Origin of the sequence: Roseburia sp. 1XD42-34 (assembly GCF_009917385.1) — a bacterium.
GTDB lineage: Bacteria > Bacillota > Bacilli > Bacillales > Amphibacillaceae > Virgibacillus.
The window spans coordinates 57,672-115,342 of record NZ_QWLJ01000012.1 but is presented as its reverse complement, the minus strand read 5'-3'; the positions used below and the strand labels follow the sequence as shown (position 1 = coordinate 115,342).

The window sequence follows — 57,671 nt, the reverse complement described above, 5'->3', positions numbered from 1 at the left end:
ACAGCAATAGTGATGGTGGGGTCTAGTTCCTTTTGTCCATAATATGGGACATAAAAATGTTCAACGCCTGCTTCTAATAAAGTTCGAATTGCTTCTTCAGCAGAGTCCTTCATATTATTAACAACATAAACTCGGGAACCCTTTGGAAGAGACAGCAATGGTTTAATTCTAGCAAAATTAATGAGTCTTTTTGCAATAATACAAGATACATCCTTGTGAAGATAAGATTTGACCATATCAAAAACAGCCTCACTAGTGACTAGTGCAAGCTCAGGCCCATACTTAGGTTGTGATTCCATATCTTTTACAAGTGCGCCTGTTATTTTACAGTGTTTCGTAAATCCAACGTCATTTAATTGACCAACAATTGTTTGAAGTGTTGTAATACGGTGGGCAACCACAAGTAACTCTGGTAAATTCGCCATACGAGTCGCTCCCCTTAATATATAGTGAATCTATTATAACACTAAAGTAGATAATCATTCTGCTAATGCTTTTAAATTTCCCAGAAAAGTCAAGCTAGAACCAACTCCTTCATTCTGATGTCTTATTATTATAACGATTTAAGGTTTTACATATTTGTATTACAAAGAAAAAGTAGCGGACTTGACGTGTTAGGTGGCTTTAAACTATTTATTTTAGAAAAGAGAAGAGTTAGGCATATAGATATACCATGGCAGAAAAATCTTCCTTTATTTTAGAAGTCCCGAAGAGAGCTAATAAAATGAATCTTCGGTTAGCTGAGGTTCATTGATTCCTACTAATTAGTAATAACGTAAATGGTATGACCTAAAGGCTGTCTACGAGATGGACATGGAGGGGAGCTATATCTCCCACTTAGTCTTGCAGGACAGGTTATCCAGCTCTGGAAGGGAAAGTGTTGCTGCATCTTATATACGGGATAAATTGATAAAACTATTTAGTATTGTAAACATCATCGATATTAATTAGAATAGTTATAAACCAAACTCACTATTATTAAAACTAAAATGAGTATTATCATACATCCCGGCTTTTCGATAAAGCTTCTATCAAAAGTATCATAGCTATTATTATTTCTATTGCCTCTCAAAATTAACCGCTCCTTTTAGTTAATACCGTTTTTAAGTCGGCCTTCCTCTTAGCGACGAACCGTTGATGAATTATTATCATAGGGTGCATTTATAAAGCCGCCTACTTGCTGGGCTCATGCGCCGGACGTGACTAGTCGGTTATTTCGTTATCCACAATCACCTTTTTTATCTTACAAAAAAACCTCCCGATTCGCTATCACACGAACAGGGAGGTCGCTATCTATTTCTTACTTATTTAAGTTGTAAAATGCTGTTTTTCCAGCATATACACCCATGCCAGCTAATTCATCTTCAATACGTAGTAATTGATTATATTTAGCTACACGGTCGGTACGAGATGGGGCACCTGTTTTAATTTGACCAGCATTTGTTGCTACAGCAATGTCAGCAATTGTAGCATCTTCTGTTTCACCAGAGCGGTGAGAAATAACAGCTGTGTAACCAGCGCGTTTTGCCATTTCGATTGCTTCAAAGGTTTCAGTTAAAGTACCAATTTGGTTGACTTTAATAAGGATAGAATTACCAATACCTTGCTCAATACCTTTGGATAATTTTTCAGTGTTGGTTACGAACAAGTCATCGCCAACTAATTGAACTTTTTTGCCTAGACGATCAGTTAGAAGCTTGAAGCCATCCCAATCATTTTCGTCAAGTCCATCTTCAATAGAAACGATTGGATATTTACTGATCATATCTTCGTACCAATCCACCATTTCTTCAGATGTACGAACGACACCTTCACCCTTCAGGTTGTACTTGCCATCTTCATAAATTTCAGAAGCAGCTACGTCCATTGCTAGTTTGACTTCTTCACCAGGCTTGTAGCCAGCTGCTTCGATCGCTTCAACAATTGTTTGCAATGCTTCTTCGTTAGATGCAAGGTTTGGAGCAAAGCCACCTTCGTCACCTACAGAAGTGTTATATCCTTTTGATTTCAATACGTTTTTCAAGGCATGGAAAATTTCAGCACCTGTACGAAGTGCTTCTTGGAACGTTTCAGCTCCAACTGGCATAATCATAAATTCTTGAATGTCAACGTTGTTGTCTGCGTGCTCGCCACCATTTAAAATGTTCATCATTGGTGTTGGTAACGTTTTTGCGTTGAAACCGCCAAGGTAGTTATAAAGCGGTACTTCTAAATAACTTGCAGCAGCGTGAGCAACAGCCATCGATACACCTAGGATAGCATTAGCGCCTAATTTTCCTTTATTGTCTGTTCCGTCTAGTTCAATCATTAACGCATCGATGATGTTTTGACGTGTTACATCAATTCCTAATAGTTCAGGTGCAATCACTTCGTTCACATTTTGAACTGCTTTCAAAACACCTTTACCTAGGTAGCGGCTTTTGTCGCCGTCACGCAATTCTACTGCTTCATATTCTCCAGTGGAAGCACCACTTGGAACTAATGCAGAACCAAAAGCACCTGATTCTGTAAATACTTCTACTTCAACGGTTGGGTTACCGCGAGAGTCTAATACTTCACGAGCGTAAACATCTGTAATATATGGCATTCAAATCGTCTCCTTTTTTCAAAAACGTTGAGTTATTTTTTTATTAATGACTGGCCCGTCATTTCTTTCGGTTGTTCAATATTTAAGAGGTCAAGCAACGTTGGGGCTAAATCTGCTAAAATGCCGCCATTACGTAAACTAATATCATCTTTTGTTACAATAACAGGAACTGGATTCGTTGTATGAGCTGTCATTGGGTTTCCTTCTAAAGTAATGACCTCATCTGAATTACCATGGTCTGCAGTAATGATCGCATGACCACCAAGTTCGATAATTTTATCGACGATTTTTCCTAAGCATTCATCCACTGCTTCGATTGCCTTTATCGTTGGCTCCAATTTACCAGAATGTCCAACCATATCTGGATTGGCGAAATTGAGGATAATCGCGTTACGATCCCCAGATTCAAGTTCCTTTAGCAACGCGTCCGTCACTTCATAAGCACTCATCTCTGGTTTTAAATCGTACGTCGCTACCTTTGGTGAATCAATTAAGATTCGTTTTTCACCTGGAAATTCCGCTTCACGCCCACCACTCATAAAGTACGTTACGTGAGGATATTTCTCTGTTTCAGCAATTCGTAACTGTTTCATATCATGCTGTGCCAAAACTTCTCCAACTGTATTATCTAAATTAACCGGCTCATAAGCAACATAGCCGTTTACCGTTTCGCTAAAGTTAGTTAGCATAACAAAGTCTAAGTTTTTTGGAACTTTCTCCCCACGGTCAAAGTCATGAAAATCTTCATTGGCAAATGTGCGTGAGATTTGAATGGCGCGATCTGGACGGAAGTTGTAAAAGATAATTGAATCTCCGTCTTCCACAGTTCCAACTGGGTCCCCAGCTTCATTCGTAATAACCGATGGGATGACGAACTCATCATAGATTTCACTAGCATAGGATTCATCTATAACGGCAAACGGATCGGCATATTTTGGTCCTTCTCCGTATACCATAGCATCATATGCCTTTTTTACACGATCCCAACGCTTGTCCCGATCCATGGAATAATAACGTCCGGAAATTGTTGCAATTTGACCAACTCCGTACTCCGCTATCTTATCCTGTGTTTGTTGGATATAGGTTTTAGCTGTTTGTGGACCAACATCTCGCCCGTCTAGAAACGCATGAATGTACACTTTTTCTAAGCCTTGTTCTTTCGCAAGCTTCAATAGCGCAAATAAGTGATTGATGTGACTGTGTACACCACCATCTGAAAGTAAGCCAAAAATGTGTAGAGCTTTATCATTATTTTTTGCATGTTGCATCGATTTTATAAACGCTTCTTTTTCAAAGAATTCGCCTTTTTCAATCGATAAGTTAACGCGTGTTAGGCTTTGATACACAATTCTACCAGCGCCAATATTCAAGTGGCCGACTTCAGAATTACCCATCTGTCCTTCTGGCAAGCCAACAGCTTCACCACAGGCTGTTAGCTGGCTATGAGCATACTGATTCCAATAGCGGTCAAAATTCGGTTTGTTGGCCTGTTTCACTGCATTACCTTTGACTTCATCACGAATCGCAAAGCCGTCTAAGATGATTAATGCCGCTAATTTATTTTGTTTCATTTTGTACCTGCCTCCACTAATTGCAAGAATGAACCCGGTTCAAGGCTAGCCCCACCAACTAAAGCACCATCAATATCGGATTGTGCCAATAGTTCTTCTACGTTTGCAGGCTTGACACTACCACCGTACTGAATAATAACCTTGTCTGCAGTTTCTTTAGATGTAAGCTTTGCAATAACTTCACGGATATGCGTACAAACTTCATTTGCTTGTTCGCTAGTCGCTGTTTTTCCAGTACCAATTGCCCAAATAGGCTCATAGGCAACAATAGTATTGGCAACTTGCTCTTCGCTTAACCCTTCTAGAGCTTTCGTAACTTGCATTTCCACATGACCCATCGTTTCATTTGCTTCACGCTGTTCTAACGTTTCGCCAACACAGACAATAGGTGTTAGTTGGTGCTTAAATGCAGCATGCACTTTCTTATTCACTGTTTCATCTGTTTCATTATAATATTCCCTACGCTCAGAATGTCCTAATACCACGTAGGTAACACCTAAATCTGCAAGCATTTCCGGGCTTACTTCGCCTGTATATGCACCACTTTCTTCATAATGCATGGTTTGGGCAGCGACTTCCAATTTCGTATCTTTTGTCTTTTCCACAAGCTGAGCTAAGAAAGGGAATGGGGCACAAACGATCGCCTCTACCTTTTCTGACTGAGGTAGCTTTGTTTTCACCTCGTCAACAAACTGATTCGCATCGTTTGCAAGCTTGTTCATTTTCCAGTTTCCAGCAATTACTTTTTTGCGCATCGTCTCACCTCATACCATTTTATTTATCTGTTAATGCAGCAACACCTGGAAGAACTTTACCTTCCATAAATTCTAAAGATGCTCCTCCACCAGTAGATACATGATCCATTTTAACACTTAGACCAAATTTTTCCACAGCGGCAGCAGAATCTCCACCACCGATTACGGTATATCCTGCTGTTTTTGCTAACGCATCGGCAACTGCCTTTGTTCCATTAGCAAAAGCATCCATTTCAAAAACACCCATTGGACCATTCCAAATAATCAATTTAGAGTTTGCGACAATCTCTGCATATTTCTTAGCTGTTTTTGGACCAATATCTAACGCTTGCCAATCAGCTGGAATTTGGTCAATGTCGACTTCTTTTTTATTTGCATCTTCAGCAAATTTGTCTGCTACAACGGCATCAATTGGAAGCACAAAGTCGACACCCTTATCTTTTGCTTTTTGCATAAATTGTTTAGCAAGCTCCAGTTTATCTTCTTCTAATAATGAGTTACCAATTTCATATCCTTGCGCTTTAACAAATGTGTAAGCTAAACCGCCACCGATGATAAGATGATCAACTTTTTCAAGGAGATTATCAATAACGTCAATTTTATCTTTTACTTTTGCTCCACCAATAATAGCAGTAAATGGACGCTTTGGATTTTCTAATGCTTGACCTAAAACAGATAGTTCCTTTTCCATTAAAAATCCAGCAGCAGAAGGAAGCTTCTCTGCCACACCAGTTGTTGAAGCATGAGCTCGGTGAGCTGCACCGAATGCATCATTTACATAAACATCCGCCAGATCAGCAAATGCTTGTGACAATGCTTCATCATTCTTTTCTTCACCAGCTTCAAAGCGGACGTTTTCAATTAAAACGATATCACCTTCGCCTACTTTGGCAATTGCTTCACGAACTTCTTCACCATAAACTGCATCTGTTTTTACGACTTCTTTACCAATTAAATCGCTTAATCGTTTTGCTACAGGATCTAGGCGTAATTCTTCTACAACCTTTCCTTTAGGACGACCAAGATGACTTGCTAAAATGATAATCGCACCTTGATTAGATAAATATTCAATGGTAGGTAAGGCAGCTCTGATTCTTGTATCATCTGTTACCTCGCCATCTTTCATTGGTACGTTAAAATCGACGCGGCAAAAAACTTTTTTTCCTTTAACATCAAGGTCTTTTACTGACATTTTATTCATGTTCTTCTGCCTCCTATATTCAGGATATGTAATTATCCCAACATAACGAATGATAGCTACCAAGAAATGAAACATTCTAAAGAGGTAGTTCTTGCTTGTTGCTTCACTCTTAGATTAGCAAAAAAATTTCTTTCATGCCAAGTCATAAGCTGAAGGGACATTGCTTGTTCTTTTGCCGATAAGGCAGAACTAGTTAGAAAATCTCTAGATAAGTTCTAACTCGCCTAGCCCTAACATACATTATACTAGATCCCCTTTCTTCGATCAGCAGCTTATGAAATGCATTAAACTCCTTAATAACAAGGAAAAAGGAGGAGGATTATTCATGCTCCTCCCCCACTATTTTTTCTTATAGTCCTTTGTTGTTCATTAGTACGGCTAAATCAACACAGCGTGCAGAATAACCCATTTCATTATCGTACCAAGAAATAACTTTTACCAGGTTATCTTCTAAAACAATTGTAGATAAGCCATCTACAATAGAAGAGTGCTGGTTACCTAAAATATCTGAAGACACAAGTGGTGCTTCACTGTATTCAAGGATACCTTTTAATTCACCTTCCGCAGCTTCTTTTAATGCAGCATTGATTTCTTCTGCAGTTACATTTTTCTCTAATTCAGCAACAAGGTCTACTAAAGAACCGTCTGGAGTAGGAACACGTACTGCGCCACCATTTAACTTGCCATTTAATTCTGGTAAAACTTTTCCTACTGCTTTAGCAGCACCAGTTGTTGTCGGGATAATGTTTTGTGCTGCTGCACGAGCACGACGATAATCTTTATGTGGCAAATCAAGGATTTGCTGATCATTTGTATAAGAGTGAATTGTAGTCATTAGACCGCGTTTAATACCAAAGTTATCATGTAAAACCTTAGCATATGGTGCTAAACAGTTTGTCGTACAAGAAGCATTAGATACAACATGATGTTTTGCTGGATCATATTCTTTATCGTTAACACCCATTACTACTGTTAAGTCTTCATTTTTACCAGGTGCAGAAATAATTACCTTTTTCGCACCAGCGTCAATATGCTTTTGGGCATCTTCTCTATTTGTAAAGCGTCCTGTAGATTCCATTACAATCTCTACACCAAGTTTGTCCCAGCCTAATTGAGCAGGATCTCTTTCAGACATTACTTTGATTTCTTTTCCACCAACAACAATATTTGAACCATTTACAGAAACCTCTTCTTCCAAAATACCATGGATAGAGTCATACTTTAATAAATGAGCTAGCATATTAGCATCGGTTAAGTCATTGATTGCAACTACCTCTACATCATCATTTTGTAGAGCAAGGCGAAATACAAGACGTCCTATTCTACCAAAACCATTAATTCCTACTTTTACTGCCATTATAATTCCTCCTAAAAATGAATTAATAATTTATATTTAAAGGGAGGATGTTCCCCTTAAAATCTCTTCTGCGGCTGCTTCATCGGTGATTAGCAGCTCTGTTTTTGCTCGCTTAAAATACGAAGCAATTGCTTGCGCTTTAGAGCGCCCACCTGCAATGGTAATAACATAAGGGATTTGCTTTAAATCTTCCAGCTGTATGCCAACTGTACGCACCTTATGTACAACATTACCCTTTTTGTCGAAATAATAACCAAAAGCTTCGCTTACCGCCTGATGCTCGCGCAATTTTTCCACAATATCCTCTGGTGTTTTTCTCCGATACGCCATTGTGAGCGCATCGCCAATTCCATGCATCACAACCGTTGCCGTTTTTATCTGCAATAATGTTTCATTCACGCTTGGCTCCTGGATGATCATTTGATAAGCTGATTCGCTTAATGGATCAGGAACATATAACAAGCGATAATCGCCATGTGCTTTGCGGGCCATTTCAGCTGCAATCGTATTAGCCTGGTTTTCTACCTTTTCACCAATACCGCCTCGAGCCGGCACAAAAAGCGCATTATTGCTCTGTTCAAATGGCGTCATCATAGCTGCTATAGCAGCCATTGTGGTTCCACCAGTTACAGCAATCGTTGGTTGTTCACCTATCATGGTTTTTAAGCTTGCCACACACGCCTTTCCCATTTCCTGTTTAACCCATTCATGCTCATCGCTATTTCCAGGGACAACGATAACGTTACGGATGGATAACGCATCCTTTAGTTTGTTTTCTAACGCACGTAAGTCCATTATTTCACTCATAAATGCACCTAACTGTTCCAGAATTAATTTACCCTCTTTTGTAATAAACATACCTTTCGCAGTTATTTGAATTAAATCTTGTGCCTGCAAAAGTTCGATTTCTCCTCGTACAGTTCGTTCGGTCACATTTGTGTTTTCAGCTAGTCCCCTTCTACCTATTGGCTCTAACAGATCAATGGTGCGCAGCATCGCATAGCGCCGTTGCATTACTCCCAGCATATCAGGTAGTAATCTTTTTTGTAGTTGAATTAAATTTCTCATTCTAAGGACTCCTTCACCTGGACCTTTGAAGTCCCGGGTGGATATATTACGTCCCGGAAGCTGCAAAAAAAATTTTTCCTTGCTTTATGTTATCTTGCTTACATGTATATTATACCAAATTTATTTAATTACACAACCAATATAATGTTAAAATTATGTGAAGCGGATTGGAAGCACATTAGACATACGTAAACATACGTAAATAATCATGCTGCCAATAGCATTTTTATGCCAACGATTATGGATTCATAAGATAATCATAAGTTTATGCTTTTTGTTAGTATTCTCTTTATTAATGTTTACAGCATTGCGTTGTTTGGCAGGTCTATATTCTCATAGTTTTTGAATGTCTCCATTATGTTATCTAGTGAAAATCAGCTCAGATTTTCTAACATTTTCAAAAAAACAACTAACCTTATTACTTTTTTGAAAAACAATGAAGTTAGATAGCCACATTTATCAAATTATTTCTTTATAACTGTTTGTTATTACAAGGGCGAAAACGTTTTAAGTGACATTTTCAGTTCCTGAAAAGTTGCTTGTTTTTTTATGAGCTAATTACGTATTCTTAAAAATTGCTATAAGACAGCGCTCCACACTTACAACATTCTAGTTTTGCTACTTCACAACCTTATCTTCCAACTTCACGTCTTAAATGCAGACTAGCCCCCCTTGCTTTTACTTACGCGCATATTGCTCCAGAAATTTTTTCAATGTTTCCCAATTTAGCTGGGAGGCGTCTAGCATTTCGTCATTCACTTGAATGCAGGGGATTATTAATTGATATTGTTCCAACCATTGGTCATCGGTGTATATATCACGTTCTTCCACTTGTAGCCCGTATTCATTTTGAAACATTTCCAGCATCCATTTTGCCTCATCACATAGGGGACAGGCAGTTTTTGTATAAAAATATACCGTTGTCAAACTATCCCTCCTTTCTTTTCGTTGATGATGGTATTTGCATTTGTTCTCTGTATTTCATGACCGTACGTCTTGCAATTTTAATATCATAATGATCCGCTAATAATCTCCGTATTTTTTCATCAGAAAAAGGCTTGCACTTATCTTCACTATCTATAAGATCGACGATAAATTTTTTAATAGCAGATGCAGCAGCCTTTGTACCATTGGTTTGTTTGATTCCAGTTTGTAAAAAGAAATTCAATGGTAAAATTCCAGTTGGCGTTTGTACGTACTTTTGGGCGATGGCGCGGCTTATCGTTGACACATGGAGTTCCAATTCGTCTGCAATATCCTTTAATGTTAACGATTGCAGCATTTGGACGCCATGTTCAAAAAACAAGGATTGCTTTTCAATGATACATTGTATAACACGTTCTAACGTGTTACTCCGATATGCAATTGCTTTTTTCACCATTTCTATCTGTGTCTGTTTTTCCTTAATGTATTTTTCCGTTTCCTTGCCAACCCCCTCCATATGATAATAATCATCATTAATAGTTAGCTTAGGCGCACTCCAAGAATAAAATGATAAATGCCATTTTCCGTTCTCTTTATAAATAGAAGCTTCGGGAATAATATAATGGTCTATTTTCGTATCTAGCAAATGTCCCGGTTTTGGGTGACATGTTTTAATTTGGTCAAACAATTCTTTCACATATACAGGACTTTTTTCATAATGGGCCTCTACCGCCTCCACATCTTCTTCAGCTACCCATTCTAAATGATGGTTCAATAAATCGTTTACAAATGGAACTTCTTCAGACGAAATATTTAATTGTAAAACGATACATTCGCTTAAGGTCCTTGCTCCTATACCAGCTGGTTCCAAAGATTGGATGAGCTTTAACGCTTGCTCCACCTTGCTCACAGTAGTCTGACACTGTTCAGCCCATAGTTCCAGATCGATATCCAGGTAACCGCTTTCATTGATGGAATCAATACCAAATAAAACAATCGGTCTCATATCCTCTGGTATGTGTAGCGTATATAACTGATTCTTTAAATGATCATACATACTTAATTCGTTTGCATTTATTTCTCCTGGAGCTATTGTATGATCTGTAGAAGATCGATATGGAATATTCGCATCATCATAGTTTATCTCTTCAATGAGCGGGTTTTCTTTTTCTAGTTCTTTTAAATAATCGACTAGCTCTGTACTGGAAAATTGCAATATTTGAATAGACTGCATCAAGGATTGATTCATTTTCCATTGTAACACTTGCTCATTAACAAGCTGTAACTTCATGACTATCTCCTACTTCCTTCCCTTTCTTATATTTTGCCATAAAAACGAATTTCCTTCTAGAGAATGTTACGAACAAAGGCGCAGAGCACCCGTTTAGCAACGTAGCAACTGGAGCGAAGCAACTGATATAAAGGAATCACGGTGAGGTAACGAACCGATAATGACTTATCGTAGGGCGACTCGTAAAGTCGCCTAGTTGCTGGGCTCATGCGCCGGACGTGGCTATTCCATTAAGTCTGTATCCCAAAAGCAACAATTTTGTCGAGTAGGAGGGCACCTTTCCTTTAGGATTGCGTTCCTCCCCCCTCACAGAACCGAGCGAGTGGTAATACCGCACTCGGCTCTACTCCGTTACCTTTAAAAAAACGATAACGGAGTGGCTAACCTTTCCTCCACCAGCATTACCCGGCTTCTTTGGAACTACGTTGCCATCCGACTTCCTATCGTGCTTTTGGCTTCCTTGCTTTCTTATCATTGTCCGCGATACTCTCTGGTTCCCTAGAAAGACACCATAGAATCTCCCGAGTTTCCATATTCTAACGTTGTCTAGCTTGCCAAGGTCTCAGACCCCGAGGAAATCTATTTCATCTCGCCTTTTTTCGATTCATAGATATTGCTTTCTGAGAGCATAACATTATCAGCTTTCCTATTTACAGTTTTAGGGACTCCATCCCTTCAGCGTTTTCGTTTTCGGTCCACTAGCTTGCTGTCTACGCTTAAAGATAGCAATTGCCTTCTCCCCCCCTAGGTGCTGTTAACTTAGACTTGTCGCAGTACCAAATATCCTACTCCCGAAGCCGGACTTACAGCATCTGATATACGGGATAAAAAGCAAATAATGTAAGTCAGCAAATTCTTTTATATCTTGCATTCTTCACCTTCCATATCATTAGCGTGTTATTCCATATCCGTATATGCTATAATCAGCATACATATTAAGGAGGTACAAGCATGATAGAGGTATACACAGATGGGGCATCTAATGGAGACCCCGGACCTAGCGGAGCCGGTGTTTATATCAAGCAAGGACATAACCAGTACCATTATACCTTCTTTTTAGGTAATCTTTCTAACCACGAAGCTGAATTTCATGCTATAATACAAGCTTTAATTATCTGTAAAGAAAAATTCCCAAATGAAATCTTATCGTTTCGTGCCGATTCCAAAATCGTTGTTGAAACAATTGAGAAGAATTATACAAAAAACAAAGCGTTTATCCCGTTGTTACAAACAATCCTTGAGCATTCTTCTCAGTTTCCTCACTTTTTTATTAAATGGATTCCTGAAAAGCAAAATATGCATGCAGATAGATTGGCTCGACAAGCGATTCGAAACCACCATTCAAAAATTAGATAAAGCACCATATTGAAGCACACTTTTCTATACTTATAAGAACAAGAATAAAGACTGGCATCTATGACATATTGCTGATGAGCTCTCTCCTGTTGGAAAAAGCGTGCTTTTTAATTGGATATATCCGTATATTATTCACGGGTAGTGCTAAGGAGTGTTTACTTTGGACCCAGATGAAATATCCGCTTTAGTTCATAGTATAAAAATAAAAACAGAAAAGCATAAAATTATCATTGAATCTATGTCTCCTGCCTTGAAACTTATAGGCAGCGGTAGAAGTGCAGTAGTATGTAAAATGGAAGAAACAAATGAAGTGCTTAAAGTGTTTCCTACAGGTTATGAACATATCGCACGGGAAGAAGCTTCTGTTTACCAACAGCTAAAGGGATGTTCTTTGTTTCCAAAAATGTATGCATTTGGTACTAATTATCTTGTACTTGATTACATTCCTGGTGTCACTTTATATGATTGCTTAATGAACGGGATACCATTCACGAAGGAACATATTCAAGAAGCTGATCAAGCATTTGCATACGCAAAGCAACAAGGACTAAATCCCGCTGATGTTCACTTAAGAAATATTATTCTTACACCAACAGGAACGGTCAAAGTTATCGATGTTGCCAGATTTAGGCAAACGAAGCACGACCAGCAGTGGGAGGATATTAAACGTATTCTTGATTCTGTATATTTTAAAAAATATACTCCTAAAAAAATACCGCGTTTTATTTTGGAGGGCATTGCAGCATTATATAAGAGCAGGCTCACACAACGATGGCTCGATCGTTGGCACCATCGAACAAATCAAGCAGATGGCTAGAAAATGAGGAAAATTATTGAATACATTGACCTGCTTCCTATATTTTATTTCTGTAAATAGCGATGCATCATTTGAAGTATATTTTTTAATTCCGTAGCCGATAGTTGTCCTGGAGCCGAAGCCTGCATCCCCGAACCAAAAGAAGCTGCTGACCCTACCAGTTCACAACCAATCCTGCTTAAGATTCCTAAAGGTCCCATAGCTATAGTAATAAATGGTTTTTGTGCATAGGCGGCCTTCATTTTTGCTGCTACTTGTAACAGACGCAGGACATCTTCTGCATCGCGAGGCATTACTGCCAGTTTCGCAATATCTGCTCCTGCATCTTGCATCGACTTGAGGCGTGATAACATATCATCGTTTGCTGGGGTAGTTTGAAAATCATGATTCGATAATATAACTATAACATGACGTTCGCTTGCTTTTCGTACTAATTTCTCTCGAATCTTTTTTTCTGTAAAAAATTCAATATCGATTAAATCGATAAGTCCTGATTCTATCGCTTGGTTCAACAGCTGATCGTAATATTCCCGAGTTACTTCTTTCTGTCCCCCTTCTTTATACGTTCGAAAAGTAAAAAGTAAAGGAATATTTTCTATCAAGGGTTTTATTTCAGCTAACACAAGGAGAATTTCTTCCCGATTATCTCCAGCTGATAAAGCATCTGCACGCCATTCCAGCATATCAGGTTTCTCCTGTTTGGCTTTTATTATTTCTTGTTTAATTTCTTGTAATGTTGCTCCCATGATGGGAAGAATAATTTTCGGCATGCCTTTTCCTATATGTACATCTTTCACTGTGATCGTCTCCACGTTTTTTCTCTCCTTCATGTTATTTTTAATCAACATATGCTTTCCACAATGCTTATTACAAACTTTCTAGCCTAAAGCCCTCATTTCGTGTACATTGTCTATTTATTTTAAAATATCATTACGATCCTTTGCTTTTATTGATTCCTTATTATAATGGCAATAGGCAGAATTGCCAACTAGAATTTATTTTCAAGTGCAAGTCTCTATTTTTTCGCTTATAATGAATAAAACAAGATGAACAGTAGCTTTCTTTTGTCAAAATTATACAGAAGGAATTAAACCAACATGCTGATAGAGCTTTTTGCGTGTGATAGATTGCTATTCAATAGTTTAGTCGAGCTTGAACATGAAGATCTAGCCGCTAGCAAGGTTTCACTTAGCTCTGAAAAATAGCCCTTCTCCTACATACAATGCTAGCTCCATTCTCCCTTCGTCTTTAAAGCGAGAGCCCGTGGTACCCTTTACCTGTACCAAAATGTATATAATTAGAAAGAGGTTAACTAATGTGTACTGAAATTCCTTTACGTCAAAAAAGTATTGTGTTAATTGGATTTATGGGGGTTGGTAAAACATCCATCGGAAAGGCAGTAGCCGCAAAGCTGTATCGGGATTTTATCGATGCAGACCAAGTTATTGAAGAAGCTTTTGGAATGGCTACAACAGAAATTTTTCAAACATATGGTGAACAAGTATTCAGAAAAAAGGAGAAGGAAATCATTCATGAACTTTGTAAGCAAAAATTAAAAATCATCTCTTTAGGCGGAGGAGCTTTTCTCCAAGAGGAAATTAGAAGTATCTGCCTGCAAAAGTGTATTGTGTTTTATCTTGATTTGTCATGGGATTCTTGGAAGGACCGGATTAGTTTACTTATTGACAGCAGACCAGTGTTACAGGGAAAAAACTTAACTGAAATCAAACAGTTATTTCTTGAGCGCAAAGCTATTTACCAAACTCATCATTCGACTGTACAAACAGATGCACTAATGATTGAAGAAGTTGCAGAATATATTGTAGAAGCTTTAAAAACCGCCTGGGACATTTATGAGCCACAAGCTAAATAATAGGAGTTTTTTACCCTTATACGAGTAAATGGGCAGAAATAAAAATCTCAAATAATCACGGGTTATCGCGATATACGCTGATAATTCTTCCTTGTAAATACAAAGAAGGACTGTATACGATACGTCACTCACACACTCTTTCTTATCTTTGAACAAAGGCGCAGGGCGCACGTTTAGCAACGTAGCGACTGGAACGAATCAATCGAGATAAAGGAATCACGGTGAGGCACGAACCAATGATGACTTATCGTCGGGCGCTTTCGTGAAGTCGCCTAGTTGCTGGGCGCTTAAGCCAGACGTGACTATTCATACCACTAAAACTGGGGTGTGCCGACGTCTGAGCGGCAAGCCCATTTTTAGTCGGCCTTCCTCTTAACGACGAGCCGCTGTGGTCTTATCGTAAGGCGCATTTCTAATGTCGCATCGTTACTGGGCAATGGAGCTAGGCGTGGCTATTCGGTTATTTCGATATCCACAAGCGCCTCATTTTTTACTTTCTTATCTTTTGAAAAAACTAATTTATCCATATATCCAGCACCTGCTCCCGCTTAATTACTTTATCAGATTGCAAGCAAAGATGATCACGATTAACGTATTTTAAATTCCCTTTACTGGTTAAATAATCACGCCCATTATAATACTTAATTTCCACAGTGAGGTTCTGGTGAATAGCAGTTTGCAATCGAAGATCCAACTCTGCAAGCTTTTGTTCATCTAAAACAGGCATTTCTTTATCTTCTAGTCTTTTCCACATATCTTGGAGTAAATCCACATGCTCTGGCAGCATCATAGATGTCCATTTTATGGAGCCTCGATCATATACACGCATTGTTATGCACTCCCCTTTCTTTGGTTTCGACCACAGGAAAGGACGTGGCTATACTTAAACCTACGAACCTGTTTGCGATAGAAACAAAATGCTATAAATGAATCTTCCTCTATATCTATTACCCGTACGAATCGTTGTGTTACTTGATTGTTATGATCCATATAAAACAAGATCAGCTTTTGCTTATTCTCCTTCGACCACTGTAAGATGTGCTTCATAATACAGCCTCCTATAGGAACATTTGTTCCTATTATACCACAAAAACAGAACGTGTATACGTATTTTTTTAGGTAATTTTTTCATCTCACTCTTGCGCATCCGTTTCTTGCATACCTTTGGTTAACGTTGCCCAAGAAAGCGCTTCTCGCACAATGGAGTTGATTTTTTCATGAATGACTTCTTCCCCATATGTTTGTTTAGCTGCTTCAATTTGCTCCACCACATCATCAGTAAATTGGATTAGCGGCACATCAGATTCCAAATTATTGTATAGTTCAATGAAGGTATCCAGCGCTTTATCAAATTGTTTATTTTCTACCTCTGTAGCTTTCATATACATCACCCATCTTAGCTTGCCCTAAAACCAAACGAACAAACACCACTCAGCCGATATCAATTTGATACTTGCTTATCTATAAAATGAGCAAGCTACTTCTCAGTAACTTGCTTTTATTTCAATCTGAATTGCAATTTGCTGTAAAATATGTTCATTTTGCAAAAATATTGTTTCTGCTTCCTCCAAATCAACTTTTTGAAAACGAACAGAAGTATTCGGTTGCAACTGTGCAAGGGTGGATAAATCTGCTGTAATTACTTGAGCAATTTTAGGATAGCCCCCCGTTGTTTGTCTGTCTGCCATTAAAATAATTGGCAGACCATTTGTAGGAACCTGGACCGTTCCATATGTTACTGCTTCAGAAAACAACTCTATTTTTTCGGCTAACGCAAGAGAAGGACCGGTTAAACGATAGCCCATTCGGTCTGCTTGTGGAGTAATCGTATACGGTGCACTAAAAAATGCTTGCTTACTTGCTTCATCAAAACGGTCATATTCACTTCCTTTTAAAACACGAATAGAGGGGTTTTGATGAAAACGAATAAGCGGGTAAGGATTGACTGACCATGAATAGCGTTGTGAAGATGAGGCTAATTTCTGTGCCAACGCCTCTGCTATGTAGCTCCAATTACCAGAGGTAAAACCATCTCCTCGTTGCAAAATTCTCCCATAAAGCCCTCCTATTCCTGCACGAACGTAAGTGCTTTTACTTCTCATTACTTTCGGTACCTGTATACCTCCAGCGAATGCAATATACGCCCGACAACCTTTTACAGCAAATTTAAATTGTAAAACGGATCCTTTACTTATCAGAATAGGACGCCACATAGGAGCTGGTTTTTCATCAATATGGGGCATGAAATCACCTCCCGTAATAGCAATTAAATCGGTCTTCTGAAATTGTAACGTCGCTCCAGATAAAGTCATTTCGATTCCAGCTTCTTCTTCCTTATTTCCCACGAGTAAATTAGCAATGCGTAAAGCGTAAGAATCCATTGCTCCACTCACGATCACACCATATTTCTGATACCCAAATCGCCCGATATCTTGAATACTTGTATATAAACCTGGCTCAAGAACGGATACACTATTCATTCTTCCTTCCTCCTTGCTCATATTGCTGATACTCTTTGTGAGATATGGATAGAAATTGAATGGTATCACCGGCTTTTAATAAGGATGGGGGCACTTGTTCAGACAAAAACAGCTTAATTGGAGTACGACCAATAATTTGCCAACCGCCTGGTGTTTCTAAAGGGTACACACCTGTTTGCTCACCAGCAATCCCAACAGAACCTGGTGCAATGGCTAAACGAGGTGTACTTTTTCGAGGAGTGGCAATTTGTTTGCTCATCCCACCAATAAAAGGGAAACCAGGTGCAAAACCGATCATATAAACCAAATATTCTTTTTCTGTGTGAATACGGACGACATCCTCTATAGATAGTTTGTTATATTGTGCCACATAGTCTAAGTCTGGGCCGTATTCATTTCCATAGAGCACAGGAATGACAATTTTGCTTCCCGTAAACCGTTTCTGATCAGCTAATTGATGTAATAAATATTTGATATAATTACATACGATTTCAAACGGAGATACAATCGTATGAAATGATTGAGATTGGTATACCAAATAGGGATTATAATAAACCGTTACATTAAGATAGGCTGGCACACATTCTATAAATCCATGAAAGGGATTTTCTTCTAATAACGTGGAAAAATACATAACTCCCTCGTGCACCATTGGACTCGGCTCCTTTCCCAACTGTACAACAAGAGCGGAATCATTAATCGGTCTGAGCTCTGCTCCAGTTAATAAATGATTCATTTCATCACCTGCTTTGTTCCATTTTTCAAAATAATGATACAAAATATGAACTTCTACAAATTATACGATTTAAGAAATTGATACGTCAAGATACAGATGCTAACTTTAAGCACCTTAGACTTTTTCTCTACTAAATTGTGAATATTTTATCAAGTTATTCATCTTATATGAACATGCTTAGAACATGAAATGAAGTACAATTTAGGTGTTTTTTCCTCCTTGGGGTACCGCCAACATTACGCTGAAAACATACGCTAAGGAAAATTAGACATAAAGAAAGCCGATTTTCCCTACGCTAAGGAAATTTTCAGCTTTATTATAATTGATGGGATTTTTATTCTATTAGGGTATTCGTCTTGAAAATGTCCTTAACGTTTTACCACGTTTTCCTAACGATACCCCAATATGAATATTCAAGTTACAGAACGGCAGTATTTCAGTATCAAAACGGTTGATAGTGAGGACATGGAATCTTGCTTTTATGCCTGTATAACGGAAAGAATCTGATGTTCTAAATTAGAAATTGTATTAACGCTATTGCTGAGTTATTTTTCCTGTTACAAAATTACTGTTATCATGATCGAATTTTTGGATTTCAATCATTATCTTTTTACTCGGAAAATAAGAGAAAATACTTTTGGTGAAGAATATTTTTCAGAGTTATTCAAATTATCCTTTTCTGAAAAATAATACATCTCTGCCAGTAATATATTTGATGGTGGATAACAAATTTTCATCCCTTGTATCAAAACGTCGACATCTGTCGTTAATCTATATTCAATATAAGGCATAGCATCATTTTTATTGTGCTTGATCATTTCATTTAATTTTTTGTTGTGTCAGCGCAAAGCGAAAATTCTTTGAATCTACTTTCTAAAGTTGGATGTAATATTTCTTTATTTAAAACCTTATTAGTTGTCTTTCTTGCGTATTGCTCAGCGTAGTCCATATATTTATTCATTTTTTCGTAATCCTTAATCATCATTGGTATCATTGCATAGGTACGATAAAACCAGCTTTTTAAATAAATCGGCTTCTTGCAGATCATTTTTGCATAATATTTTCGGCTAAGTCTACAATCGTACTCAAAGAACAATACCTTTTCTTTTTTTGACATAATCTATGATTAAGCTGATGGTATTCACCATATTAAATTCAATATCATTGCTTTTTTTACCTTCATCTAGTATTGGATTGTTTTTCCTTAAAGCATCCACATTCATTTTTTGTTGTGATATTTATATATATTCATCTGAATAGCCAAACCTTTTTGATAAATGAAGCAGAGAATGGAACGCGCCTAATTTTCGCCAAAAATTGACTCATATTTTTTCGCTGATTATCGTCCTTGTTATTCCAATCCATTTGTACCCACAATTAAGTTATTATCAAATTCCTCTTGACGCACATTCTTTTTCAGGATGTCTTCATTTAATAGATGGACAATATCCCGATCCTTTTTCCTAATACAGTTAATCAATAAATTGATCCAATAAACATATTTCGGCAAAGGCTATTTGTCCAGATTTAGTATTATTTTTTCATAATCGTCAGTTATTTGATGCTTTTTTGATTACATCCATAATTAAATTGGATTTTTCTTTTTACTGTTTCTTTCATACTATTTATAATTATTTTATAAATTGTTACGTTTATTATAAATAAACCATTTTTTATGTCAATGTTTTTTGTGAATTCATTGAAAACAGTTAAATTTACCCATACTTTTTAAATAATATGGGATTCATCATTGTAACCCGCCTTGACCATTTCCTTAACACCTATCTAAGGGAAAAGATTTCCGTCTTTTCCGATTTGTAAAATAACAACCTTCCCAATCGGAAAATTTTATGCTAACATGACCATATATTTATACCAAATTTCCCTATCCAGTAACGAATACGCTTATTTAGGAAATGGTGTAAGAATATTGAAATGGAGTAGGAGGAAAAGAATGTTTGAGGTAGACTTAAATTGTGATATGGGAGAAAGCTTCGGACGGTATAAGCTAAGTGAACAAAAAGACATCCTCACCTATATATCTTCCGCCAACATCGCTTGCGGCTTTCATGCTGGAGACCCTACGGTAATGAGAGAAACAGTCCAACTGGCTTTAGAAAACGGGGTGAAGATCGGAGCACACCCTGGCTTGCCAGATTTAAATGGATTTGGAAGACGAGAAATGGCGATTACAGCTCAACAGGCTTATGATATGGTTGTATATCAAATTGGCGCATTACATGCTTTCTTAACTACATACAATGCACAAATGCAACACGTGAAGCCCCATGGAGCCTTATATAATATGGCTGCCAAAGACAAGGAGTTGGCAGATGCCATCGCACAAGCTGTATATGATTTTTCCACGAATCTAGTCTTATATGCATTATCTGGCAGTGAACTTGCGAACGCCGGAGAAAAAATCGGCTTAAAAACTGCCCATGAAGTATTTGCCGATCGTACTTACCAAGCAGACGGCTCCTTAACTTCCCGAAAGGAAAATAATGCATTAATCACCAACCAAGAACAAGCAGTATCCCAGGTCATTCATATGGTAACAAAGGGTAAAGTTATTTCCACACAAAAGATTGCTGTTCCACTAAAAGCTGATACGATTTGTATCCATGGAGATGGGAAGTATGCCCTTGAATTTGCTGCTTATATTACTGATACCTTGCAGAAACACAACATCCGAATTTCCCCAGTCTAAATGAGAAAGGAAAAACTACATGACTGCAAAGAAAATAGGTTCACAACTTGAGACAACAAAAATGAAAAAGAAATCTAACAGAAGCATTCTTCTTGGAGCAGCTTTTTTAATGGCGACTTCGTCAGTAGGACCAGGATTTTTAACACAAACGACTGTGTTTACACAGCAGTTAGCAGCAAGTTTTGCCTTTGTCATACTCGTCTCTTTACTATTAGACGTGGTTGCACAGTTAAATATTTGGAGGATTATTGCAGTAACCGAGCTACGAGGACAAGAAATTGCTAATAAAGTTCTCCCTGGACTTGGCATTATTTTAGCAATTCTTATTGTATTAGGGGGTCTCGCCTTTAATATAGGAAACGTTGCTGGAGCAGGCCTTGGTTTACATGCTATGCTCGGTTTAAACCCTATTTATGGAGCAATAATAAGCGCCATTTTTGCTATCCTGATTTTCACCATAAAAGAAGCGAGTAAAGCAATGGATAAAGTGGTACAAGTAGCCGGATTTATGATGATATTATTAATGCTCTATGTGGCTTTTGCAACCTCTCCGCCTGTTGGAGAAGCGCTGATAAACACAGTGCAACCGGAAAAAATAAGCTTTTATGCGATCATTACTTTAGTTGGTGGGACTGTCGGCGGCTACATCACCTTTGCAGGTGGGCATCGTTTGTTGGATGCGGGAATAAAAGGAGAAAAAAATCTATCCTACGTCTCAAAAAGTTCGATAGCTGGCATCGTTGTTACAGGTGTCATGCGCGTCGCCTTATTCTTAGCAGTTCTCGGCGTTATTTCACAAGGACGAACCATCGATCCAACCAATCCTCCAGCTTCTGTTTTTCAGCTAGCAGTCGGGGACATGGGCTATCGACTGTTTGGCGTTATTATGTGGGCAGCTGCTATTACCTCTGTGGTAGGAGCCGCCTACACATCCGTTTCGTTTATTCGTTCTTTTAGTCCATTCTTTGAAAAATATCATAATTGGATTACCATTCTATTTATCATCATTTCTACAACAACCTTTGCTTTCATTGGGGAGCCGGTGCAAATGCTTATATTAGTCGGAGCTTTGAATGCCCTTATCTTGCCCCTTGCTTTAGGCACCCTATTGATTGCTGCAAACAAGAAAAAAATCGTTGGTTCATATAAGCACCCACTATGGTTAACTGTAACAGGCAGCATCGTTGTGATTATGATGAGTTTCTTAGGCGCTATAACGATGATTGATCAAATACCATTCATTTTCCAATAACGAGGTCTTTCATCAGTTGGGGTTTTTTCATCATTATTAGTGCTGTAATGATACGCCTCTAATTGTTGCATTCAGGCCTCCTATCCCCACATGAACGTGTTGTAGAATGGAAACTCCAGTTCTTAAGATGAGGAGTCGTCGACACTCCCTATTCACCTATACAAAAAATCCACTTTAACACGGAAGCAACCTCCTCGGTGGCTTTTCCTTGGTTAAAGCGGATTTTTATCAATTTAGCACGCCCGGAGGGATTCGAACCCCCGACTCACGGTACCGGAAACCGTTGCTCTATCCCCTGAGCTACGGGCGCATATCATTTTCAAAAGAAGGCACATAGAGTATTATAACGTTTATTGCTTGATTAGACAAGTCCTTTTTTCTTTTATACGTTTATTTTCACAAGAAAGGGGAATAAATGGAAATGTATTTGTCAAAATCTCAATGTTTTTTGTTTGACCTTTTTTGACCTATTAGTTATGATAAATATATCGATATCTTGGATATACGAATAGATAGAGGAGGATGATTGTTATGAATTTAATACCAACAGTAATTGAACAAACTAACCGCGGTGAACGTGCCTATGACATCTACTCACGCTTACTTAAAGATCGAATCATTATGTTAGGAAGTGCGATTGACGATAACGTTGCAAACTCTATTGTAGCACAATTGTTGTTTTTAGAAGCAGAGGATCCAGAAAAAGATATTTCTTTATATATCAATTCACCAGGTGGATCCATCACTGCAGGCATGGCAATCTATGATACCATGCAATTTATTAAGCCAGATGTATCGACTATCTGTACAGGTATGGCAGCTTCTATGGGAGCATTTCTGTTAACTGCAGGAGCAAAAGGTAAACGTTACGCATTGCCAAATAGTGAAGTAATGATTCACCAGCCATTAGGCGGAACACAGGGGCAAGCTGCAGACATTGAAATCCATGCTCGCAGAATTATTCAGATGCGTGAAAAAATCAACCAGATTCTTGCGGAGCGCACAGGACAACCAATTGAAGTAATTGAACGTGATACAGACCGCGACAATTTTATGACAGCTGAGAAGTCCGTAGATTATGGTTTAATAGATAAAGTCTTAGAACGTAAACCCGAATAATTTCCCATAGAAAACCGCCCTTTTTTAGAAGAGGGCGGTTTTCTATGTTTCTGACACAAATTTCGTTAATCTTTCAATCGCTGTTTCCTCATCTGTTCCATCCGCAATAAGTGTAATCTCCTCCCCCTTCGTTACGGCTATACTCATTAATCCCATAATACTTTTCGCATTTACTTTTTTTCCATTTTTTTCGATAAAAACATGAGACGTAAAACGATTTGCTTCTTGAACAAATTCAGCTGCCGGTCTCGCCTGTAAACCCGCAGGCAGCTTTACCTTAATCAGTCGCTCAACCAACTATCTCATCCTCCCCGAACGCGAAAGCGCTGTCACTAATTATTTTATTTCTAATCCAATGTTCATAATGAGGTCTGGAACAAAGTGTTTAATCCGAACTATTTACACATAGTGGATGGTGTAGTAAATAACCATTTCGATTTCAGAGAACGGCTTGCGAGTCTCATCGTGCTAACATACGGAGTGAGATCTCGCCGTTACTCTTTCTGCTTTAGCCTATGCATATTTTCGAAGCTAAGAATGGGTTATTCGCATTTATCGTTAACCATTTAGGTACTCCAGCCCCTTCTGCCTAGCAAAACAACATATTTATCTAATCGAAAACAATATAACATCATTTTACATTTATTATATCATGGTATATTTTACAAGCAAAGCTTATGGTACAAACTCTCCATTTTTAATTTTTTCTGCAAAGGCATCGATTTTCTTTAGTCGGTGATTAACACCAGATTTCGATATTTTACCGCTCTCCACTAATTCTCCCAATTCTTTTAAAGATACTTCTTGATGTTTTACCCGAAGAATCGCAATTTCCCTTAATTTTTCAGGAAGTTGATCTAGACCAACTGTCCGCTCTATAAACTGGATATTCTCAATTTGTCGGAATGCCGCTCCAATTGTTTTGTTTAGATTTGCCGTTTCACAGTTAACGATTCGGTTAACTGAATTACGCATGTCTCGAACAATGCGAACATCTTCAAATTTAAACAAAGCGTTATGAGCACCAATAACACCTAAGAATTCCGTAATTTTTTCTGCTTCTTTTATATAAACAATATAACCATTTTTGCGTGCTAATTTACGGGCGCGCAATTCAAATTGGTTAAGCAGATCACACAAAGAATCGTTATGTTCTTCATAAAAATTAAAAATTTCCAGATGATAAGACGAGGTTTCTGGATTGTTAATTGATCCACCTGCAAGAAAAGCTCCTCGTAAGTAAGCTTTCTTACAGCAAGGCTTATGCACAAATGTCTCCGAAATGGTTCTCGTAAATGTCATTGGCTCCTGCAAAATATGCAGGTCTACCAATATGGTTTTTACCCCTTCATTTAAGCGAACAATATACACATTATTTTTTTTCAGCTTCATTTTTCTTCTTACTAATAATTCTACTCTTATATCGTAAATGGCTTTAATTAACATATAAATTCTTCTCGCAATAGCAGCATTTTCCGTCTGTACATCTAACGTATATTTTTGCCTGGACAAAGAGATAGCTCCATTCATCCGAACTAATGCAGCTAATTCAGCATATTTACAGCAATCCGATATTTCCATTGCTGTTAATTCTTTTTTTATTTCGGAAGCAAAGGACATACTTATCCCCTCCCTTCTACATATAAGTGGCTGTTCAAACAGCAGCTATAAAGTGAAAACCCCCATCTCAAGAACTTAGGTGCGCTATCCTCAACTCATATTTTCTATTTACTTAGGACCCCCCTCGAAGCAAAGGCTTTACGACATCTTATATGCGGAATAAACGGTAAAGAGTCTAAAGAAACATAGTATTATACCAGACAATGTACTATCGATTGCTAAATCAATGTATCTTCTTGCAATGGTTTCTTTCATCCACCATAATGTTTGTATCCTATATAGTCATTTTTTAACAATGAATAGAGCAATGAAGCAACTTTATTATTATCATGTCTTAACGTAGGCTGTGTGGGATCAATGATATCTCCTTCGATAATCTGTAGACCCATATCCATTAATCGTTGTGTATCATATACAACCGGGGTAGCATTTTCTTCTGCATAAACCTCCCGTATCGCTTTCTCTATGGGTTCATTATGTACAACAATTGCGTCGATGCTTGCATCACCAATATGATCGCAAATAGCTTGTACGTGATCTGCTGCTGTATAACCCGTCGTTTCGCCTTCCTGGGTCATCACATTACACACGTACACAACCCGCCCTTTTGCATGTTTGATTGCCTCTGCAATTTGTGGCATGATAATTGTCGGCATGATACTTGTATATAAACTCCCTGGCGCGATAACGATTAAATCCGCACGATTTAAAGCACGGACTGCATTTGGCAATGGTTTCACTGGCTGCGGACTTAAAAATACACGCTTTATCCTTTTATTCGCTAACGGGATGTTCGACTCTCCAGATACAATTGTCCCATCCTCCATTTCTGCATGAAGAGACATATTTTCATTAGAAATTGGATAAATTTTCCCTTTGACATTTAAGACACGGGATATTTCTCTAATTCCCATATTAAAATTCCCAGTAATCGAAGTCATTGCCGCTAATAATAAATTACCCAACGAATGACCAGATAATCCATTACAAACATCAAATCGATGCTGAAATAATTCAATCAGCATCGGTTCTGCGTCAGACAAAGCAGCAATTACATTACGAATATCTCCTGGCGCTGGAATTGCCATCTCATTACGTATTCTTCCCGTACTTCCTCCGTCATCAGCAACTGTAACCAATGCCGTCAAATCAATTGGCAAATCCTTTAGACCACGAAGGAGAACAGGCATTCCAGTCCCACCTCCAACAACTACTACGTTCGGGAGTTTCTGCTGATTCATCATTATTTAATGTCCCTTTCTTTTGTCAATATCACGATGAGTGACGTGCGTGATATAACCTTTTTGCAGTTCTTTAGCAAAATATTCAGCCAGTGCTACAGAACGGTGTTGCCCACCAGTACAACCAATGGCTACTACCAATTGTGACTTACCTTCTTTTTTGTATTGCGGAAGCATAAATTGCAACAAATCAAGAACTTTTGCCATAAACTTTTGTGTATCCGTCCATCGAAACACATAAGAAGATACATCTTTGTTTAAGCCTGTCAACGGCTGTAAATTAGTTACATAATGAGGATTTGGGAGAAAACGAACATCGAATACAAGATCAGCATCAATCGGTAAACCATATTTAAAACCAAATGAAACCATATGCACAGAAAATACTTCTTGATCTTCTTCTGAATATGTTTGAACTATCTTTTCACGAAGCTCTTTCGGTTTTAAATTGGTTGTATCAATAATCCTTTGTGCTCTTCCTCTTAGTTCATCCAATATTTCTCTTTCTTGGCGTATTCCATTAAGAGGCAATCCTCCCACAGCAAGCGGATGAGAACGTCTTGTTTCTTTATATCTACTGACGAGCTTTTCATCTTTTGCATCTAAAAACAGAACATGTTCGTCCAGCCATTCTTCATCCGCTAAAACATCTAATGCTTCAAATAAAGAATCAAAAAATTCTCTGGCACGTAAATCCATAACGAGCGCGACTCGCTGAATATTGTTTGTCGAATCCTTCATGAGATCAATAAATTTTGGTAATAATGTTGGAGGAAGATTATCAACGCAATAGTACCCTAAATCTTCAAAACTTTGCACAGCAACTGTTTTACCGGCACCTGACATTCCAGTGATAATAACTAATTTTGTTTCCTGATTTTCACTCATATGATTTGTCTCCCTCTCTCATTCGCTTCCTGTTAAAATGATTATAAAAAGATTCCTGTTACTTAATCCATTAGGAATTTAGAACGTCAGTTATTAACTTATGATACAACGTATAAAGTGGAACTCATTCGTATGGCTTTTCATTTTATTTTATCCATAATAAGCAAAATGAAGACTGTCATTACCGCTCCAAAGCTTCATCTGTAAAATTAAATCATGTTACGAGTCCATTCGATACTCAATCAATTTATCTGTCGGCGTATAAGCAAAAGCTCCAGATACAACATGTTCATTTTCATTCTCAAAGATTTGCTTATAAATCAGCCGATCTCCTTCAGCCATTGGTAAGTGCTGCACTTGATTGATGGGAACCCATTCCAGTTCTCCCTCTCTACAGAATGCAGCAAGTTCGCCACAATAGCTTTTACAAGTAAATGTATACATCATCCATTCTTCCACCCGTCGCTTGCCCTGTATAATAGTAAACGTAAATACTCCTGCTAGCTTTGGATTCTGAATGGTTAAATTTGTTTCTTCTTTATATTCCCTGACGACCGCTTCTTTTATGGTTTCGCCAAACTCCATTTTCCCACCAGGTATTGCATACCAGCCATGCTTCGGTTTTTTTAAAACTAAAATTTGCTCTTGATCTATTACGATGCAATTAGCTACTTGTTTCATTTCCATCACCTCTAAATGAACCGAAACTAAATAAAAACTTTTACTACCATCCCAATTATACTAGTTTTATGATGAAAATGAAACTTCCTTATTTATGACTCGGTTTGTCATAATAGAAACAGCTCGGTTGCAATCTCTCTTTAATATTTTTAAAAAAGTAGCTTCTCTTTGTGCAAATATTCTCTTTTAAATCGAAAATGATCCAACATTCGAAATAATTTCTCCAATTGAAAGGCATAATGTTTTCGCACGACTCATATAGCTTATATTCATAGTTACACCTTCATTTATCAAAAATTTTTTAAAATCCGTAAGGTTAACATGCTGTTGGAATGATAAACAAATGAATTATGGCTTCTGACAAATTGGTCGTCGCATCAAGAATTAGTAGAAGTAAAAAGTAAATTTCCCCAACAGATGTGATACCTCTATGGTATAGCGAGATAAGCCGACGTCCACCATAACTGCTGTCATGCGACGCAATGCCGCAATGCACATCATCGTAAGCATGAGCAGAAATGGCTTGTTCAAAACAAAAAAGAACACAGATGCTCTCATCTGTGCTAAATAACTAATCTATCTATTAAAAGGGGGTCAATTAGTTAGTTTTCATTATACCCCACGAATGTTGCGCTAATATTACAGCGTGATTAAAAAGCAATGACTCAACGTAAATTTTTCTTAAAGTACGTGTTTAAAAAGGACCGGGGTCTGCTAAGGTCTCAGGCGTCCTTGCAAAAGAAAAACACTTTTTCTGTATGCATGTATTGCTGTTGTAGCCTTTTCCTAACCTGTTCAAGTGCTGACACTAGCACATGAGCACCTGAGTTCAAAGCGGCGAAATCCAGCGCGCTTGTACAAAGATGTCCTGATTTCTTCGCCCGTCAGGACATGGGCGGTTTTAACAGAAAATCCGATGTGCAATACATATATAGGAGCAATCGTATAGGCTCCCTCTAAACCCATTCCCCGTAGGAAAAGGATAACGCTTTGCTAAAACAAAGAAGTTATCCCTGTCATTTTTAGCGCACTTTTTGAACAGCCTCGTAGTTTCCTATGATTGTGCCGTTTTTAACTCTTCCATTAAATCTTCAACATATTTAATTGCTTGCTCTGCTGCAATACTGCCGTCTCCAGTAGCTGTTACAATTTGACGTAATGTTTTTTCTCGAATATCGCCGGCAGCAAATATACCAGGTATCTTTGTTTCCATATTTTCATTTGTTGGAATATAGCCATCCTCATTGGTAATCCCCAACGCCTGAAACGGTTCGCTTAATGGCACCATACCGATATAGACGAACACACCATCAATTTCATGGTCATATGTTTCGCCTGTGTTATTGTTTTTCAATGTGACACTGCCAACTTTTCCAGCACTTTCATTGATTTTTTCTACTACGGTATCCCAGATAAAATCAATTTTATCATTTTCAAATGCTCGGTCTTGAAGAATGCGTTGTGCTCGCAATTGATCGCGACGATGAACAATTGTTACTTTGTTAGCAAAACGAGTCAAATAAATACCTTCCTCTACAGCAGAATCTCCGCCGCCAATCACGACCAGATTTTTATCTTTGAAAAATGCGCCATCACAAACAGCACAATAGGAGACACCGCGACCGCTAAGCTCTTCTTCTCCAGGAATGCCAAGTTTTTTATATTGCGCGCCAGTAGTTATGATTAACGCTCTAGTATGATATTCTTTTTGTCCCGCAACAACCGTTTTATATTCACCATGGTCGACAACTTCTTTTATATCGCCATAAGCGTATTCAGCACCGAACTTTTTGGCATGTTCAAACATTTTATTGGATAGATCTGGACCAAGAATATGATCATATCCCGGATAGTTTTCCACGTCTTCCGTATTTGCCATCTGACCACCAGGTATACCACGTTCAATCATTAATGTTTCTAAGTTAGCTCGAGAGGCATAAACAGCCGCAGTCATTCCGGCTGGGCCTGCTCCTGCAATAATTACATCGTACATTTTTATATCAGACATTCTATTCGCCTCTTTTCTCGTAAATAATTCAGCCATATTAAGCTTAATAAACGAAGCATCATTCGTCTATTATTATGCTCAGGCCCTACAATCCTAGTTCCAAGGCGTTGTTTCACTGATTAATTCAGGATGTCTTTTACATCCTTCCTTCCAAATGGAAATTGCTTTTTCATGCTCACCATTATGGTATACAGTTAATGCATAAAAGCGAAAATATGACAAATGGCCGCTCACCTTATCTTTAGCTAACATCTTAAACCGTCTTACCGCTTCGACAAACTTTCCCGTACGAGCCATTGTTATAGCAATACGCAGCTTTTGTTGTTCATGAATCGGATATACCTTTAGTAATGGCTCTATATAGAAATTATATTCTTTTTCCTTACCTAAATAGTAATAAAATAAAGCCAAATTACTGCGTCCATACAGTGAATCCGGATTCGTCTGTATTGCTTCCAGTTCTATATTAAGTGCTTGTTGCTCATCACCTAGAAAAAAGAGCGCTTGCGTATAATCATGTTTCGTATTTGGATGCTCTGGAAATAACACGAGCATCTCCTTTAAAATATGAAGGGCCTTTTCCCACTCATAATGCTCCATATGATAAAAAACCGTTTCCTGATAAATAAGCAGCTCATCTTCTTCCTCTAACGCTTCATCTGTATCTTCTTCTTCAATATCGATTAATTCTAATAGATGGAGAACTTCTTCTTTAAATTCGCCATCTGGATCTTTTTGTATATAAAGATTGGCATATTTTTTTGCATCATTTAATAAACCAAGATGTGCAAAATTATTCGCTAATAAATAGTAACAATCCACATTCTCCGAAATCTTTAATACATGCATTAAAAGGTCATTGGCAGCATGATATGCACCAATTTCTGTATATATAATCGATAGCTGGCATTGATATAAAGCCTCATCGGGTTTGTGATCAATTGCTTTTTTTAGCCACTTTACCGCAATATCAAATTTCCTTTTTTGAAAAGCTTCTACACCCTTTGTGAAATAAAAATCACCTTCAGGAATAAAAGGGAGAACGTTGGTTTGTCTTTCATTGGATTTACTTGTAACTTGTTGCATGAATATCCCCCTAGTCTGTAAACATACGATCAAAGTATATCATATTTATTAACGGTTTGATATAGTAGCGCAACAGGGAATAAGAGGATATACGTTCAATAATGTAAAAATCTACCGAAACATTTCAAATTGTATCATAAATCGGGAGTGCTTATATCTCCATTAATTGGTAGTACACAAGTTGTGACCAAAAGACCTCTGAGCAGATTCGGATATTTGACTACCGCTAAACCTTCACTTAGCCCTTGCCTTGGATTTCATCTTCCAAGATTGAAGGGCTATGCAGAATTATGTAAGCCGTTACCTTTCTTAGACAGATAGCAAAGGACATCCAGCATACACCAGATGTCCTCAAACGGTTAATTATTTGGTTGTGGATGGACGGCCTCGTCGATCGCCAAGTTTAACTCATTCGTATATTCTTCTGTTTGCTCCTCTGTCCACTTTAATTCTTTAGCCATATATGCAATCACTTTCTCTTGATGGGCTCTCACCCAGTCAATTTCAAAAAACAACGCACTTGTCCGTCTAATGAAGAAATCTACTGGCTTGTATGCGGACTCGAACTCCATGGCATATATAAGTTCGGCCAATAGACAGCGATCCATCCCTTTATCACTTGCTTCCTGTTGTTTGTTTCGATAAAGTTCCAAGATTTGATCAAAGTTAGCTCCGTATCGATGAATCAATCGTTTTGCAGTTGCTTCATCCATTCCTTCAGCTATTGCTTCATCTGTTTTTCGAACTATAAATTTTGCAAATCCCTTGGAACCGCCAACTTCTCCTCCTGAGATTGGCAGGTGCACGGTATCTGATTTAGAGTATAAAATGCCCTCCTCCTCTTTTAACCGTTTGGCAACTGTATCTACTGCTTCTTCCGCCATTTTGCGATAACCTGTCAGTTTTCCACCCGCCATCGATATCAGCCCCGAGTCAGAGATAAAAATTTCATCCTTCCGTGATATTTCACTCGGATTGTCTGTGCCTTCTTCCGCAATTAGTGGACGTAAACCAGCCCAGCTTGATTCAACATGATCTGCTGTGATATTTAGTGATGGAAACATATAGTGAATCGCATCCAAAATATAATCACGATCAGCGACCGTCATCGTTGGATTTGCGATATCTCCTTTATAGCTCGTATCGGTTGTTCCGACATATGTGACATTTTCCCGTGGTATAGCAAAAATCATCCGTCCGTCCGGGCTATCAAAATAAATTGCCTGTTGTAATGGAAAGACTTTTTTCGAAAACACAAGATGTACACCTTTCGTGAGATGTAGTGCTTTTCCTTGTTTTGATCCGTCTATTTCTCTTAACTCATCTACCCAAGGACCTCCCGCATTAATTATTTTTTTCGCATACACTCTATAATGCTTTCCATGAATTTGGTCTTCTATTACAGCACCCGCTATCTGCTGGTTTTCGTTGTATATAAAATCAACAACCTTCGCATAATTTACTGCATGAACCCCTTTTTGTACTGCCTTTTTTAGTACTTCAATGGTAAGACGGGCATCGTCTGTTTTATATTCTACGTAATAACCTGCACCTTTTAAGCCATCTTGTTTAATTAACGGCTCTTTTGCCCGTGCCTCTTCCTTATTTAACATTTTTCGCCGTTCTGATTTTTTGACTCCGGCTAATAAATCATATACACGCAAGCCAATATTAGTGGTAAACGGGCCAAATGTCCCACCTTTATGGAATGGAAGCATCATCCACTCCGGAGTTGTTACATGGGGACCATTTTCGTATACAACCGCTCGCTCCCGACCTACTTCTGCCACCATTTTTACTTCCATTTGCTTTAAGTAGCGAAGACCACCGTGAACAAGTTTGGTGGAGCGACTGGAGGTACCTGCTGCAAAGTCCTGCATCTCAACCAAGCCTATATTCATCCCTCTCATAACAGCGTCCAAAGCAATACCTGATCCAGTAATACCCCCACCGATTACTAATAAATCCAGCTGCTTTTTTTCCATATTTGTTAATTTATCCTGACGTTGAAAACTTGAAAAAATATTCATGAACATTCACTCCCCATCGTCGACTATTGTTTATACATATCCATACCCTTTTTAGAGGATACTCATGTATAAACTGTATCGAAAATATAATCTACAGATGGCAAAGAGACATGTTTATCAAACACTTGTGTAAAAAAGAAAGCCACAAAACAGACTAATATACTATATTAGCTGCTTTGCGGCTTCTCCATATCTCCGTCCATCTATTAACTTACATTTAGTATAACATACATGCAAGATCAACGACAATGTTTTGTTTATCCAGACTCACCAAAGCTCCGTATTAGATGTCGAAATTGCCACAGCTCCTGCCTCTAAAGCTTCCCTTACTTGATCAATCGTTTTTATAAGACCTCCAGCAATAACCGGTAGATTTGTTTGCTCATTAATATATTGAATCATTGCCGGCATTAACCCTGGTAATACTTCAATGCAATCTGGCTGCGCATTTTCAATCAATTTCAAGTTTTGTTCTAATGCTAAACTATCCAATAAAAACATACGTTGGATAGCGAGCAAGCCATGCTTTTTAGCCATACGAATTACATTTGCTCTTGTGGATAGAATCCCATCCGGTTTAATTTCCCGAAGCACGTATTCCATCCCGTAATCATCTGACTTCAAACCTTGGATTAGATCAAAATGAATTAAAATATTCTTGTTTGATTTTTTTGTGTATGAAACGAGACTCTTGATCTGCGATAAGCGTGTTTCTAAAATGACAATCGTCGGATATCCTGTTTCTAAAGCTTTATCAAAGTCCTTCATCTTGCGTATGGCTGGTAATATACCAGTTGGCACTTGCAAATCGCTCACCTGCTTTCGTCCTGTTTCGTTTGGTCATTCCTCTCTTCCTTTGTATGGATGATTCGCATCGGATTCCCACCAACAAATGCTCCTTCAGGCACATCTTTATGGATCAACGTACCAGCTGATATAATGGCTCCATTTCCAATATGAACCCCAGGTAGAATGGTTGTATTTGCTCCAACCATCACTTCATCACCAATAGTAACCTCACCGATCCGATATTCTGTAATTAAGTATTCATGAGCTAGAATCGTCGTATTAAAACCGATGACACAATTTTCCCCTACTGTTATTTTCTCAGGAAACATAATGTCTGGCATAACCATAAGAGCAAATGCCGTGTGTTTACCAATTTTCATCGCTAGGCAGTGACGATAAAGCCAATTTTTAACGGGTAAAAATGGGGTATACCTAGCCATTTGGATAACAATAAAATTACGAACAACTTTCCAAAACGAAACGGTTTTATAAATTTGCCATAAAGAATTGGTATGTTGCACAGGATAACGCTTGGTTCTTCGCATGGGTTACACTCCTGTAATGGTTAAAAGATCACGCATATCCTCCAGCATGTACGTAGGCTTATATTGCAGCAATCGCTCTTTCCCTTTAAAAGACCATGCTACGCCAGCAGTTTGCACGCCGGCGTTTTTCCCTGCCTCCAGGTCATGGGAATTGTCACCTACCATTAATGTCGTAGCCGCATCAGCCGCTAAATTACCCATTGCTTTCATTACTGGTTCTGCGTGTGGCTTTGGATGTTTCACATCATCCAACGTAATAACAGTATCAAAATATGACTCTAACTTAGTTGTTGCCAGTCCCTTTTTCACGCCTTGACGCATTTTAGTTGTAACGACCCCAAGTTTCAGACCGTTTTGCTTTAACTGTTCCAATGTTTCTTCTACAAAAGGAAAAACCTTTACATAGTTATCATGTTCCTTCATATTATGGGTCCGATACGTTTTCACCATATTTTCTGCTTTTTTTGCATCAATTGCCTTAAACGTATCCAACAAAGGCGGTCCATTAAATTCAATTATTTCTTCTCGAGTAAACTGATATTCAAATTGTCCAAATGTATGAAAAAACGAAGCAATAATTAACTCGTTTGTATCAATCAATGTTCCATCCAAATCAAAAAGTATTGTACGAATGCTCATTTGTTGCTGGTTCCTTTCTTTTTTCCTTCTCTAGTTTATTCCAAATAAATGCTATGATCATCGTTAATACGATAGCTGTAACTAAGCGAATAATTAATAATGGCCAAACTGGGATCCCAAGTGGAATAAATACCAATGTATCTTCTACCACCGCATGACAAGAGACAAGAAAGATAAGTGCGAGCATCATGTCCTTCTTCTCCACCCCATCTTCTTTTACAGCTTGGATCATAACACCAGCTCCATAAGCTAAACCAATGGTTAACCCGGCAACCATCGTCATGGAAGTATTTTCCTTCATACCTAGAGCTCGTGTAAATGGAGCAAATCCTTTGGAAAGCTTTGTCAGCCAGCCCATTTCCCGTAAAAATTGCATGATAACCATCAGAGGTATGACAATAAATGCCAATTGAAGTATAGCAATGGCAGCTGTTTGCAATCCATGCGCAGCGATTTCTATCCACCCATTTAAAGCGGGATCAGAATTGGAAATAAATCCATATACCGCTTGTTCCGCTCCGCCATTCCAAACTAGATTAATCACCGTTCCTGCAATTAGCGCTAGAGCGACTCGAATTCCAGAAATAAACCACCAGCTTACGCCAACTCTGGAAGCAACTGCTGATTCAATAAACAAATTATGTGAAAATGATAGCATAATCGCCATGATAAAGACTTCTTTTACCGTAAATTCAAAAGAAACAATTGCCGCTATACCTGCATATAAATTTAAAGCATTTCCTAACACCAACGGAACGGCTGCTTCTCCGGACAAGCCGAACAATCCCATTAATGGGGTTAATTTTCCCATGGCCCAAGGAAGTATTGGTGTGAATTGTAAGATAGTTACCATTAACGTAATCGGAAAGATAACCTTCCCCAATGTCCAAGTCGTTAAAAGCCCTTGCTTGAGCCCTCGTTGTACGGTTCCTTTCATTATACCTTCTCTCCTCTAGCATTTATTCGAATGTACCCCGATAATACACACTCCCCGTATATCTTATTGCTACATATATTTCACAAAAATTCTATCTGTAACGACCTTTTTCTAGAAGTATGAACGCGTGGCTCAACTTATGAAATTTTCTCCAACCCCATGGAAAAAAGTGACTAACATTTTAAGCGCCCTTAAAAATGAGAAAACACTTTTTCTATTGTCGCTCCTTCCCGCTTTCGATATCTTGCAGAAATTAATCATACCTTCAAGTGCTTTATATCACCTTTCCGTTTTGAAGAGGGAATATTCAGGCAGATTACATGAGGAACAACAGTTACGTCAATCTTATTTCTTTTTCTTCTTCTTGTTTTTAGCCCCCGCAGATTTTGCTTTCTTTGTGTGCGATTGTTCTTTCATAATATCCAAATAATGGACTTGGGACGCTCTACGACGATAAATAATTAAAATAAGCGCAACTAGTATAATCACAATCGAAATAACTTGTGCCTGACGCAGGTCACCGAAAACATACAGACTGTCTGTACGCATACCTTCAATGAAGAAACGTCCGATGGAATACATGATCGCATAGCTTAAGAAAATTTCACCACGAAGAGGGTTCAATCTCCTTAACAGCAGTAGTAATGCAAAGACGAGGATATTCCAAACCGACTCATATAGAAAGGTTGGATGATACATAACTCCATTAATACACATTTGATTCATAATAAAATCAGGTAAATATTGATGGAAACTTTCGTATGTAGCTGAAGAAATAGGTTCTCCATGTGCCTCTTGATTCATAAAGTTACCCCAGCGCCCTATTGCTTGTGCTAAAATAAGGCTCGGAGCAGCAATATCTGCTAATTGCCAAAACGATTCATTTTTCACACGAGCATAGACAATAGCTGTTAAAACAGATCCAATTAGGGCGCCATGAATTGCGATTCCGCCTTCCCAAATGGCAACTATATCTGTCCAGCTTCTACCTGCATACTGTTCCCATTCAAAAATGACATAATAAATTCTCGCTGAAATAATGGCAATTGGAATTGCAAAAACCACTAAATCAACCATAATATCTTTCTTCATCCCAAGTCGATTTACTTCACGGTTTGCTAATAGAAGACCTAAAAAAGATCCAGTAGCAATAATAACGCCATACCAATAAATAGGGAAGGATCCTATTTGTAAAAATACTCTGTCTAGAGGTTCTGCTGAACAGCTCATATTTTTCCTCCTTACAAGTGATGATCCGTCTCTTGATCAATCATACTTGTTAATCGCTCCGAAAACTCTTCTGCCGCATTGACTCCCATCCGTTTCAGACGAAAATTCATTGCTGCAACTTCAATAATGACAGCTAGATTTCGTCCTGGTCGAACAGGAATCGTCGCTTTCGGTAATTCCACATCCATAATTTTCATTTTGTCTTCATCCAAGCCAAGACGATCATACTGCTTATGTTGATCCCAATTCTCCAAATTGATAATGAGGGAAATCTTTTTATAGTTTCGTACAGATCCTGCTCCAAACAATGTCATTACATTAATAATTCCTAGCCCCCGTATTTCCAGCAGATGCTCAATCAATGGAGGCGAATTCCCAATTAAGCTATCATAATCTTCTTGGCGAATTTCTACACTATCATCAGCAACGAGCCGATGCCCCCGCTTTACGAGTTCTAAGGCTGTTTCACTTTTCCCTACTCCACTTTGCCCCATGATAAGCACACCGACTCCATAAACGTCAACGAGAACTCCATGTATAGCAGTAAATGGAGCAAATTTAGCTTCTAAAAAATTGGTCAATCTACTAATGACTCGCGTTGTTTTTTGTTTAGAATGCAAAATAGGAACACCTGATTCATTAGCGGCATCGATCATAACTTGAGGAATTTCCATATTTCTTGTAACTACTATCCCCGGAGTTACATCTGTACATAGTTGATCCACCCGACTGGCTTTTTCCTCATCACTGAGTTCCAAAAAATAAGCCATTTCTGTTCTTCCTATTAGTTGAAGTCTTTCTTTAGGATAATATTTGAAATAACCCGTCATTTCAATGCCTGGTCGAGAAATATCTCCAGTTGTAATTTCTCTATTTAAGCCATCTTTTCCTGCCATTAGTGTTAGATTAAAATTTTCGAGTAAATCTTTTGTGCGAACTGTTGACATTGTTCATTATCCTCCTTGTGCTAAACGGCAACCTGCTATAAGTAAGCAACTACATTTTATATAGCTTATACATTTGCTGTATGGTACAAAACATAATGACATTTAGTAACGTACATCCATTATAATGCTTACCCTTTGCATATGTAATGGAAAACAATGCTTCCATGGAATTTAATGAAGCAAAAGTTTTCTTCATTGTAGCACATCCCGTGTAAAAATCGTAGACAAATATGCCTACGATCCATTAAATTTCGTTATCCCCAAGCTCTTCATTTGATACTTGCTTATCTTTTTAAAAAAACATCTCTCTAAGCCAAAAGATTTTGTATACTTTCTGCTATCCTATTTTAAAAGACGATTCCCCCTCTCTTTATCTCAAAGAATCTTGCACTAACCGATTTAATAACAGATTAATAAAAGAAATAATAATCGCAGCCAAAACTGCTGTGCCGAAGCCATCGATATCAAAGGAGCTGCCCATTACTGCTTGTGTCATCATAAGAGTAATCGCATTAATGATAAATAAAAAGAGCCCTAAAGTAAGCACTGTAATAGGTAAAGTTAAGATAACTAATATGGGCTTTACAAGAATGTTTAAAATCGATAGAATAAAGCTCGCCAAAACTGCTGTGCCAAATCCTTCTAAATGAAAAGAAGTAAATAATTGAGCAACGACGATAAGCGCCACGGCGTTCAAAACAATAGATAAAAGCCATCTCATCATAATTAACGGATCTCCCCTTCAGCTGGAATAATGACCGCTGCAACTAGATAAATAACAGCTACCGTAAAAAAACTCATAAACAATACAACAACAAATAAGAGTCTTAAAATAGTGGGGTCCATACGAAAATATTCTCCTAATCCACCTAATACTCCTGCTACCATCGTATTAGTTTCTGAACGGTATAACCTTTTCATCAACAATGCCTCCATTCATTTAAGATAGGTCGCGTTCTCGTCTCAAACTAGATTACTGAAACTTCCAAATAAAAAATACTTCTTTTCCAAATCGTGTTTTCGCTTCTTGTAAAACTTCTGCACCTAATTCCTTATAGTCCTTTAATTTACCGATAATGCCACCTGCTTGCGATTGGTGACATAAGATTGCCTCCATTTTTGTTTCAAAATACGCCTCTACATCATTGATGACATCTGGATTGCCTAACTTTTCTTGAAAGCCTCTGGCAAACGCCTGTGCCCAAACAACAGGACGGTGATCTTCTTCCATCTGCTCCACAGCTTGAATAGCAGCTGCTCCAAGTGCATTATGATCTGGATGTACGGCGTAACCAGGATAATGCGTAATAACTAGACTTGGCTTAACGTCTTCTAAGATACGCTGCAAATGGTTAGCTACTTCTGTACGGTCTTCAAATTCAATCGTTTTATCTCGATAACCTAGCATTTGTAAATCCATGTCTAACACGTCACATGCATTTTTTAATTCTTGCTTACGAATCTCTGGTAAAGTTTCTCGATTGGCAAATGGCGGATTGCCCATATTTCTGCCCATTTCACCAAGCGTTCCACATAAATAAGTCACTGGAATCCCCTGACTACGGAACTCTGCAATGGTACCAGCAGCGCCAAACGATTCGTCATCTGGATGTGGTAAAATCACAACAACATGTTTTTCCATTTTTTATCACCTGTTTCATCAAAATTAATAGTCAAATGGCGTTTCACTAATTTGCAATGCTACCATTAATCGCCCTTCACGATCATGTCCAGCAAGTAGGATTTTCGACCCTTCATGGATCGTCCAGTCTGTTAGTCCTTCTGCATAAATCCAGCCATTGCTTGTTTTTAAGCCGATCCGATAAGCGTTTCCTTCTCCTACAATTTTAGCCTGATTATAAGTGATTTGCACATTTCTAACATATGCGCCTACATTATAAGCTTTTTCGTCTAAATGACTAGCATATGCACCATTGGTCGTTTCTACATGAATATAAACTGTTTGATTTGTAAATTTATCCAACCACTGTTGTACTAGTTCGATTTGAATTGGTTTCATTGTGGTTCCTCCCCGTTTTCTGCTCCTTTTAGCTTATCGAATGAAACAGAAATGGTCAAAACATAAACATATGCCGCTTCGGTCGAATGTTTAAATCTATTTTCACCTTGATGATTTTGCTTTTATGCCGGTTTAGTAAAACTGATTTTTAAAAAATGGAACGTTTCTAAACCCAAAGTGGAATACATTTCACATTCTAGAAGTAAAGTGCCACCATTTCCTCTAATACAAAACGTGACTTTCAGTAGGGGGTTATTGGTTATCGAATTCCCCAAAAAGGACATCACTGCATTCCATATAGAAACGAAGAAACAGCTTTTGTAAATCAATAAGCGTGTTTCAAGCATAGGAAAAATTCCTATACTTTTAACACGCTTTACTTACTTTAAAATATTATATTACTTTGTGGTTAGTTGCTCTTTTCTTTTTATGGAAGCTTCCATCCGTTGCCTATCCCGGTCTAAAACATTTTTTAAATATTTTCCTGTATAGGAATTCTCTTTTTTAGCAATTTGTTCCGGCGTGCCTGTAGCTATAATTTTGCCACCTCCTGCACCGCCTTCAGGACCAAGATCGATAATATGATCGGCTGTTTTAATCACATCTAAATTATGCTCAATAATTAACACCGTATCGCCGTTATCAACCAATCGCTGTAATACATTTAATAAACGACTAATATCATCCACATGTAGCCCTGTCGTTGGTTCATCTAAAATGTAAAAAGATTTACCATTGGAGCGTCGGTGTAATTCACTTGCCAGCTTCACACGCTGTGCTTCTCCTCCAGATAGAGTTGTTGCTGGCTGGCCGAGCTTGATATAGCCAAGTCCGACGTCAAAAATGGTTTGTAGCTTTCGCTTTATTTTCGGTATATTAGCGAAGAATTCCAGTGCCTCCTCGATGGTTAAACCGAGTACTTCAGAAATATTCTTTCCTTTATACTTTACCTCCAACGTTTCCCGATTATACCTGCTACCATGGCAAACTTCGCATGGAACATAGACATCTGGAAGGAAATGCATTTCTATCTTGATAATGCCATCACCACGACAAGCCTCACAACGACCACCTTTCACGTTAAAACTAAATCGACCTTTCTTATATCCCCGAACTTTCGCTTCATTGGTTTGTGCAAAAACTTCCCGAATATCGTCAAATACTCCTGTATATGTGGCAGGATTTGACCGTGGTGTTCTACCAATAGGTGATTGATCTATATCAATGACCTTTTCAATATGCTCTATCCCGTTTACTTGTTTATGTTTTCCAGGTTTATGCTTTCCGGTATACAGCTCTTTGGCCAATGCCTTATATAATATTTCGTTAACTAACGTACTTTTTCCCGAGCCAGATACTCCGGTAACGACGGTCATCAACCCAATTGGAAATTTGGCAGAAACCTTCTGTAAATTATTTTCCTCAGCCCCTACCACTTCGATGACAGGCTTGTCTTTCTTCCTTCTTTTTGCAGGTAAAGGGATAAATTTCTTACCAGACAGATATTGCCCTGTTAATGACTGTTCATTATCCATGACCTTTTCTGGTGTATCACTCGCGACAATTTCCCCCCCATGCTCTCCGGCACCTGGTCCAATGTCAATCAGCCAATCAGCAGCCAGCATCGTATCCTCATCATGTTCCACCACAATAAGTGTATTATCGAGATCGCGCATACGTTGCAGCGTTCCAATTAATCTGTCATTATCACGTTGATGGAGACCAATAGAAGGTTCATCGAGCACGTAAAGAACTCCTGTTAATGCTGATCCAATTTGTGTCGCCAAGCGTATACGCTGGGCTTCTCCACCAGAGAGGGTACCTGCTGATCGCGACAATGTTAAGTAGTCCAAGCCCACATTATTCAAAAACTCCAGCCGATTAGATATCTCTTTTAAAATCATTTTGGCAATTTGTATTTCTTTTTCAGATAAGTCTAAGGATTGGAAAAAGCTTTGCGCTTCTACAATGGAAAAATCAGTCACTTCACTAATATGTTTGTCATTAATTCGAACTGCTAATGCTTCTTCTTTCAGACGGTATCCTTTACATGTAGGACAGTTCTTTTGCGCCATATATTTTTCTAAATTTTCACGAATGAAATCAGAACTCGTTTCTTTGTAACGCCTTGCTACATTATGCACGACCCCTTCGAACATAATATGATTATCACGTACATTCCCAAAGTCATTTACATAGTGGAAATGAATTTTCTCTTTCCCGCTACCATATAAAATTTTATCCATTTTCTCTTTCGGTATATCCTTCACAGGTATATCCATATCGATATCATAATGATCACAAACACTTTTCAGCAACTGCGGATAATATTGCGAACTGATCGGTTCCCAAGGCGCAAGTGCATGCTCATTTAATGATTTATCCCAATTGGGGATGACTAGGTCTAAATCAACTTCCAAGTTTGTACCTAATCCATCACACGTTGGACACGCACCATATGGACTATTAAAGGAAAAGAGGCGTGGCTCTAATTCGTCAATGGAAAACCCGCAAATTGGACAAGCGTGCTTTTCACTAAATGTAATTTCTTCTTGTCCAATGACATCTACCATAATTTTCCCTTCTCCTAAAGCTAGAGCTGTTTCAATAGAATCACTTAATCGTGCCTCGATCCCTCCCTTCACGACAATCCGATCGATAACGACCTCGATGGAGTGCTTCTTATTTTTCTCTAGCTTAATCTCTTCGGTAACTTCACGCATTTCTTTATCTACGCGAATCCGAACGTAGCCCTCTTGCTTTAATTTTTCAAACACCTTGACATGCTCGCCTTTTCTCCCTGAAACTACCGGAGCTAAAATTTGCATTTTCGTCCGCTCCGGATACTCCATAATTCGATCTACCATCTGCTCTACTGTTTGTGAAGTAATTTCCACCCCATGCTTCGGGCAGGTTGGGTGTCCAATACGCGCAAATAATAATCGCAAGTAATCATATATTTCCGTAACTGTTCCAACTGTTGAGCGTGGGTTTTTACTCGTTGTCTTTTGGTCAATAGATATCGCTGGTGAAAGACCTTCAATAGCATCTACATCCGGTTTATCCATTTGTCCTAAAAATTGTCTTGCGTAAGCCGATAAAGATTCTACATACCGCCTTTGTCCTTCTGCATAAATCGTATCGAAAGCGAGCGACGACTTTCCTGAACCAGACAGTCCAGTGAGGACGACTAGCTTGTTCTTTGGTACGTTTACGTCAATGTTTTTTAAATTATGAGCCCTAGCCCCTTGAATCGTAATATATTTACTAGGCATTTGATCACCTTCCTGCTTTCAGTTCAAGTATTATATCTCGAAGCTCAGCTGCTTTTTCAAAATCTAATGCTTTCGCAGCCTCCTTCATTTCTTTTTCCATATTGGCAATGACTTTTTCTTTATCTTGTTTTGCTAGCTTGCTAACGCTTTTCGTTTTACTTTCATATGTTACTTGATCCTCAGCTGCAACAGTTGCCCGTATGACATCTCGTACTTCTTTCTTAATCGTCGTAGGTGTAATGCCATATTTTTCATTATAGGCTATCTGTTTTTCCCGTCTGCGATACGTCTCATCAATTGCAACCTGCATCGAGTTGGTCATCTTATCTGCGTACATAATAACCATCCCATTTTCATTACGCGCAGCACGTCCCATTGTCTGAATAAGCGATCGCTCCGATCGTAAAAAGCCTTCTTTATCCGCGTCTAATATAGCAACTAGTGACACTTCAGGAATATCAAGTCCTTCACGCAATAAGTTTATGCCAATTAGAACATCATATTTACCAACACGTAAATCACGAATCAATTCGATTCGTTCCAATGTTTTAATTTCTGAATGTAAGTAAGCAACTTTTATACCAAGCTCTTTTAAATAATCTGTTAAGTCTTCGGACATTTTTTTCGTTAATGTTGTAACAAGTACACGTTCATTTTTCTCCGAACGTATATGGATTTCTCCAATTAAATCATCAATTTGTCCCTCAATTGGTCGTACTTCCACCTCTGGATCTAATAAGCCGGTTGGGCGAATAATTTGTTCCGTCATTGTTGGAGAATGCTCCTGCTCATAAGGACCCGGAGTTGCTGAAACATATACGAGTTGGTTGGTTGCTTTTTCAAATTCTTCAAAACGAAGCGGGCGGTTATCTAATGCGGATGGCAATCTAAAACCATGATCTACAAGTACTTGTTTCCGAGCCTGGTCTCCATTAAACATACCGCGAATTTGCGGTAATGTGACATGGGACTCATCAATCATTACTAAAAAGTCATCTGGGAAAAAATCAAGTAATGTATATGGTGTTGCCCCTGCTTCTCGTAAAGTAAGATGACGCGAATAATTCTCGATTCCAGAGCAAAACCCCATTTCATGCATCATTTCTAGGTCATATTTTGTTCGCTGCTCTAAACGCTGTGCTTCCAACAACTTGCCTTGGTCACGTAACTCTTTTAAGCGCTCTTCTAATTCTTTTTCAATATTTTTAATTGCCAGCTTTAATTTTTCTTCTCGGGTTACGAAGTGAGATGCCGGAAATATAGCAATATGTTCTCTATCGCCAATAATCTCACCGGTTAGAGCATCCACCTCACGAATTCGATCGACTTCATCCCCGAAAAATTCGACCCGAATACAGTGTTCTTCTTTAGAAGCTGGTATAATTTCCACGGAATCCCCGCGAACACGGAAGGTACCACGTTGGAAATTGATATCATTCCGGGCATATTGAATGTCCACTAGTTCGCGCAGCAATTGGTCGCGATCCTTTTCCATTCCTGTTCGAATAGAAAGTACTTGACTTTTATATTCTTCTGGTGAACCTAAACCATAAATACACGACACACTTGCTACAATTAAAACATCCCGTCGTTCGAATAGTGCAGATGTAGCTGAGTGCCTTAGTTTATCAATCTCATCATTAATGCTCGCATCCTTTTCGATAAACGTATCTGTAGACGGCACATATGCTTCAGGTTGATAGTAATCATAATAACTAACAAAATACTCTATCGCATTATTTGGAAAGAATTCCTTAAACTCGCTATATAATTGACCGGCTAATGTTTTATTATGTGCAATTACTAACGTTGGCCGGTTTATCTCTTTAATTACATTGGACATCGTAAAAGTTTTCCCTGTACCAGTTGCACCTAGCAACGTTTGGTGTCTCTGTCCCGCCTTTACTCGCTCTACAATTTCTCTGATCGCATGGGGCTGATCGCCCTTTGGTTCATAGTTGGCAACTAGCTCAAATCTATTTTCCACTAGCTTCTCCTCCGATCCGTCACTAACTAATACTTATTCTATCATAAATCCTATTTATGTTAACAGAAAAACGAACAGATATTCGATGTTTATTTTAAACGTATAGAATCACTAGTCTTTACAGTCATTCCCTTTCCTTCGTTGTATAAATCCCTTACAACTTGATAAAGGGAGCATCCTATCTACTCATTTTACTCACGTTTTTGTATTATTTCCAATCAGTAATGTCAAAAGCATCAGTAACAATCCCCAATTATTACCAATACCTTCTTCTCTGATGAAGGCTTATTAAAAATTTGTATCCTTATTCACAAATGTAAAATACGTATGCTAAGTTAACGAAAGCAATGCTCTCATACATTTTCCCACTAAAATAGGCAGCACAAATAGGTTTCGCGCTGCGTGCTTGCTTTTACCTAACATTGATTAATTTTTAAGTTTTCAAGTATGCTTCAGCCCATGCCCTCGTTTGAATTTTTTCATAAGAAGATAAAGCAATGGTTATTTATGTCCAGAAAAGAGTTAGCTTTACTCCATTGTCTACCTAATTATTTTATTAAAATCATATCCTGCTTGGAGTAGCTGTTGGAAAATGTTTATCTTTCAAATGAATCAACAGCCTTATCCGTCTTCATAGCAAAGACGCAAGCGTCCGTTTAGAAACGAAAGCGAATGGAACAAATAAACGAAGGTTTTAGGAATCATGGTGAGGCACAAACCAATGATGACTTATCGTAGATCCGATTCGTGAAGTCGCATCGTTGCTGGGCGATGGAGCCGGACGCGACTTTTCGGTTATTTCGTTATTTCCAAGCACCTCATTTTATACTTTTTTCATCTCATAAAAATACCCTTTTAGACCCTGTTCTCATCCGCTGTTATCCGTTCAATGATGGTTGCAACAGAATCCGTCTCTATATTTTGAAAATAGCGATTTAATTGGTTATAAAATTGCTGTTGCTTATGATAATTAGAAAAATAATCAACTATTTGCTTTCCAATGGCTTTGTTTTTATCTATTTGCTGTACTAAACCTAAACGTGTTAGTTCATGTAAATTAATCCTCTCCTGCCCTGGTAAAGCGCCATAAATAAATAACGGTTTCCGTTTTATGAGGCACTCACTTACGGTCACCCCACCTGGTTTAGTAATAACAGCGTCCACCTGTTCATATAATTGATTTATTCTCTCTTTCGAAGTTAAATATCGTAATGGAGTTATATGACGATTATTTTCGGAAACAAGCTTTTGATATAATTGCTCGTTGTGACCACATAATACATATACATGTGTATCTGGGGTCAAATGAACATCTGCCAACAAACACTCCATACCTCCTGTCCCTAAGCTCCCGCCTGATACTAGTAATTGGCGGCTAGCCAGTTTACTCTGTTGTCTATATGTACGATAAAAGTCAGGATGTATAGGAATACCTGTAACAAAAATCTTATTCTCCTGTACTCCTGATTGCAATAAAAATTGCTTCATAGAGGATGTAGGGACCAAATGGTAGTCAATCCCTGCTATCCCCCACAAAGAATTTACAAAAAAATCCGTATACACATTCACCGTAATGGCGTGTAACTTTCCTTTTTGTTTTAAAATACTCGCCATATTGGAAGGCAAAGCATGGGTAAAAAACAGTATTTTCGGTTCGGTTTGTTTCAAGACTTTTTGCAGTACTGGACGAAATAGAGACTCATAATGCCACTGTCTTGATCTTTTTTCCGCTGCCTGTTTATACACCAAGTACGAATATAAGCGATCATACCCTTTAGGAAAGTACTTAATCCATGTCAAATACGTCGAAGACACTAGTTTTTCCATATTTTTAAATCCATGTCCAAATATGTCCACTTTTTGGTAATGGTGGCTTGGATGTATGCTTTTATATTCGGCTATTAAAGCATCTGCTACATGATGGTGTCCGCTTGGAATTTGTAAAAAAGGAAGAAATAATGCGTCTAATGGTTGTAGTTGCTTCATTGGTTTCATCCCATCGTCTGTAAATTCGTTTATTTTTGATTTCCGTATTTCATTAATAAATTTCCTTTTGACATAAATAAATAAACAGGCTTCATTGTTTTTTTACCCGTTAGGATATTGATAGGAAATAAAGTTGCCTTTTTAAATGTACGATAAAATACATTTTGTAGAGGCTGTTTTTCAAATCCAAGCTTCTCTGCTCCTTTAGACAAGTTTGTAATACCGATAATTCCCTTTACTCTTACATGTTCAGGATGTGTCTCTATATACGCAGCCAAGCTTGGCAGTGCTTGTTTTATACTGTGATAAATAGTAACAGCTCGTTTTATATCATTGGACTGATTGTACAATTCTTTAAGCAATTTAACATTGTGTAAATGGATTTTAACTAACACATCGTTTTTTTCTACTACTGTTCCATCAGAAAGGATCACTGTTGCCCCTTTATATTTAGTTAATCGAGCTCGCAGTAACGTTCTTTTTTGATTAGCTCCAACAATATACGTTAATCTCGAACAAGCAAAATAAACAGGATCAATACTCCCCCAGAAATATAATAAGAAATTCCTAATGAACATGAGGTACTCAACTCCAACAATTCTTTTTCTTTACTAGCTTGTATCAGTTTTTCAATATTATTACTGCATTAAATAAGAAAAATAAAAGCACATAGCAAGACATGAACAAAATGAGTTCCCCCTTACAGAAAAATGTATCATAATGGAGTTAAAAACCTTCTCCATATCAATGAACAAGGTATTCTTAGCCATACATCTCCGGTTTCACTATCTTTTAAAATACGAGCTGAACAAAGGCGGAAGGCGATTCGTGAAGTCGCCTAGTTACTGGGCGCTTAAGCCGGACGTGTCTATTCCGTTATATCGTTATCCCAAAGCAACAATTTTTATACTTTTTTATCTTTTAAAAAAACCTAACTTATTTCTGTATTTGTATCAGAAATAAGTTAGGTTCTAATAGTTAAAAGATGGAAGCACTCTCTTTGCAGACAATACTTGTGTATGGGATTACTCCTATGCAAAATAACTATCAGGGTTATCCTTCAGCCTCTGTTGCCTGGTGAATTTGTTTGTTGTGTGGAGGAGAGGTGAAAAATAAACCTAATCCGTGGTGATCACCTTGGTACCATGCCCCTTGTAGCAATTCCACTTCTCCTTCTTTATTGATGATTTCTAGCTTAAAAAATGCTCCACTCGTTTGCAAAGCATGATAGAATGCTTCGAGTTGATTAATTTTTGTGCCATTCACTTTAGTAATAAATGTTCCAGCTTTTATCCCTAAGCGATCAGCTGGCGAATCTGGAAGCACAGCGAGAACCTTCAATGCTTGATCTGTTGATTGAAAATAGCCTGTTTTATTTTGTTCTTTTATACGATAACGATAATTTATCAGCTCTCTTCCCAAAATAGCACACAAAACTGCTATAAGTGAAAAAACAGAATAATAAATGCTGCTAAAAGCAAATATACCTACTAATAAACTTAATAACAATGTAGACCGAGCAAGCTCTTTAGCTGCTATTGAAGGTTCATGAGCACGTACAATATGATCAAAGCCGAGAAGAAACGGGATAAGAATGAGACTATACGTTTCATCATTCAAAGTAAAATAAGGCCAGTAGTCTGCAAAAGGAGTTAGTGAACCTGTTGGGATAAGTGTAAAAAAAGGAATGACAGCCATTTTCTTTAGGTGGTGTTGTCCAACCCAGCCCCCTCGCTTACTGAGTGTCAACTCTGGATAGGTCAAACTCTTTCTTGCACGAAATAACATTATACTTTCTGCAAGCAGTAATATGGCTAATAAACTGGTTAATCCTGAGAAATGAATATTCGCACTTATTGAAGAAGGTAGTATGGATTGTAAATCGACCCATTTGGGTACAAACAATAAGATCAAATAGGCTATCCCAATAATATAACCTGCCGACAGTAGAGTAAGCCTACCAGTTAGACTAAGCAGGATAGAGACTGCACCGATAAGCAATATAACAGGATGTGTAAGCACTACACCTACGCCTATCGTATAGGCAGAAATGAACAAGCCAATGATAATTGAGGCTCCCCAAGTATATTTCCATTCGGAGAACAAATCATGGACTTTAATGCCGAAATCTTCTCTTTCTCGTTTAATCCGCTTTACTCCTGTAAAAATAATTAATATGAATGCCCAATAAAATAAAGGATTTAAAAATAATCTTCCTATCCCTTTTGCACTTTCCAATAGCCATGATTCCAACAAGTTTTATCACCTCAGTGCCAAATTTGCATTGCAATAAATTCACAAGCCAAGCCTAACTTTGGCGTCGTTTTTTTAATCTTACTTTATCTGTCTGCTTTGCTACCATCTTATTTACGTTAATAAAGGGTATCTTCAAGGCAAATCTTTTGCTGACCTCACCATTAATTGCTCGCGTAACACGTATAAATCTATCTGGGAAAAATCCGCGAGGGAGACTCGCGGATTGATTATTACTCATCAATTACTGATACACTTCTTTCAATGCTGTTTCCAGCTGTTGATCATCTTTTCCTTTACGGATGTTATGAATCACTTTCGTTTCAATCATTTTAGCCGTTTGTTCGTCTATATTACCAGATGAGGGTAAATCATTATCTTGCTGAAAAGCTTCTACTGCTTTTGCTGTTTTTGCACTAAAATAACCATCTGTACGTCCCGGGTCATAACCTAACCCTTTCAGCATCACTTGTATATTTTTAATTTTATCCCCAGTTTGGTCTTGCGTCAATGGATCCTTAATTTCTACAGGACTTGTATAATAATATTCAGGTTGTTTTTGTTTTACAGTTGGCTCAACACCTTTTTCATGAATCCAATTGCCTTTCGGTGACAACCATTTGGAGAGGGTGAGTTTAATCGTACTTTCATCTCCTAACGGAACCGCTTGTTGAATGGTTCCTTTACCGAAGCTTGGCTGGCCCACTATATCATAGCCCATTTCTTTCATCGCCACAGCTAATATTTCCGAAGCAGAAGCACTTCCTTCATCAATAAGCACACTAATTGGATATTCTTTCTTTTGTTTTAAATCAGAGTAATATGGTGTCTTTTTCCCATTTTGATCCTCTACTTGTAAATAAGGTATATCTTCTGGGACAAATTGTTTTAACATATCCTCAACGACATTTAACAACCCACCAGGATTCCCTCGAACATCAATAACTAAACCTTCAATACCATCCTCTTCCATTTTCTTCAATTGTTCATTAAACTCTTGAGCTGTTCGCTCGGAAAAGTTGGTTACTTCCAAAATGCCTGTTTTTTTGCCGTCTACTTTTGTTATCTTACTGTATACCGTTTCTTGTGGAATGGTATCTCTGACTATCATTACTTTAAATGGGTCAGAAACTCCTGACCTGCGAATGGTTAACTCCACCTCGGTTCCTTTTTCTCCCCGTATTTTCGCAACCGATTCGTTTTGACTAAGCCCTTTGAGGCTTTCTCCATCTACTTTAAGCACTTGATCATTTGGTCTTAAGCCCGCCTTTTCCGCCGGAGAATCCTTCACAGGCGCTACAATAGTTAATACATCTCCAACCTTATTTACTTCTGCTCCAATTCCTTCAAAGGAAGACTCAATCTGTTCATTGAATTTCTTCATTGTTTCCGCATCCAGATAAGAACTGTATGGGTCCTCCAACGTGGAAAGCATTCCTTGAATGGCACCTTCTGTCAACTGCTTGTCATCAACATCTTCCAAATAGTTTTCTTTGATTAATTGAAAGGCTTGATCTATTTTTTCTATATTTTCAGGTACAGATGCATTCGATTCTGAATCACCGCTTAAATCAACGGCCTGCTCAACAGCCGGTACTGTCTTCTGGGCTAGTTTCACACCTACATAACCACCAACTAGACCAATAGCCAGCGTTACTATAAAAAGCAGTACAATATGTAACTTTCTTAATTTCATTCTTCCACCTCAACTCATTTAACATTTGAAACTTCTTACTGCAGCACCCATAAATTTTAGTCAAGATACATAGGCATACTTCTAAAGTTACCCCTCACAAGCTTAACATATGTTGTAAAAAAATAATTAATATAACGTATTCAAACAAAATAGTACATTATTTGCTGTTCGCATTCATTGTAAAAAGATGCATTTCCAATCTAACTGCTTATCCTTTGATACAACGCTTAGTAGGTTATTTAACAATAGAAACAGATAAGATACTTTTCATTTCTACCCATGTTTATGATGTTATTATACATGTTATCATTAAAAAAGACATCAATCGAATGGCATAATGATTGATGTCTTTTCCATATTCTTCACAGTTAATTTAATACACTCATTGGGTCAATGGAATTGCTTTTGTTGCCATTCCAGCCGCCACGATGCACTTCAAAATGTAAATGTGGACCAGTAGATTGTCCTGTGTTGCCACTAGCACCGATCACTTGACCAGCACTTACCGTTTGTCCTTGGCTTACTCCAATACTATTCAAATGAGCATATAGAGTCGTATACGATTGTCCGTTAATATTGTGCGATACTAAGATAACATTTCCATACCCTGACATACCTGCTTGTGCTTCCGTATTTGTCATAATAACTACCCCAGATGCTGCAGAGCGAACTGGTGTACCTATTGGAGCTCCAAAATCCGTTCCGTGGTGAAATGCACCTCGGGGTCCATAATGGGAAGTAATCGGAGCTGAAATAGGATAATTCAACATGCCTCCGCCATTTTGTGATGGCGGAGTAGAACCAGTACCTGATCCTCCACCTGTACTAGGACTTGGGCTGAAGTTAGAATTGGAACTTGAATTCGAGCTAGACCCACTGTTAGCAGTAGATGAATTACTTGAACCAGATGAAGAAGCTTTTTGTTGTTCTGCTTGTTGCTTTTCTCTCTCTCTAGCTAACTGTTCTAGTTCACTTTTCTCTGACTGAGCAAGCTGTTTTGCTTTTTCAGCTGCTTCCGCTTGTCTAGCTAATATTTCCTGCTCTTCTTCCACGCTTACTTTATATGCTTCCAATTCTTTATGTTCATCTTTTAAACTAGCCATTAATGTTTCTTTTTTCGATAGTTGATTATCCAACTGCCCTTTTAATGCAACTAAATCTTGTTTTTGATTTTGTAAAGACTGCTTCTTCTGCACCACTTCAGTCTTTTTATTTTCTACATCAACTTTGTTTTTTTCCACTGCTATTTTATCAGCTTGGTGCTCTTCCATAATCGACTTATCTTGATCCATAATCGTATTTACAGCAGAAGAGCGACTAATAAAGTCACCGAAGCTTTTGGATCCTAAAATGACTTCTATGTATTTCATTCCTCCACCGTTTTGCTGGATATTACGAAGGCGATCCTTTAATAACGCTTCACGCTTTTTAATACGTTCTTTTAATAGAACAATTTCCTTCTTCAATTGTTCAATTTGCGTTGTCAACTCTTCTACTTGTTGGTTGGTCTTGGTTATCTCCGATTCCTTTGTACTGATTTGTTTTAAAGTTGCCTGTAAGTCAGTGTCAATAGAATTGATTTCTTTTTCTACGGCACCCTGTTTATCTAGGTTTTTATTAATCTTTTTATCTGTTTTTTGAGAATCACTTTGTAAGTTATTTCGTTTTTGTTCAAGTTCTTTTTGTTGCTGTTGTAACTCGTCAATTTTTTTATTTAAATCACCTGTCGATTGTGCGGAAATTGAAGTTGTTGATAATGTGATAGTTGAAGCTGCAACAATGGTTGACAATAGGACTGGAAACTTTCTCATTGTTTGTTCACCTTTCCCTCCGTAGTTTTTGTATGTTACACACGATAGAGATGTCAGAGACACCTCTAACCAATGTGTTCTCTATGCTGATTGATCTTAATTAACTTATACTTTTAGGAACTTCCTTACACTCATCACACTTCCCCATACACCTATGACGGCTCCAATGGTTAATACAATTCCTGAAAGCTGAAAAGCGAATGGAGAGTATGGTAAAATCTCAATAAATTTATAAGTGGTTTGTTGGCTAACAATGTCTTGTAAGTAATAGTATCCAGTTAGCACAATCACAATTGGAAGGATAGATCCTAATACACCGAGTAATAATCCTTCCACGAAAAATGGCCATCTAATAAATCCATTCGTTGCCCCTACGAGTTTCATAATCCCGATTTCCTTACTTCTAGCCATAATTGTAATTTTAATAGTATTTGAGATTAAGAAAATCGCTGTAAATACCAAGCCGATAATCAAGACTAACCCGATAGTTCTTGCATACTTATTAAATTCAAATAATCTTTTAACAACGTCTTTTCCGTACACCACTTCCTGTACAGCGTCCATCTGTTCAATTTTTTTAGCTATTGATGCTGTATCTTTAGGGTCTTTGGTTTTTACGATATAGACATGATTTAATGGGTTGTCCTGCTCAAACATTTCCCATGCTTTTCCCTCTTCACCCATGCTCTCAACCAATTTATTCAGTTCATCATCTTTGGAAGAGAAGACTGCCGACTCCACACCGTCCAGTTTTTTGATGGATTCTCCTAGAGCTTGAATATCTTCCTGATTTGCAGTTTGGGTAATCATCGCATCAATTTGTACATCATTTTCAATGTTATCTGCGATTTGATTTAAATTAAGCATTAATGCCAAAAAGGCCGCAACTAAAATTAATGTTGTTGTCACTGCTCCAATTGAAGCCATTGTCATCCAGCCGTTACGACTAATATTTTTAAATCCTTCTCGTATATGTCGCAAAAATGTTCTAAATTTCATAGCCGTATTCACCTCGATGCTCGTCTCTTACAATAACTCCATTTTCAATCGCAATAACACGATTTTTAAAGGTATTGACAATTTCCTTACTATGGGTTGCCATAATAACCGTTGTTCCTCTATCATTGATTTCCTGTAATACTTTCATAATTCCCCATGATGTATCAGGGTCTAAGTTACCTGTGGGTTCATCAGCTATGACAATTTTAGGGTTGTTAACAATAGCGCGGGCAATGGAAACACGTTGCTGTTCACCGCCAGATAACTCTTGTGGCAGTGACCTGACTTTGTGCTTTAAGCCCACTAAATCAAGTACTTCCATTACCCTTGTTCGAATAAGTGCTGGAGGTGCTTCGATCACTTCCATTGCAAACGCAACGTTTTCATAGACTGTTAACTTGGAAAGCAACTTGAAATCCTGATAAACCACGCCAATATCTCTTCGAATTAAGGGCACTTTCTTTTCTTTTAGTTCATTTAGATTCACATCATTGATATAAATCGTTCCTTTGGTTGGTTTTACTTCACGTACTATAAGTCGAATAAGAGTAGACTTTCCTGCTCCACTTGGTCCAACTATGTAGACAAATTCTCCACGATCAATTTCTATATTTATTTCACTCAAAGCTGAAACGCCATTATCATATGTTTTAGATACATCTTTCATTTTTATCATTAAAAAATCACCTTTATTTTTTATTGTAACTTGCTAAGTGTATTCATCAAATAATCACTCCTTGAAGAAAGAAGTGAGGAGTGATCCCATATCATTATAACATCTTTCCGCACGATTTTTAGACATAAAATTATTACATTTGTATTTCAAAGGTAGGAGTTTATGAAACATCTTGTCATTTTATAGAAAATCAAGGGTATTTAGCACTATTCTTGATAAAGGATATATTTCCCTATTATTAATAAGTGCTTCGTTTATCAGAGGAGAAACATGGATTACGGAAAAAGATAGGGGAAACCGCTATATCGTTACATTTCCAGATTAAAAAAGCTTACTTGACATAAAGCAAGTAAGCTTTGTTTCTTATATCTACTATTTCTTTTCGGCCAACCAATCAGCAAGCACTTGAACGTCATCTCCAGTTGCCATCCCTGCTGGCATGCTTCCTTTACCGTTGTTAATAATGTCGGCAATTTCTTCAGCAGAGTAATCGGATCCCACTTTCGTTAAGTCAGGTCCGTTACCACCACTTAGATCAGCACCGTGACAGCTTGCGCAATTGCTTTCATATATTTTTTCAGCGCTTGCGGTATCAACGGAACCACCTTCTTCTGTTTGCGTTTCTCCCTTATCTGCTGACTCTTCAGATGCATTATCATCATCGCCGCCCCCACATGCACCTAATACCAACACTGTGCCAAACAGCATTGCTAACAACCACTTTTTCATCATGCAAATCCCCCTAACAAAATATTGATGAATGATTCATTACCTCTATTATAACCAATTTTTGCTGTTTTAAAACACTTCCCAATGCCAAATATTGCTACCTGCAAATGTTAAAAGCTGCTATAGCAACACGTAAAGCCATTTATGACTAATTTATGAAAAATAATTTGGACTTTAATTTACTTGTTGCCGAAGATATGCATCGATAAACGGATCAATGTCCCCATCCATTACAGCTTGTGTATTACCAATTTCCACGTTAGTGCGATGGTCTTTTACCATAGAATATGGATGAAAAACATAGGAACGAATTTGACTCCCCCAGCCAATCTCCATCTGCTCTCCACGGATTTCTGCTAACTCTTGTTGTTGTTTTTCAATCTCAAGCTGATATAATTTTGATTTGAGCATTTTCATGGCCGCTTCACGATTTTTTATTTGTGAACGCTCATTTTGGCAAGTAACAATCGTATTCGTCGGTACGTGTGTGATACGGACAGCAGAATCTGTCGTATTGACGTGCTGCCCGCCTGCTCCACTAGCACGGTACGTATCAATTTTTAGATCTTCAGATTTGACTTCAATATCAACATCATCTGTCATTTCAGGAGTTACTTCACAAGAAACAAACGAAGTATGTCTGCGCCCTGACGAGTCAAATGGCGAAATTCGTACTAAGCGATGGACGCCTTTCTCTGCTTTTAAATATCCATAAGCATTATGTCCTTTAATAAGCAATGTTACACTTTTAATTCCGGCCTCATCACCTGCTAAGTAATTTAGTATCTCCACTTGAAAATTCTTTTTTTCAGCCCAGCGTTGATACATCCTCAACAACATGCTCCCCCAGTCTTGTGATTCCGTACCACCTGCTCCAGGATGTAATTCTAAAATGGCATTATTTGCGTCATAAGGTTCACTTAATAAAATTTGTAATTCAAAGTCATTTAGCTGGTTGCGTAAAGATTGGAGTTCTTCGATCAATTCCTCTAGTAATTCTTGATCATTCTCTTCCTTAACAAGTTCATAAGAAACCTCTAAGTTATCATGTTGCTGTTCAAGGTTAGAAAAATTATTAACATACGTTTTTAGATGGTTCATTTCACTTATTACATGTTGCGCTTTATCTTGTTCATCCCAAAATCCAGGCGCAGTCATCTGTAATTCTAAGGTCTGAATACGTTCTGTTTTTGCTTCTAAGTCAAAGAGACCCCCTAAAGTCATTGATTCGGTTACTCATTTTATCCAATTCATTTCTAATATCTACAAGTTCCAATGCAATCACCTCTATCATTTGATTATTGTCTAAGCGGTAGGAAAGCACTCCGTATTTGGAGTGCTTTGACATACTTATTTTCCGTGACAGTTTTTATATTTTTTGCCACTACCACAAGGGCAAGGATCGTTTCTTCCTACATTCTGCTGCTTCACAAATGGTTTGCGTGTTTTTTTCTTCTCTTCTTGCCCTCCTGAAACAGCTTGTGTATTTTTTACTACTTCCTGACGCTGAAGGTTATCACGAATTTCTGCTTTCATTATATATTTAGCAACTTCTTCTTCCATACTTTCAATCATGGACTCGAACATAGCAAATCCTTCTAGTTGGTACTCCCTTAGCGGATCATTTTGTCCATATGCACGCAAATGTATACCTTGGCGAAGCTGATCCATTTGATCAATATGATCCATCCATTTCGTGTCAACTGTACGGAGCAGGATTACTTTTTCAAACTCACGCATTTGCTCCTCAGTCAACTCTTGTTCTTTTTCATCGTAGCGTGCTTTTACTTTTTCCATAATCCATTCCGTTATTTCTTCTTGGTCTTTCCCTTTGAGATCATCTTCTGTTATTTGCTCAGGATCAAGCAGGTTTCCTGTAACATAATCCACAATCGCTTTATAATCCCAATTATCTTCATCATCATCTTGCGTATGTGTTGCAACAACACGCTCTAATGCGGATGCGATCATATTTTCAATAATCTCGCGAAGATTACCTTCAGCATCGATAACTTCAAAGCGTTGCTTATAAATTATCTCGCGTTGCTCTCGCAATACATCGTCATAAGATAAGACCGTTTTACGAGCGTCGAAGTTATTTCCTTCCACTCGTTTTTGCGCTGACTCCACGGCACGGGAAACCATTTTACTTTCAATTGGCTGGGAGTCTTCCATTCCTAATCGATCCATCATCGAACGTAAGTTATCGGAGCCAAAACGGCGCATAAGTTCATCTTCCATAGACAAATAGAACTGAGAAACACCAGGGTCTCCTTGCCGACCAGAACGTCCGCGTAGCTGGTTATCAATCCGCCTTGATTCGTGACGTTCCGTTCCGATAACAGCAAGCCCACCGAGTTCAACCACGCCTTCACCTAATTTAATATCTGTCCCACGCCCGGCCATATTAGTAGCAATTGTAACTGACCCGCGCTGACCCGCGTTTTCAATGATTTCAGCTTCACGAAAATGATTCTTGGCATTTAATACTTCATGTTTAA

Annotated in this window: 53 protein-coding genes and 1 tRNA gene (2 of these 54 cut by a window edge); 6 read left to right on the top strand and 48 right to left on the bottom strand. The window is 38.1% G+C overall.

Annotation, left to right across the window (positions count from 1 at the left end; all coding sequences use genetic code 11):
- The 9 genes from D1839_RS09250 to rpoN all read right to left on the bottom strand — a co-directional run.
- Positions 1 to 425 carry the 5' portion of a sigma-54 interaction domain-containing protein gene (locus tag D1839_RS09250; RefSeq protein ID WP_120379609.1) on the bottom strand. It extends 1,666 nt beyond the left edge of the window, so 425 of the gene's 2,091 nt are visible here — the first part of the coding sequence; its start codon is at positions 423 to 425; its stop codon lies beyond the left edge, outside the window.
- An 875-nt stretch (positions 426 to 1,300) separates the two neighbouring features.
- Positions 1,301 to 2,587: a phosphopyruvate hydratase gene (eno, locus tag D1839_RS09245; protein WP_120379608.1), complete on the bottom strand. Its 1,287-nt coding sequence runs from the start codon at positions 2,585 to 2,587 to the stop codon at positions 1,301 to 1,303.
- A 32-nt stretch (positions 2,588 to 2,619) separates the two neighbouring features.
- Complete coding sequence (gene gpmI, locus D1839_RS09240) at positions 2,620 to 4,158, bottom strand: 2,3-bisphosphoglycerate-independent phosphoglycerate mutase (protein ID WP_120379607.1); 1,539 nt, start codon at positions 4,156 to 4,158, stop codon at positions 2,620 to 2,622.
- The gene (tpiA, locus tag D1839_RS09235; protein WP_120379606.1) at positions 4,155 to 4,913 is read right to left on the bottom strand and encodes a triose-phosphate isomerase; all 759 of its coding nucleotides are present in this window, start codon (positions 4,911 to 4,913) and stop codon (positions 4,155 to 4,157) included. The genes gpmI and tpiA overlap by 4 nt, the downstream gene beginning before the upstream one ends.
- 19 nt (positions 4,914 to 4,932) lie before the next feature.
- A complete protein-coding gene (locus D1839_RS09230) occupies positions 4,933 to 6,114 on the bottom strand; it encodes a phosphoglycerate kinase (RefSeq protein ID WP_120379605.1) in 1,182 nt (393 codons plus the stop codon).
- A 349-nt stretch (positions 6,115 to 6,463) separates the two neighbouring features.
- On the bottom strand, positions 6,464 to 7,471 hold the full coding sequence (gene gap, locus D1839_RS09225) for a type I glyceraldehyde-3-phosphate dehydrogenase (RefSeq protein WP_050352367.1): 1,008 nt from the start codon (positions 7,469 to 7,471) through the stop codon (positions 6,464 to 6,466).
- Positions 7,472 to 7,507: 36 nt separating this feature from the next.
- Positions 7,508 to 8,539, bottom strand: a complete 1,032-nt coding sequence (locus tag D1839_RS09220; protein WP_120379604.1) for a sugar-binding transcriptional regulator — start codon at positions 8,537 to 8,539, stop codon at positions 7,508 to 7,510.
- Between the two features lie 678 nt (positions 8,540 to 9,217).
- A complete protein-coding gene (locus D1839_RS09215) occupies positions 9,218 to 9,466 on the bottom strand; it encodes a glutaredoxin family protein (protein WP_120379603.1) in 249 nt (82 codons plus the stop codon).
- Between the two features lies 1 nt (position 9,467).
- Positions 9,468 to 10,754, bottom strand: a complete 1,287-nt coding sequence (gene rpoN / locus D1839_RS09210; protein WP_120379602.1) for an RNA polymerase factor sigma-54 — start codon at positions 10,752 to 10,754, stop codon at positions 9,468 to 9,470.
- A gap of 951 nt (positions 10,755 to 11,705) precedes the next feature.
- Here rpoN and D1839_RS09205 point away from each other — a divergent pair.
- Together D1839_RS09205 and D1839_RS09200 are read left to right on the top strand one after the other, a co-directional pair.
- Entirely contained in the window at positions 11,706 to 12,110 is a 405-nt protein-coding gene (locus D1839_RS09205) for an RNase H family protein (protein ID WP_120379601.1), read from the top strand.
- Positions 12,111 to 12,270: 160 nt separating this feature from the next.
- Complete coding sequence (locus D1839_RS09200; protein ID WP_120379600.1) at positions 12,271 to 12,927, top strand: protein kinase family protein; 657 nt, start codon at positions 12,271 to 12,273, stop codon at positions 12,925 to 12,927.
- Between the two features lie 44 nt (positions 12,928 to 12,971).
- Here the strand turns inward: D1839_RS09200 and aroD are convergent, their stop codons facing one another.
- A complete protein-coding gene (gene aroD / locus D1839_RS09195; RefSeq protein ID WP_158589633.1) occupies positions 12,972 to 13,739 on the bottom strand; it encodes a type I 3-dehydroquinate dehydratase in 768 nt (255 codons plus the stop codon).
- A gap of 503 nt (positions 13,740 to 14,242) precedes the next feature.
- Here aroD and D1839_RS09190 point away from each other — a divergent pair.
- Positions 14,243 to 14,800: a shikimate kinase gene (locus D1839_RS09190; protein WP_120379598.1), complete on the top strand. Its 558-nt coding sequence runs from the start codon at positions 14,243 to 14,245 to the stop codon at positions 14,798 to 14,800.
- A gap of 514 nt (positions 14,801 to 15,314) precedes the next feature.
- Here the strand turns inward: D1839_RS09190 and D1839_RS09185 are convergent.
- The 6 genes from D1839_RS09185 to D1839_RS09160 all read right to left on the bottom strand — a co-directional run bounded on the left by D1839_RS09185 (position 15,315) and on the right by D1839_RS09160 (position 18,977).
- Positions 15,315 to 15,629, bottom strand: a complete 315-nt coding sequence (locus tag D1839_RS09185) for a YolD-like family protein (RefSeq protein WP_120379597.1) — start codon at positions 15,627 to 15,629, stop codon at positions 15,315 to 15,317.
- Between the two features lie 2 nt (positions 15,630 to 15,631).
- Positions 15,632 to 15,847, bottom strand: coding sequence for a hypothetical protein (locus D1839_RS09180; RefSeq protein ID WP_120379596.1), 216 nt, complete (start codon positions 15,845 to 15,847; stop codon positions 15,632 to 15,634).
- Positions 15,848 to 15,933: 86 nt separating this feature from the next.
- On the bottom strand, positions 15,934 to 16,182 hold the full coding sequence (locus D1839_RS09175; protein ID WP_120379595.1) for an atypical membrane-integrating protein (Mistic protein): 249 nt from the start codon (positions 16,180 to 16,182) through the stop codon (positions 15,934 to 15,936).
- A 102-nt stretch (positions 16,183 to 16,284) separates the two neighbouring features.
- On the bottom strand, positions 16,285 to 17,280 hold the full coding sequence (locus D1839_RS09170) for a biotin-dependent carboxyltransferase family protein (protein ID WP_120379594.1): 996 nt from the start codon (positions 17,278 to 17,280) through the stop codon (positions 16,285 to 16,287).
- Positions 17,273 to 18,016 carry a 5-oxoprolinase subunit PxpB gene (gene pxpB, locus D1839_RS09165; RefSeq protein WP_120379632.1) on the bottom strand — a complete coding sequence of 248 codons (744 nt, stop codon included), beginning with the start codon at positions 18,014 to 18,016 and terminating at the stop codon, positions 17,273 to 17,275. The genes D1839_RS09170 and pxpB overlap by 8 nt, the downstream gene beginning before the upstream one ends.
- An 823-nt stretch (positions 18,017 to 18,839) precedes the next feature.
- Entirely contained in the window at positions 18,840 to 18,977 is a 138-nt protein-coding gene (locus D1839_RS09160) for a hypothetical protein (protein WP_158589632.1), read from the bottom strand.
- 993 nt (positions 18,978 to 19,970) lie between these two features.
- On the opposite strand from D1839_RS09160, the gene D1839_RS09155 reads away from it, so the two are divergent.
- Positions 19,971 to 20,726 (top strand): LamB/YcsF family protein, encoded by a 756-nt coding sequence (locus tag D1839_RS09155; RefSeq protein WP_120379592.1) that lies wholly within the window; start codon positions 19,971 to 19,973, stop codon positions 20,724 to 20,726.
- 19 nt (positions 20,727 to 20,745) lie between these two features.
- Positions 20,746 to 21,978 (top strand): NRAMP family divalent metal transporter, encoded by a 1,233-nt coding sequence (locus D1839_RS09150; RefSeq protein ID WP_120379591.1) that lies wholly within the window; start codon positions 20,746 to 20,748, stop codon positions 21,976 to 21,978.
- A 237-nt stretch (positions 21,979 to 22,215) separates the two neighbouring features.
- On the opposite strand, the gene D1839_RS09145 is transcribed toward D1839_RS09150, so the two are convergent.
- A tRNA-Arg gene (locus D1839_RS09145) sits at positions 22,216 to 22,288 on the bottom strand.
- A gap of 221 nt (positions 22,289 to 22,509) precedes the next feature.
- On the opposite strand from D1839_RS09145, the gene clpP reads away from it, so the two are divergent.
- A complete protein-coding gene (gene clpP / locus D1839_RS09140) occupies positions 22,510 to 23,097 on the top strand; it encodes an ATP-dependent Clp endopeptidase proteolytic subunit ClpP (protein WP_050352353.1) in 588 nt (195 codons plus the stop codon).
- 42 nt (positions 23,098 to 23,139) lie between these two features.
- Here clpP and D1839_RS09135 read toward each other — a convergent pair whose 3' ends face one another.
- The 31 genes from D1839_RS09135 to secA all read right to left on the bottom strand — a co-directional run.
- Complete coding sequence (locus D1839_RS09135) at positions 23,140 to 23,394, bottom strand: HPr family phosphocarrier protein (protein WP_050352352.1); 255 nt, start codon at positions 23,392 to 23,394, stop codon at positions 23,140 to 23,142.
- A 378-nt stretch (positions 23,395 to 23,772) separates the two neighbouring features.
- A complete protein-coding gene (gene whiA / locus D1839_RS09130) occupies positions 23,773 to 24,717 on the bottom strand; it encodes a DNA-binding protein WhiA (RefSeq protein WP_120379590.1) in 945 nt (314 codons plus the stop codon).
- A 251-nt stretch (positions 24,718 to 24,968) separates the two neighbouring features.
- Positions 24,969 to 25,961, bottom strand: coding sequence for a gluconeogenesis factor YvcK family protein (locus tag D1839_RS09125; RefSeq protein ID WP_286164760.1), 993 nt, complete (start codon positions 25,959 to 25,961; stop codon positions 24,969 to 24,971).
- Positions 25,962 to 25,964: 3 nt separating this feature from the next.
- Complete coding sequence (gene rapZ / locus D1839_RS09120; protein WP_050352349.1) at positions 25,965 to 26,846, bottom strand: RNase adapter RapZ; 882 nt, start codon at positions 26,844 to 26,846, stop codon at positions 25,965 to 25,967.
- Between the two features lie 219 nt (positions 26,847 to 27,065).
- Positions 27,066 to 27,527 (bottom strand): 8-oxo-dGTP diphosphatase, encoded by a 462-nt coding sequence (locus D1839_RS09115; protein WP_120379589.1) that lies wholly within the window; start codon positions 27,525 to 27,527, stop codon positions 27,066 to 27,068.
- Positions 27,528 to 28,581: 1,054 nt separating this feature from the next.
- The gene (gene trxB / locus D1839_RS09110; protein WP_120379588.1) at positions 28,582 to 29,571 is read right to left on the bottom strand and encodes a thioredoxin-disulfide reductase; all 990 of its coding nucleotides are present in this window, start codon (positions 29,569 to 29,571) and stop codon (positions 28,582 to 28,584) included.
- 57 nt (positions 29,572 to 29,628) lie between these two features.
- On the bottom strand, positions 29,629 to 30,621 hold the full coding sequence (locus tag D1839_RS09105; protein ID WP_120379587.1) for a tetratricopeptide repeat protein: 993 nt from the start codon (positions 30,619 to 30,621) through the stop codon (positions 29,629 to 29,631).
- 359 nt (positions 30,622 to 30,980) lie between these two features.
- Positions 30,981 to 32,651 (bottom strand): glycerol-3-phosphate dehydrogenase/oxidase, encoded by a 1,671-nt coding sequence (locus tag D1839_RS09100; protein ID WP_120379586.1) that lies wholly within the window; start codon positions 32,649 to 32,651, stop codon positions 30,981 to 30,983.
- Between the two features lie 267 nt (positions 32,652 to 32,918).
- The gene (locus D1839_RS09095; RefSeq protein WP_286164761.1) at positions 32,919 to 33,467 is read right to left on the bottom strand and encodes a glycerol-3-phosphate responsive antiterminator; all 549 of its coding nucleotides are present in this window, start codon (positions 33,465 to 33,467) and stop codon (positions 32,919 to 32,921) included.
- A complete protein-coding gene (locus tag D1839_RS09090) occupies positions 33,464 to 33,985 on the bottom strand; it encodes an acyltransferase (RefSeq protein WP_120379585.1) in 522 nt (173 codons plus the stop codon). Before D1839_RS09090 ends, D1839_RS09095 begins: the two co-directional genes overlap by 4 nt.
- Positions 33,986 to 33,988: 3 nt before the next feature.
- Positions 33,989 to 34,624 carry a pyrophosphatase PpaX gene (gene ppaX, locus D1839_RS09085; RefSeq protein ID WP_120379584.1) on the bottom strand — a complete coding sequence of 212 codons (636 nt, stop codon included), beginning with the start codon at positions 34,622 to 34,624 and terminating at the stop codon, positions 33,989 to 33,991.
- Positions 34,599 to 35,561 carry a nucleoside recognition domain-containing protein gene (locus tag D1839_RS09080; RefSeq protein ID WP_120379583.1) on the bottom strand — a complete coding sequence of 321 codons (963 nt, stop codon included), beginning with the start codon at positions 35,559 to 35,561 and terminating at the stop codon, positions 34,599 to 34,601. Before D1839_RS09080 ends, ppaX begins: the two co-directional genes overlap by 26 nt.
- 345 nt (positions 35,562 to 35,906) lie before the next feature.
- Complete coding sequence (gene lgt, locus D1839_RS09075) at positions 35,907 to 36,791, bottom strand: prolipoprotein diacylglyceryl transferase (protein WP_120379582.1); 885 nt, start codon at positions 36,789 to 36,791, stop codon at positions 35,907 to 35,909.
- An 11-nt stretch (positions 36,792 to 36,802) separates the two neighbouring features.
- On the bottom strand, positions 36,803 to 37,738 hold the full coding sequence (gene hprK, locus D1839_RS09070; protein ID WP_120379581.1) for an HPr(Ser) kinase/phosphatase: 936 nt from the start codon (positions 37,736 to 37,738) through the stop codon (positions 36,803 to 36,805).
- A gap of 49 nt (positions 37,739 to 37,787) precedes the next feature.
- Positions 37,788 to 37,934 (bottom strand): hypothetical protein, encoded by a 147-nt coding sequence (locus D1839_RS09065; RefSeq protein ID WP_158589631.1) that lies wholly within the window; start codon positions 37,932 to 37,934, stop codon positions 37,788 to 37,790.
- Positions 37,935 to 38,108: 174 nt separating this feature from the next.
- On the bottom strand, positions 38,109 to 38,462 hold the full coding sequence (locus tag D1839_RS09060; protein ID WP_286164762.1) for a phage holin family protein: 354 nt from the start codon (positions 38,460 to 38,462) through the stop codon (positions 38,109 to 38,111).
- A gap of 2 nt (positions 38,463 to 38,464) precedes the next feature.
- On the bottom strand, positions 38,465 to 38,659 hold the full coding sequence (locus D1839_RS09055; protein WP_120379579.1) for a PspC domain-containing protein: 195 nt from the start codon (positions 38,657 to 38,659) through the stop codon (positions 38,465 to 38,467).
- Positions 38,660 to 38,711: 52 nt separating this feature from the next.
- A complete protein-coding gene (gene bshB2 / locus D1839_RS09050; RefSeq protein WP_120379578.1) occupies positions 38,712 to 39,380 on the bottom strand; it encodes a bacillithiol biosynthesis deacetylase BshB2 in 669 nt (222 codons plus the stop codon).
- 24 nt (positions 39,381 to 39,404) lie between these two features.
- A complete protein-coding gene (locus D1839_RS09045) occupies positions 39,405 to 39,758 on the bottom strand; it encodes a YojF family protein (protein WP_120379577.1) in 354 nt (117 codons plus the stop codon).
- 398 nt (positions 39,759 to 40,156) lie between these two features.
- Complete coding sequence (gene uvrA / locus D1839_RS09040; protein ID WP_120379576.1) at positions 40,157 to 43,033, bottom strand: excinuclease ABC subunit UvrA; 2,877 nt, start codon at positions 43,031 to 43,033, stop codon at positions 40,157 to 40,159.
- Positions 43,034 to 43,037: 4 nt separating this feature from the next.
- A complete protein-coding gene (gene uvrB, locus D1839_RS09035; RefSeq protein WP_120379575.1) occupies positions 43,038 to 45,020 on the bottom strand; it encodes an excinuclease ABC subunit UvrB in 1,983 nt (660 codons plus the stop codon).
- An 855-nt stretch (positions 45,021 to 45,875) separates the two neighbouring features.
- On the bottom strand, positions 45,876 to 47,006 hold the full coding sequence (locus D1839_RS09030; protein ID WP_158589630.1) for an MGDG synthase family glycosyltransferase: 1,131 nt from the start codon (positions 47,004 to 47,006) through the stop codon (positions 45,876 to 45,878).
- A gap of 29 nt (positions 47,007 to 47,035) precedes the next feature.
- A complete protein-coding gene (locus D1839_RS09025) occupies positions 47,036 to 47,584 on the bottom strand; it encodes a YkoP family protein (RefSeq protein ID WP_120379573.1) in 549 nt (182 codons plus the stop codon).
- Between the two features lie 475 nt (positions 47,585 to 48,059).
- Positions 48,060 to 49,262 (bottom strand): PDZ domain-containing protein, encoded by a 1,203-nt coding sequence (locus tag D1839_RS09020; protein WP_120379572.1) that lies wholly within the window; start codon positions 49,260 to 49,262, stop codon positions 48,060 to 48,062.
- A 241-nt stretch (positions 49,263 to 49,503) separates the two neighbouring features.
- A complete protein-coding gene (locus D1839_RS09015) occupies positions 49,504 to 50,955 on the bottom strand; it encodes a S41 family peptidase (RefSeq protein ID WP_120379571.1) in 1,452 nt (483 codons plus the stop codon).
- 368 nt (positions 50,956 to 51,323) lie between these two features.
- Positions 51,324 to 52,766: a murein hydrolase activator EnvC family protein gene (locus tag D1839_RS09010; RefSeq protein WP_120379570.1), complete on the bottom strand. Its 1,443-nt coding sequence runs from the start codon at positions 52,764 to 52,766 to the stop codon at positions 51,324 to 51,326.
- 105 nt (positions 52,767 to 52,871) lie between these two features.
- Entirely contained in the window at positions 52,872 to 53,765 is an 894-nt protein-coding gene (gene ftsX / locus D1839_RS09005; RefSeq protein ID WP_120379569.1) for a permease-like cell division protein FtsX, read from the bottom strand.
- Positions 53,755 to 54,441: a cell division ATP-binding protein FtsE gene (ftsE, locus tag D1839_RS09000; protein WP_120379568.1), complete on the bottom strand. Its 687-nt coding sequence runs from the start codon at positions 54,439 to 54,441 to the stop codon at positions 53,755 to 53,757. Before ftsE ends, ftsX begins: the two co-directional genes overlap by 11 nt.
- A 372-nt stretch (positions 54,442 to 54,813) precedes the next feature.
- The gene (gene cccB / locus D1839_RS08995; protein WP_286168705.1) at positions 54,814 to 55,173 is read right to left on the bottom strand and encodes a cytochrome c551; all 360 of its coding nucleotides are present in this window, start codon (positions 55,171 to 55,173) and stop codon (positions 54,814 to 54,816) included.
- Positions 55,174 to 55,344: 171 nt separating this feature from the next.
- A protein-coding gene (gene prfB / locus D1839_RS08990; protein ID WP_120379628.1) for a peptide chain release factor 2 occupies positions 55,345 to 56,446 on the bottom strand; the annotation gives its coding sequence in 2 pieces (ribosomal slippage) (positions 55,345 to 56,373 and positions 56,375 to 56,446; 1,101 coding nt in all).
- Between the two features lie 74 nt (positions 56,447 to 56,520).
- Positions 56,521 to 57,671, bottom strand: partial view of a preprotein translocase subunit SecA gene (gene secA, locus D1839_RS08985; protein ID WP_120379567.1) — the end only. It continues 1,360 nt past the right edge of the window; the window shows 1,151 of its 2,511 coding nt (coding positions 1,361–2,511); its start codon lies off the right edge, out of view; the stop codon is at positions 56,521 to 56,523.

Excerpts from the sequence above, each read along its gene's own strand:
- ppaX (WP_120379584.1), bottom strand. The coding sequence starts at position 34,624 with ATGAGCATTCGTACAATACTTTTTGATTTGGATGGAACATTGATTGAT.
- D1839_RS09080 (WP_120379583.1), bottom strand. The coding sequence starts at position 35,561 with ATGAAAGGAACCGTACAACGAGGGCTCAAGCAAGGGCTTTTAACGACT.
- pxpB (WP_120379632.1), bottom strand. The coding sequence starts at position 18,016 with ATGAATCATTTATTAACTGGAGCAGAGCTCAGACCGATTAATGATTCC.
- D1839_RS09045 (WP_120379577.1), bottom strand. The coding sequence starts at position 39,758 with ATGAAACCAATTCAAATCGAACTAGTACAACAGTGGTTGGATAAATTT.
- eno (WP_120379608.1), bottom strand. The coding sequence starts at position 2,587 with ATGCCATATATTACAGATGTTTACGCTCGTGAAGTATTAGACTCTCGC.
- whiA (WP_120379590.1), bottom strand. The coding sequence starts at position 24,717 with ATGTCCTTTGCTTCCGAAATAAAAAAAGAATTAACAGCAATGGAAATA.
- ftsE (WP_120379568.1), bottom strand. The coding sequence starts at position 54,441 with ATGATAAAAATGAAAGATGTATCTAAAACATATGATAATGGCGTTTCA.
- D1839_RS09060 (WP_286164762.1), bottom strand. The coding sequence starts at position 38,462 with ATGATGAGATGGCTTTTATCTATTGTTTTGAACGCCGTGGCGCTTATC.
- rpoN (WP_120379602.1), bottom strand. The coding sequence starts at position 10,754 with ATGAAGTTACAGCTTGTTAATGAGCAAGTGTTACAATGGAAAATGAAT.
- D1839_RS09115 (WP_120379589.1), bottom strand. The coding sequence starts at position 27,527 with ATGAAACAAGTAGCTAATTGCATCGTAATAGATCAAGAGCAAATTTTA.
- ftsX (WP_120379569.1), bottom strand. The coding sequence starts at position 53,765 with ATGAAATTTAGAACATTTTTGCGACATATACGAGAAGGATTTAAAAAT.
- D1839_RS09155 (WP_120379592.1), top strand. The coding sequence starts at position 19,971 with ATGTTTGAGGTAGACTTAAATTGTGATATGGGAGAAAGCTTCGGACGG.
- D1839_RS09205 (WP_120379601.1), top strand. The coding sequence starts at position 11,706 with ATGATAGAGGTATACACAGATGGGGCATCTAATGGAGACCCCGGACCT.
- rapZ (WP_050352349.1), bottom strand. The coding sequence starts at position 26,846 with ATGAGTGAAAATCAGGAAACAAAATTAGTTATTATCACTGGAATGTCA.
- D1839_RS09175 (WP_120379595.1), bottom strand. The coding sequence starts at position 16,182 with ATGAAAGCTACAGAGGTAGAAAATAAACAATTTGATAAAGCGCTGGAT.
- D1839_RS09055 (WP_120379579.1), bottom strand. The coding sequence starts at position 38,659 with ATGAAAAGGTTATACCGTTCAGAAACTAATACGATGGTAGCAGGAGTA.
- D1839_RS09100 (WP_120379586.1), bottom strand. The coding sequence starts at position 32,651 with ATGAATATTTTTTCAAGTTTTCAACGTCAGGATAAATTAACAAATATG.
- lgt (WP_120379582.1), bottom strand. The coding sequence starts at position 36,791 with ATGAGCTGTTCAGCAGAACCTCTAGACAGAGTATTTTTACAAATAGGA.
- D1839_RS09090 (WP_120379585.1), bottom strand. The coding sequence starts at position 33,985 with ATGCGAAGAACCAAGCGTTATCCTGTGCAACATACCAATTCTTTATGG.
- trxB (WP_120379588.1), bottom strand. The coding sequence starts at position 29,571 with ATGGCTGAATTATTTACGAGAAAAGAGGCGAATAGAATGTCTGATATA.
- tpiA (WP_120379606.1), bottom strand. The coding sequence starts at position 4,913 with ATGCGCAAAAAAGTAATTGCTGGAAACTGGAAAATGAACAAGCTTGCA.
- D1839_RS09025 (WP_120379573.1), bottom strand. The coding sequence starts at position 47,584 with ATGTTCATTAGGAATTTCTTATTATATTTCTGGGGGAGTATTGATCCT.
- bshB2 (WP_120379578.1), bottom strand. The coding sequence starts at position 39,380 with ATGGAAAAACATGTTGTTGTGATTTTACCACATCCAGATGACGAATCG.
- D1839_RS09190 (WP_120379598.1), top strand. The coding sequence starts at position 14,243 with ATGTGTACTGAAATTCCTTTACGTCAAAAAAGTATTGTGTTAATTGGA.
- gap (WP_050352367.1), bottom strand. The coding sequence starts at position 7,471 with ATGGCAGTAAAAGTAGGAATTAATGGTTTTGGTAGAATAGGACGTCTT.
- D1839_RS09015 (WP_120379571.1), bottom strand. The coding sequence starts at position 50,955 with ATGAAATTAAGAAAGTTACATATTGTACTGCTTTTTATAGTAACGCTG.
- D1839_RS09160 (WP_158589632.1), bottom strand. The coding sequence starts at position 18,977 with ATGAATAAATATATGGACTACGCTGAGCAATACGCAAGAAAGACAACT.
- D1839_RS09065 (WP_158589631.1), bottom strand. The coding sequence starts at position 37,934 with ATGAAGAAAACTTTTGCTTCATTAAATTCCATGGAAGCATTGTTTTCC.
- D1839_RS09185 (WP_120379597.1), bottom strand. The coding sequence starts at position 15,629 with ATGCGTGTATATGATCGAGGCTCCATAAAATGGACATCTATGATGCTG.
- D1839_RS09150 (WP_120379591.1), top strand. The coding sequence starts at position 20,746 with ATGACTGCAAAGAAAATAGGTTCACAACTTGAGACAACAAAAATGAAA.
- uvrA (WP_120379576.1), bottom strand. The coding sequence starts at position 43,033 with ATGCCTAGTAAATATATTACGATTCAAGGGGCTAGGGCTCATAATTTA.
- D1839_RS09125 (WP_286164760.1), bottom strand. The coding sequence starts at position 25,961 with ATGATGAATCAGCAGAAACTCCCGAACGTAGTAGTTGTTGGAGGTGGG.
- D1839_RS09170 (WP_120379594.1), bottom strand. The coding sequence starts at position 17,280 with ATGAATAGTGTATCCGTTCTTGAGCCAGGTTTATATACAAGTATTCAA.
- cccB (WP_286168705.1), bottom strand. The coding sequence starts at position 55,173 with ATGATGAAAAAGTGGTTGTTAGCAATGCTGTTTGGCACAGTGTTGGTA.
- D1839_RS09010 (WP_120379570.1), bottom strand. The coding sequence starts at position 52,766 with ATGAGAAAGTTTCCAGTCCTATTGTCAACCATTGTTGCAGCTTCAACT.
- clpP (WP_050352353.1), top strand. The coding sequence starts at position 22,510 with ATGAATTTAATACCAACAGTAATTGAACAAACTAACCGCGGTGAACGT.
- gpmI (WP_120379607.1), bottom strand. The coding sequence starts at position 4,158 with ATGAAACAAAATAAATTAGCGGCATTAATCATCTTAGACGGCTTTGCG.
- D1839_RS09030 (WP_158589630.1), bottom strand. The coding sequence starts at position 47,006 with ATGAAGCAACTACAACCATTAGACGCATTATTTCTTCCTTTTTTACAA.
- D1839_RS09180 (WP_120379596.1), bottom strand. The coding sequence starts at position 15,847 with ATGAAGCACATCTTACAGTGGTCGAAGGAGAATAAGCAAAAGCTGATC.
- hprK (WP_120379581.1), bottom strand. The coding sequence starts at position 37,738 with ATGTCAACAGTTCGCACAAAAGATTTACTCGAAAATTTTAATCTAACA.
- D1839_RS09105 (WP_120379587.1), bottom strand. The coding sequence starts at position 30,621 with ATGCAACAAGTTACAAGTAAATCCAATGAAAGACAAACCAACGTTCTC.
- D1839_RS09220 (WP_120379604.1), bottom strand. The coding sequence starts at position 8,539 with ATGAGAAATTTAATTCAACTACAAAAAAGATTACTACCTGATATGCTG.
- D1839_RS09230 (WP_120379605.1), bottom strand. The coding sequence starts at position 6,114 with ATGAATAAAATGTCAGTAAAAGACCTTGATGTTAAAGGAAAAAAAGTT.